Origin of the sequence: Empedobacter sp. GD03861 (assembly GCF_029840885.1) — a bacterium.
GTDB lineage: Bacteria > Bacteroidota > Bacteroidia > Flavobacteriales > Weeksellaceae > Empedobacter > Empedobacter falsenii_B.
In genome coordinates this window covers 1-53,531 of record NZ_JAOCDJ010000014.1, presented here as the reverse complement: position 1 = coordinate 53,531, position 53,531 = coordinate 1, and the positions used below count along the sequence as shown (strand labels likewise).

Annotated in this window: 40 protein-coding genes; 17 read left to right on the top strand and 23 right to left on the bottom strand. The window is 31.3% G+C overall.

From position 1 onward, the window contains the following. The first annotated feature begins 537 nt into the window (after positions 1 to 537). The 4 genes from nhaA to N5D03_RS08840 are packed head-to-tail and all read left to right on the top strand — an operon-like array spanning position 538 to position 5,466. Positions 538 to 1,701 carry a Na+/H+ antiporter NhaA gene (gene nhaA, locus N5D03_RS08855; RefSeq protein WP_280038253.1) on the top strand — a complete coding sequence of 388 codons (1,164 nt, stop codon included), beginning with the start codon at positions 538 to 540 and terminating at the stop codon, positions 1,699 to 1,701. A gap of 8 nt (positions 1,702 to 1,709) precedes the next feature. Further along, positions 1,710 to 3,446 carry a potassium transporter TrkG gene (locus tag N5D03_RS08850; protein ID WP_280051409.1) on the top strand — a complete coding sequence of 579 codons (1,737 nt, stop codon included), beginning with the start codon at positions 1,710 to 1,712 and terminating at the stop codon, positions 3,444 to 3,446. A 5-nt stretch (positions 3,447 to 3,451) separates the two neighbouring features. Continuing rightward, positions 3,452 to 4,141, top strand: a complete 690-nt coding sequence (locus tag N5D03_RS08845; RefSeq protein ID WP_280038251.1) for a TrkA family potassium uptake protein — start codon at positions 3,452 to 3,454, stop codon at positions 4,139 to 4,141. 47 nt (positions 4,142 to 4,188) lie between these two features. After that, a complete protein-coding gene (locus N5D03_RS08840; protein ID WP_280038250.1) occupies positions 4,189 to 5,466 on the top strand; it encodes a DUF389 domain-containing protein in 1,278 nt (425 codons plus the stop codon). Between the two features lie 6 nt (positions 5,467 to 5,472). Here the strand turns inward: N5D03_RS08840 and N5D03_RS08835 are convergent, their stop codons facing one another. The 20 genes from N5D03_RS08835 to N5D03_RS08740 all read right to left on the bottom strand — a co-directional run bounded on the left by N5D03_RS08835 (position 5,473) and on the right by N5D03_RS08740 (position 28,372). After that, entirely contained in the window at positions 5,473 to 6,087 is a 615-nt protein-coding gene (locus N5D03_RS08835) for a protein-tyrosine-phosphatase (protein WP_280051408.1), read from the bottom strand. Positions 6,088 to 6,091: 4 nt separating this feature from the next. Then, positions 6,092 to 7,216, bottom strand: a complete 1,125-nt coding sequence (gene chrA / locus N5D03_RS08830; RefSeq protein ID WP_125350836.1) for a chromate efflux transporter — start codon at positions 7,214 to 7,216, stop codon at positions 6,092 to 6,094. 28 nt (positions 7,217 to 7,244) lie between these two features. Next, entirely contained in the window at positions 7,245 to 7,712 is a 468-nt protein-coding gene (locus N5D03_RS08825) for a DUF6428 family protein (protein WP_125350837.1), read from the bottom strand. Positions 7,713 to 7,769: 57 nt separating this feature from the next. After that, positions 7,770 to 8,099 carry a metalloregulator ArsR/SmtB family transcription factor gene (locus N5D03_RS08820; protein WP_125350838.1) on the bottom strand — a complete coding sequence of 110 codons (330 nt, stop codon included), beginning with the start codon at positions 8,097 to 8,099 and terminating at the stop codon, positions 7,770 to 7,772. Between the two features lie 262 nt (positions 8,100 to 8,361). Beyond that, positions 8,362 to 9,237 carry an Abi family protein gene (locus N5D03_RS08815; protein WP_280037788.1) on the bottom strand — a complete coding sequence of 292 codons (876 nt, stop codon included), beginning with the start codon at positions 9,235 to 9,237 and terminating at the stop codon, positions 8,362 to 8,364. 76 nt (positions 9,238 to 9,313) lie between these two features. Continuing rightward, positions 9,314 to 11,332: a Piwi domain-containing protein gene (locus N5D03_RS08810; protein ID WP_280051407.1), complete on the bottom strand. Its 2,019-nt coding sequence runs from the start codon at positions 11,330 to 11,332 to the stop codon at positions 9,314 to 9,316. Positions 11,333 to 11,434: 102 nt separating this feature from the next. Then, positions 11,435 to 14,278 (bottom strand): DEAD/DEAH box helicase family protein, encoded by a 2,844-nt coding sequence (locus N5D03_RS08805; protein WP_280051406.1) that lies wholly within the window; start codon positions 14,276 to 14,278, stop codon positions 11,435 to 11,437. Then, complete coding sequence (gene rhuM / locus N5D03_RS08800) at positions 14,278 to 15,204, bottom strand: RhuM family protein (RefSeq protein WP_347880918.1); 927 nt, start codon at positions 15,202 to 15,204, stop codon at positions 14,278 to 14,280. Before rhuM ends, N5D03_RS08805 begins: the two co-directional genes overlap by 1 nt. Positions 15,205 to 15,318: 114 nt before the next feature. Beyond that, the gene (locus N5D03_RS08795) at positions 15,319 to 17,424 is read right to left on the bottom strand and encodes a site-specific DNA-methyltransferase (protein ID WP_280051404.1); all 2,106 of its coding nucleotides are present in this window, start codon (positions 17,422 to 17,424) and stop codon (positions 15,319 to 15,321) included. Positions 17,425 to 17,500: 76 nt separating this feature from the next. Then, entirely contained in the window at positions 17,501 to 19,741 is a 2,241-nt protein-coding gene (locus N5D03_RS08790; protein ID WP_280051403.1) for a DUF3987 domain-containing protein, read from the bottom strand. Continuing rightward, complete coding sequence (locus N5D03_RS08785; RefSeq protein WP_125350789.1) at positions 19,734 to 20,042, bottom strand: helix-turn-helix domain-containing protein; 309 nt, start codon at positions 20,040 to 20,042, stop codon at positions 19,734 to 19,736. The genes N5D03_RS08790 and N5D03_RS08785 overlap by 8 nt, the downstream gene beginning before the upstream one ends. A 2-nt stretch (positions 20,043 to 20,044) precedes the next feature. Beyond that, a complete protein-coding gene (locus N5D03_RS08780) occupies positions 20,045 to 20,347 on the bottom strand; it encodes a helix-turn-helix domain-containing protein (RefSeq protein ID WP_125350790.1) in 303 nt (100 codons plus the stop codon). A gap of 106 nt (positions 20,348 to 20,453) precedes the next feature. Then, a complete protein-coding gene (locus N5D03_RS08775) occupies positions 20,454 to 21,521 on the bottom strand; it encodes a DUF6617 family protein (protein ID WP_280051402.1) in 1,068 nt (355 codons plus the stop codon). 2 nt (positions 21,522 to 21,523) lie between these two features. Next, positions 21,524 to 22,630: a site-specific integrase gene (locus N5D03_RS08770; protein WP_280051400.1), complete on the bottom strand. Its 1,107-nt coding sequence runs from the start codon at positions 22,628 to 22,630 to the stop codon at positions 21,524 to 21,526. A 6-nt stretch (positions 22,631 to 22,636) separates the two neighbouring features. Further along, positions 22,637 to 23,047, bottom strand: coding sequence for a helix-turn-helix domain-containing protein (locus tag N5D03_RS08765; protein ID WP_280051399.1), 411 nt, complete (start codon positions 23,045 to 23,047; stop codon positions 22,637 to 22,639). A 219-nt stretch (positions 23,048 to 23,266) separates the two neighbouring features. Continuing rightward, entirely contained in the window at positions 23,267 to 24,664 is a 1,398-nt protein-coding gene (gene mnmE / locus N5D03_RS08760; protein ID WP_280051397.1) for a tRNA uridine-5-carboxymethylaminomethyl(34) synthesis GTPase MnmE, read from the bottom strand. A gap of 461 nt (positions 24,665 to 25,125) precedes the next feature. Continuing rightward, positions 25,126 to 25,860 (bottom strand): SIMPL domain-containing protein, encoded by a 735-nt coding sequence (locus N5D03_RS08755; RefSeq protein ID WP_280051395.1) that lies wholly within the window; start codon positions 25,858 to 25,860, stop codon positions 25,126 to 25,128. A 65-nt stretch (positions 25,861 to 25,925) separates the two neighbouring features. Continuing rightward, positions 25,926 to 26,558: a thiamine diphosphokinase gene (locus N5D03_RS08750; protein ID WP_280051394.1), complete on the bottom strand. Its 633-nt coding sequence runs from the start codon at positions 26,556 to 26,558 to the stop codon at positions 25,926 to 25,928. Next, a complete protein-coding gene (locus tag N5D03_RS08745; protein WP_125350685.1) occupies positions 26,551 to 27,117 on the bottom strand; it encodes a cob(I)yrinic acid a,c-diamide adenosyltransferase in 567 nt (188 codons plus the stop codon). The genes N5D03_RS08750 and N5D03_RS08745 overlap by 8 nt, the downstream gene beginning before the upstream one ends. A 37-nt stretch (positions 27,118 to 27,154) precedes the next feature. Continuing rightward, a complete protein-coding gene (locus N5D03_RS08740) occupies positions 27,155 to 28,372 on the bottom strand; it encodes an MFS transporter (RefSeq protein ID WP_219034569.1) in 1,218 nt (405 codons plus the stop codon). A 123-nt stretch (positions 28,373 to 28,495) separates the two neighbouring features. Between N5D03_RS08740 and N5D03_RS08735 the strand changes: the two genes are divergently transcribed. The 4 genes from N5D03_RS08735 (at position 28,496) to N5D03_RS08720 (ending at position 33,603) form a co-directional block, all read left to right on the top strand. Next, positions 28,496 to 29,344 (top strand): hypothetical protein, encoded by an 849-nt coding sequence (locus N5D03_RS08735; protein WP_280051392.1) that lies wholly within the window; start codon positions 28,496 to 28,498, stop codon positions 29,342 to 29,344. A gap of 121 nt (positions 29,345 to 29,465) precedes the next feature. Continuing rightward, on the top strand, positions 29,466 to 32,381 hold the full coding sequence (gene secD, locus N5D03_RS08730) for a protein translocase subunit SecD (RefSeq protein WP_280051391.1): 2,916 nt from the start codon (positions 29,466 to 29,468) through the stop codon (positions 32,379 to 32,381). Between the two features lie 92 nt (positions 32,382 to 32,473). Next, positions 32,474 to 33,028 carry a twin-arginine translocase TatA/TatE family subunit gene (locus N5D03_RS08725; RefSeq protein ID WP_280051390.1) on the top strand — a complete coding sequence of 185 codons (555 nt, stop codon included), beginning with the start codon at positions 32,474 to 32,476 and terminating at the stop codon, positions 33,026 to 33,028. Further along, a complete protein-coding gene (locus N5D03_RS08720; protein ID WP_280051389.1) occupies positions 33,028 to 33,603 on the top strand; it encodes a phosphatase PAP2 family protein in 576 nt (191 codons plus the stop codon). The genes N5D03_RS08725 and N5D03_RS08720 overlap by 1 nt, the downstream gene beginning before the upstream one ends. A 105-nt stretch (positions 33,604 to 33,708) precedes the next feature. On the opposite strand, the gene N5D03_RS08715 is transcribed toward N5D03_RS08720, so the two are convergent. The 3 genes from N5D03_RS08715 to N5D03_RS08705 form a co-directional block, all read right to left on the bottom strand. Further along, on the bottom strand, positions 33,709 to 34,857 hold the full coding sequence (locus N5D03_RS08715; protein WP_280049977.1) for an AI-2E family transporter: 1,149 nt from the start codon (positions 34,855 to 34,857) through the stop codon (positions 33,709 to 33,711). Positions 34,858 to 35,002: 145 nt separating this feature from the next. Next, complete coding sequence (locus N5D03_RS08710) at positions 35,003 to 37,171, bottom strand: S46 family peptidase (protein ID WP_181816304.1); 2,169 nt, start codon at positions 37,169 to 37,171, stop codon at positions 35,003 to 35,005. Positions 37,172 to 37,367: 196 nt separating this feature from the next. Continuing rightward, on the bottom strand, positions 37,368 to 37,988 hold the full coding sequence (locus N5D03_RS08705; protein ID WP_125350692.1) for a hypothetical protein: 621 nt from the start codon (positions 37,986 to 37,988) through the stop codon (positions 37,368 to 37,370). A 147-nt stretch (positions 37,989 to 38,135) separates the two neighbouring features. Between N5D03_RS08705 and lipB the strand changes: the two genes are divergently transcribed. The 9 genes from lipB (at position 38,136) to N5D03_RS08660 (ending at position 53,114) form a co-directional block, all read left to right on the top strand. After that, positions 38,136 to 38,849 carry a lipoyl(octanoyl) transferase LipB gene (lipB, locus tag N5D03_RS08700; RefSeq protein ID WP_125350693.1) on the top strand — a complete coding sequence of 238 codons (714 nt, stop codon included), beginning with the start codon at positions 38,136 to 38,138 and terminating at the stop codon, positions 38,847 to 38,849. A gap of 60 nt (positions 38,850 to 38,909) precedes the next feature. Continuing rightward, a complete protein-coding gene (locus N5D03_RS08695; protein ID WP_280051388.1) occupies positions 38,910 to 41,627 on the top strand; it encodes a hypothetical protein in 2,718 nt (905 codons plus the stop codon). A gap of 178 nt (positions 41,628 to 41,805) precedes the next feature. Continuing rightward, complete coding sequence (locus tag N5D03_RS08690; RefSeq protein WP_280051387.1) at positions 41,806 to 44,721, top strand: SusC/RagA family TonB-linked outer membrane protein; 2,916 nt, start codon at positions 41,806 to 41,808, stop codon at positions 44,719 to 44,721. A 19-nt stretch (positions 44,722 to 44,740) separates the two neighbouring features. Continuing rightward, positions 44,741 to 46,174: a RagB/SusD family nutrient uptake outer membrane protein gene (locus tag N5D03_RS08685; protein ID WP_280051386.1), complete on the top strand. Its 1,434-nt coding sequence runs from the start codon at positions 44,741 to 44,743 to the stop codon at positions 46,172 to 46,174. Then, complete coding sequence (locus tag N5D03_RS08680; protein WP_125350338.1) at positions 46,174 to 47,514, top strand: glucoamylase family protein; 1,341 nt, start codon at positions 46,174 to 46,176, stop codon at positions 47,512 to 47,514. The genes N5D03_RS08685 and N5D03_RS08680 overlap by 1 nt, the downstream gene beginning before the upstream one ends. A 10-nt stretch (positions 47,515 to 47,524) precedes the next feature. Next, positions 47,525 to 49,771 carry a glycoside hydrolase family 3 N-terminal domain-containing protein gene (locus N5D03_RS08675; protein WP_280051384.1) on the top strand — a complete coding sequence of 749 codons (2,247 nt, stop codon included), beginning with the start codon at positions 47,525 to 47,527 and terminating at the stop codon, positions 49,769 to 49,771. An 88-nt stretch (positions 49,772 to 49,859) separates the two neighbouring features. Further along, a complete protein-coding gene (locus N5D03_RS08670) occupies positions 49,860 to 50,699 on the top strand; it encodes an endonuclease/exonuclease/phosphatase family protein (RefSeq protein WP_280051383.1) in 840 nt (279 codons plus the stop codon). A 5-nt stretch (positions 50,700 to 50,704) separates the two neighbouring features. Further along, the gene (locus N5D03_RS08665) at positions 50,705 to 52,159 is read left to right on the top strand and encodes a glycoside hydrolase family 30 protein (protein ID WP_219034584.1); all 1,455 of its coding nucleotides are present in this window, start codon (positions 50,705 to 50,707) and stop codon (positions 52,157 to 52,159) included. A gap of 103 nt (positions 52,160 to 52,262) precedes the next feature. Beyond that, positions 52,263 to 53,114, top strand: a complete 852-nt coding sequence (locus N5D03_RS08660; RefSeq protein WP_125350343.1) for a carboxylesterase family protein — start codon at positions 52,263 to 52,265, stop codon at positions 53,112 to 53,114. Positions 53,115 to 53,531: the final 417 nt, after the last annotated feature.

The following is a 53,531-nucleotide window of genomic DNA, read 5'->3' as shown; positions in this document are numbered from 1 at the left end:
TATGCCTGCGACCACTAAATTTTAAGCAATTTGAATGAAAGGCTGAACTACTCTTGTAGCACCATTTAGGCGATGTGGGTGCTATGTAATGTAATGAAGTAGCATCCGACAATAGCCGACACAACTATAAATTATAGTTTATTTTTTTTCTGACCATTGATAAGGGTGGTGGGGAGTTGTGGAAATAAAACGGCTTTTCTTAAATGCAGAAACGTTTAAATTAGCTTACGCCAATTTTAGTACTGGCATAAGCGAACCCTTCGGCAGGCTCAGGACAAGCTTTGATGGTAGTTGGAGTGTAGCGTTTTTTTGCTTGTGAAATGAGGAGGCTTGCTCTTTGCTTAGTAAGGAACGAAACTAAGCAATGTGCAATAAAGCCGACGAATGAACATTGCAAAAAATATGACAGTATAAAATGGCGGCAGTACCATAGATTAGAATGGAGAAACCTTCAATTTAGTCGTAACTTAAAAGCCGATTTCTTGGGATAAGAAGGTGTAATTTTATATCTTGCGAATTCATTCAACATTATTATGTATGTCTAATTTGATTAATTTAAAGGTATTTAAAGAGTTTGTAAAATCGAGTAATTTTGGAGGATTCCTCCTTTTTTTATGTGTTATTATAGCCTTAGTAATAGCTAATTCTCCTTTTAGTGATACGCTTAAGAATTTGCTAACCTATGAATTTGGTATAGAAAATAATTGGATTCATTTAAAATATAGCACAAGTATGTGGATTAATGATGGGTTAATGGCTATATTTTTCTTACTTGTAGGCTTGGAAATCAAACGTGAAATAGTAGAAGGAGAATTATCATCCCCTAAAAAAGCTGTTTTACCAATTTTGGCAGCAGTTGGTGGAGCTATTGTACCTGCGCTGATATATGTATTGTTTAATAAAGGTCTAGATACCGCAAGTGGATGGGGAATTCCTATGGCAACAGATATTGCTTTTGCATTAGCTGTAATATCATTATTAGATAAGCGTATACCATTTAGTTTAAAGATATTTTTAGCTGCTTTAGCAATTGTAGATGATTTAATTGCGATTCTAGTCATTGCATTATTTTATTCTTCAGGTATAGATGTGCATTATTTATTATACGCGGGTGTAGGTTTGGCTATTTTAGTTGTAATGAATAGACTTAATGTTAAAAATTCATATCTTTATCTTATTCCAGGTTTATTTATTTGGTATTTTGTACATCATTCTGGAATACATGCTACTATAGCGGGTGTATTAGTAGCTATGACTTTACCGACAAATGATACAGATGAAGAATCACCGCTAGAACGATTAGAGCATGCTTTAGTAAAGCCTGTCAATTTCCTAATCATACCTATTTTTGCTTTTGCAAATACTAATATAACTATTGTAAATGAAATGCTAGAAGGATTAACTGCTCCATTAGGATTGGGTATTGGAATGGGCTTAATACTTGGTAAACCACTAGGAATTGTAATGAGTACTTTTCTCTGCTACAAATTTGGAATAGGTCAGTTACCTGAAGGAAGTAATTTTAAACATATAATAGGTTTAGGTTTATTAGCTGGTATTGGATTTACTATGTCTATATTTATTTCAAACTTATCTTTTACGGATACAGTTTTAATTGAAGAAGCAAAATTGTCAGTCTTGTTAGCATCAATAATTTCTGGAATATTAGGTTACATAATTTTGAGAAAAAGTAATAAATAAAATTAACGATGCTTACACGCTTTTTTTGTTCTAGAATTTTTAATCTGCTAACTAAATGGAGTTTTATTGTTGCAATTGTAACCATCATTGCTATGTTAGGATTTGGTTTTCCTAAACATTATAATCCATATGTTAATTTATTTTTTGCTACTATTTTATTTTTGGGAATTATTAAAACAGTTGTTAAATACTTTTATATCAAAGATAAAATCATAGCAAGAGTTTTAATTTTCGATCTATTAAGTGTTTTATTTATTACGTATTGTATATATATACAATTTACCGAATACTCTATACATTTTGTTAGTAAGTATATCTTATTTGCAATAATCTTAAAATTATTACGCGAATTTGCTACACCAAATTTTACATTTAAAAGAAGTTACATAACACCACCCCAACTTTTTATAATAAGTTTTATTGGATTAATAATATTAGGAGCTTGTTTGTTATTATTGCCTAAAGCAACTAAAACCTCAATAACTTTTTTGGATGCATTATTTACCTCAACTAGTGCTGTATGTGTTACAGGTTTAAGTGTTATGGATGTTTCTCAGGTTTTTACTACATTTGGTCAATTTATTTTATTACTACTCATTCAATTAGGTGGTTTAGGGATTTTAACATTTGCAGCTTATATCGCATATTTTTTTAAGGGAAATAGTTCTTTTGAATATCAAATTACTTTAGGAAATATTTCAAATAATGATGCCTTTAGCGAGGTGTTTTCTTTTATTAAACGTATAATTTATCTAACATTCAGTATAGAATTGATAGGTGCGGTTTGTATATATTTATCTTTAGATCAATTAGAGATTAGCTTTTTAGACAAGGCTTTTCATTCTTTATTTCATTCTATATCGGCGTTTTGTAATGCTGGTTTTTCTACTTTACCAAATGGATTGATGCATGAAGTAACTATTTATAATTATCCATTGCAAATAGTTGTAATATTACTTATATTTTTAGGAGGAATAGGGTTTCCTATTTTAGTAAATATACTTCGCTATTTTTCTTATTTTATTACCAAAACTATAGCAAGTATATTTCATAATCGTAAAGAACAAAAAAGTTGGGTATTTTCATTAAGTTCAAAAGTAAATTTAATGACTTCATTGATTATTCTTTTCATTTCTACGATTATTATATATTTTGAAGAATTTTATTATACGCTTAATAATCATACAGGAATAGGCAAATTTGTATCTGCTACATTCATTAGTATGACCACACGAACTGCTGGGTTTAATACGATAGATTTTTCGCAATTGCAATTCTCTACAATTATCATGATATTACTCTTGATGTGGATTGGTGCCTCACCTACCTCTACAGGTGGTGGGATAAAAACAAGTACCTTTGCCATTGCTATTTTAAATTTTATTAATATCGCAAGGGGGAAACAAAACATTGAAATATATAACCGAAAAATCAGTGATTCTATAGTGCAAAAGGCATTTGCAACAATAACATTGTCTTTTCTAGTTATAGGAATTGGAGTATTTTTAATTTCAAAGTTTGATCATCAATTACCATTAATAGACATAGCATTCGAAGTATTTTCTGCCTATTCAACAGTTGGATTATCATTAAATACTACTCCATTATTGAGCGATCCTAGTAAGATAGTATTAATTATAATTATGTTTATAGGACGAGTTTCTATGATCACCATTTTAACAGCATTTTTTAAGAAAACCATATCTTCTCGTTATTCATATCCTACGGGGGATATTTTAATATAAAATACATGAAATTAATTATCATTGGATTAGGGAATTTCGGAGCATCATTAGGTACTAAAATGACAGCTTTGGGGCATGAGGTGATTGGAGTTGATACCAATATGGAACGTGTAGAATCGTATAAAGATAAATTGTCACATACTATTTGTTTGGATGCAACCGATGAAGTTGCACTTAATAAATTACCCTTGAATAACACTGATATGGTGTTAATTACTATAGGTGAAAATGAAGGCTCTAATATTATGGCGACAGCTAATTTTAAAAATAGAAAAGTTAATCGTTTAATAAGTCGATCAATAAATAATGTCCACGAAAATGTATTACATGCCATAGGTGTAGATCAAATTATAAGACCTGAAGAGGAATCTGCCGAACGTTGGACTAAAAAACTAAATACAAAAGGAATTATAGATTCTTTTGAACTTAATAAGGAATATAGTATCATAGAAGTTATAGTACCCAAAGAACTTGTAGGATTAAGTTTTGATGAGATTCAATTTAAAAAGAAATACAATATATTGGTAATGACTGTTATTAAAAATAAACAAGAAACAAGTTTTTTAGGTCAATTTAAAATAGTACCACAGGTACAAGGATTTCCATCGTCAACAACAGTACTTGAACGTGATGATGTTTTAGTAATTTATGGATCAAATAATGATATTTATAAATTTATGCGAAAATATTACTAATCAGAAAATAGAATTGATAAATAATTTTAATACTTATGTGAAACACAATGAACAAGATCTATCAATTATTTAATCTACAAAGTGGAGAAGAAGATAAGAATAAAGTTAAAGAAGACGTACAAAGCAATATATCATTTAAAGGAGCTAATCTATGGATTTTAGCTTGTGCGATATTAATTGCATCTATAGGATTAAATGTAAATTCCACAGCAGTCATTATAGGAGCTATGTTAATATCACCATTAATGGGTCCAATAGTCGGTTCTGGTTTTGCATTAGCTACGTATGATTTTTCTTTACTTAAGCGATCAGCCAAAAACTTATTTATTGCTACAATAGCTGGACTTATCGTATCCTGTATATATTTTTATCTAAGTCCATTTAAAGATGTACAATCCGAATTACTTGCCAGAACATCACCCACTATATATGATGTGCTTATCGCATTTTTTGGTGGAATCGTTGGTGCAGTATCCATAACACGTGTAGAAAAAGGGAATCCTATACCAGGTGTAGCTATTGCTACTGCTTTGATGCCACCATTATGTACAGCTGGATTTGGATTGGCTACACTAAATTTTAAATTTTTAGTTGGAGCTTTATATTTGTATAGTATCAATTGTTTTTTCATTGCGTTGTCTACGTTTATTGTTTTAAAATATTTAAAATATAAACCAGTACAAACTCAAAATCCTTCATTGGATAAAAAAGTTAGAATAAGCATTTCAGTAGTCATGAGCTTACTGATTATACCAAGTTTTTACTTAGCGTATAACTTGCTTCAAGAAAAGAAATTTACGCAGAATGTAGAAACGTTTATTCAAAATGAATTTTTAAATAATGGGCATACCGTAATTTATAAAAATGTCAATTTCAGAAGTAAGCCTAAAAAAATAGAACTTGCTTTCTTGTCTCAACAATTAGATAGCTTAGAAATAGCACGATATAATACCAAATTGGAAGATTATGGTATTAATAATACAACGTTTACTGTTCGACAAAATAACGCAGATTTAAAACAAGAAATTTTAAGTGAACTCAATAAAAACCAAAGTGATATAACAGAAAAGGATTTGAAAATACAGCAACTTAACGAATTGCTAAAAGCTAAAACATTTGGAGATAGCATACTGGAGAAAGAAATAAAAATTTTATTTCCAGATATTAGTCAAATTTACTTTGGTACACTCAATCAATATTCAGATAGTATATCAAATAATAAAATAATTCTTTACCAATCAGAAAAGTTAATTGATGAAAATAAATTGCAACAATGGATAGAAACAAAGTATGCAACTAAAAATATAATCATTCAGAAAATGTAATACTATTTATTTAATTATTTGAGAAAAGACATACATCATTTCGGTTGCTATTTCGATACTTCGTTGTTGGTAAACTTCTGTTTGATTGGTAGTACCATCCGATATTTTAGGATCTTCGTAAGTTATTGGGATTCGCTTTTCTGCACCTGCAATGAAAGGACAACCATCATCTGCTTGGGAGCAAGTAAGAATAGCTACAAAGTTTGAAATTGGATTGTATGCATCATCATACTTCTTAGAAAATCCTATAATTGGTAAACAATTTTCATCAAATTTTATGGCATAAATAGGATTATTACTATCTGCAATTTTAAAGATTTGAAAGCCTTGAATGCTTAGTGTTTCAGCTACTTTTGGAAACAATGCTGTTTCTTGTGTACCACCTGAATAACAATTGATATTTGGGATATTATAATAAGCAGCAGCAAATTGTGCCCATATCTGTGCTAAATGACTTCTGCGTGAATTGTGCGAGCAAATGAAATTGAGATTTATTGTCTGCTTATCATTGACTTTCTCTTGAATGTAAAAAACTAAAGGTTGTAAAACTACTTTTCTGTCTTCACAAATTTCTTGATTCAGAACATCATTCTGAATAGTGTTAAATAATTGTTTTTGCATTAGTTTAAAATTGAATAATTAAGTAGCCTAGTATGGAACCCAATAATACAATGAAAGCACTATTGATTTTTTTGAATTGAAAAACTATTACAGCACTAATCAACGCAATAACAATAGTTCTCCAATCGGTAATAGTTTCTTTCCCCATAACTATACATACTGATAGGATAATTGCTACAGACGCTACATTGACCCCATTTAAAAAAGTACTAAATGAATCATTGTTTCTTATAAACTTCATTAAAGGATGTATCAATGCAACCAAAATAAATGAGGGTAGAAAAATGGCTAAAGTAGATACAATAGCACCCGAAAGTCCGTTGATTTGATATCCAATAAAAGTTACAGATGAAAAAACAGGTCCTGGAGTAAATTGTCCAACCGCAATTGCGTCCATCAGTTGTATTCGCGTGAGTAATCCTTTATCTACCAACTCGGTATCTAAGAAAGCAAACAAAACGTAGCCACTTCCGTATAAAATTGATCCTATTTTTAAAAATGTCCAAAATAAGGATTGGTTTATCGTCGACAGAAACGATCCATTAAATAAAGGAAATAAAGCTAAAGGAACAAAGCTTTTCATGGAGTGAAGTTGGCGAAATTTTTTTTCTAAAAGCATAAAAAAGCCAGCTCCAACTAATAAAAAAATTTCATTGATACCTAAAAGTGATAAGACTAATACAGCAATTGCTAAAACACCTAGGTAAACATTCTTTATCGCTTTTAAAAACAATGGATAAACGGCACCAATTATAATTGCAATAATGGCAGGTTTTATTCCATATAAAAAAGGTGAAACCTCTGGGATTTGTCCGTACTTCTGATAGAAATAGGCGAAAATTCCGGTAATCAAAACTGCTGGAAATATGAAACATAGACCGGCAACTAATAGACCTTTCCATCCACCTTTATCATAACCGATATGAATTGCCATTTCAGTGCTATTAGGCCCAGGAATGAGGTTGGTAGCACCTAATAAATCTAAAAAATGCTGATCACTCATCCATTGCCGTTTCACGACCACTTCTCTTTGCATCATAGCAATATGAGCTGCAGGGCCACCAAATCCAATTACACCGAGTTTAAAAAATAATTTCGCAATTTCCTTAATTTGTATCTTTTGATCCATATTGATTTTTATAGACAAAAATATAATATTAGCAACATACAGAATTAGGTGTGCAACAAGAAGATTTTTCTTCTTTTACTCTAAATTTATTTTCAGTTGCAACGGGAATACCGCAAGCATCTTCGGCTAAACAAGCTGTTTTTTTATTTTTTAAAATGAAATGTTTTCCATTAAATTCAAGATCGTATTTACCAATTGTAGTCGACTGATATTCTACTTCGATTTCGGCATCTTCAATTCCTAATTTATTTTCGGATAAGCGAATAATGTTTAATAATTTACCTGGTTTTAAACGATGTTCGTAATCATCAGCATTCCATAGTTGAAAGTTTACTACTTTTTCATTTCTAATAACTCCACCACAATCAATAAATTTCTTTGTGATTTCTCCCACTTCTGTAACGTGGAAATGCTCTGGCACGAAAGTAGCATCCTCTAATTGAAATTCAACATTTTCTAATGTTGGTAAGATTTCTTTGATTTCTGAAAGTTTCATATTCTTATATTATTTATTAATCGTAATATTACGATGGTTTATTTCAAAAAAAACGCCTTAACAGCATTTCTCTATTTTGACATTTTGATTGAAAAAGTTAGAAAATTCATTTTGAATTGCAGCCCAAACCTTTTCATCAATACAATAACAAACCGATTTTCCTTCGATGGAACCTTGAATAATTCCGATACTTTTTAATTCTTTTAAATGTTGAGAAATGGTGGCTTGTGCCAAACCTAATTCATCCACCAAATCCGTACAGATACACGCATTCTGTTTGATAATATGCTGAATAATAGCCACACGAGCAGGATGTCCTAATACCTTGAATAAAGTAGCTAGTTTATTTTGTTCGTCTGTAAATATTTCCGATTTAGTTATTCCCATTATTGATTTATTATCATTGCAATATTACGATATAATATTTGATGAAACAATAGTATATAATTAAGAATTACTACTTATATCCATAGATTAGAATGGACAAAACTTCAATTTATCCGAAACCTAAAAGCCGTTTTATTGTAGACATAAAAAAAGCTCGGCTATAAAAACCGAGCTGAATATTTTTTTATAGTGCACCAAATGAGCTTGTCGAGTGAGGCACTTTGTAGTGCAAATATACAAATAATTTGATAAGTAGTATATTTTAATCTAAATATTTTATTCTATCCTTAATCACTGATGCTAATACAGTATCTTTCTTTCTAGTTTCAAAAAAGTCTTTAATTTCATCTTGGAAATCTTGATAGCGATTCACTGAAATATTTTCAATAAAAAAACCTATTATTTTTATCGATGTATCTAAAGAATTTCTATCGCCTTTATTAAAGTTTATTTGAGGTATTGTACTAACACTTTTAGGCAATGAATAATCAAATAATACACCACTATGCGCACAAATATTACGAATTAATCTAACTGAATTTAAAAGCAAATTGAACTTATTTAAATGCTTAATATTATATTTATCACAAACTCTCTGTCTGACTTCCTCATCTTTAATATTATTAAAAATCGTTATTATCGAACCAAAAGTTAAATACTCAAATACTTTCCAGCAAGGTGCATAATCTCCACTTGTAGGTTTTTCGTGATGTTTTTTTAAAGCTAAATTTTCTGTTTTGAATTTTTCAGTATAAATCTTCTCTTTAAAATCCTTTACATATTCTTCACTCATTATATTTTCATCTACGTACCAATATGGATTATCTTTATATTTCATTGATACATAGTAAATCAACTTTGTTCTAAAATTAATTTCAATACGATTAATGTATTTTAATAGTAAATATTTTAAGTCAATATCTAGATAATATAGATTGACAATATCTGAAATTTTAATATTTTGATCGAATTCATTTTTGTTTTTATCATAATAGTAATAACAATAAAATCCTAATCTATAATATCCTATATCCAATAGTATTTCTTTAAGCTTACTTTCTTCGTAACAGCTTATATTTAACTTTCTATCTTTAAATTTTTGTATTTGGTCATTAATACTATTGACAATATTTCCCATTATTTTTCACAATCATTTAGTTGGAGATTAAATCTATAAATATACAAGATATTATTTCTTTGTCAGTAAATTACATTTACAAAAACCACAGGTTGTTTTTTCCGAAGTCGGGAAGTTTATCTCCTTCGAAGTGTGGGAATATTTGTGCTACCATTTCTGGGTATTTGATGGTTACAGGTAAGTTTTGTTGCTTCACTGATTTCCAATACATTCTGCTGAATTGATAGACTTGGTCTATTAATTCTTTTACGTTGTTTACATTTTCTAAATAATCTTTATCTGTACAGTATAATGCTAATTTTACTGGAAATGGATATGCTATTGGTTTGCCTTCTACTGAATATCTTGTGTTGTTATACAAAAGGTATTTGAGTTTGCTAATTTGCAATATAGTTCCACTCATTGGCATTAATTCTGAAGAATTGGTATCAAATGCTACATAATCTGATGATTCTGTTTTGTTGATGGAAATGATAATGATTGGAATATTTAAGTTTAACCGTTTTAATGTTTGTTGTATAGGGTCTATTTCATCCTTTCCTATTGGTTTGTAATAATGTATAATTAATCGTTCGGCTTGGTTGTTATTATCTATAACAAATTTTAGCACCTGCTTTCCTATTGCTCCTGCTATTAAATCTATTTCGTTGTTTCTGAAACAATCAAATCCTTTGAATTCTCCTTTGTTATTAAAACAGAATGCACTGCCTACATAACGTGTGTTGAATTGAGCCGATTTAAAAGCTCCTACACCAATGATTAATTCTTGCTTTAGCTCTCTATCCAAACGCCAAGGAATACCGTCTATTTTGGCTAATAAAGCAGGTGTAATATTCTCTAAGAATGCTCCGAAATAATTGTTTTTGATGCTTTCTTTATATATCACTTGTGAGGAAATATCTTGCTTTAATAATTCCTCTTTGATTTGGTAATACAACTGTACATCTTGCTCAGATTCTTTATGAACAGGACTTACATAGATGGCTACATAACGTGTATTGGGTTCTTTTCTGAAATGTATTAAATGCTGTTTTAATTCTACTAAAGCTGTATTAATATTGGTGTATGCCAAGCTGGTATCTTTATCCATATGGAATGGTTGACAAATATGTGTGGCCAATGGTGGAAAAAAGCCTTTAAAACCTTTAGTAAAATATTCATAAAGTGGCACTACATATTCTTGTCTATCAGGCTGATGATAGATAAAGAAGAATTTAACGTGTTGATGTGGGCTTGGTTGATAAGGACCAAACTTTTTGATGCCAACTTTTGGATCTATTCCTTTGTCTTTGCCAAACCTTAAATTATTGGAATGGTAATGCGTAGCATATACCTTTTGGGTTGGTATTGGGTAAAAGTTGTCTGATGGTTTTAGAAAACTTAATGTACTGTTGCTTAAATATTTCTTTTTAAAATCATTAATTAACTGATAATAAGTTTTGTATCTGTTGGCTGATTTGTCCACCGTATGTGCTATTCCTAAAGCGTTTTTTAATCCGATGTTTAATACTGGATATACTTCATTCAAATATAATTTAGCTTCATCGTGTAGCTTATCAAAACTTAAAATCTCGTTTCTGAATATTACTTTTTTGAAGTGATGGGTTGGAATATTAAATGTGTTGATGGATTGTGTAACCACCTTAGATATGCCATCATACGCTATTAATAACGCTAGGCTATTGATGAGGTATGAATATTCTATTTTTAACGTGTATTTATCGTAAGTGGTGTACTCTGTTTTAGATAGTGAGGTGTTTTTAATCCAAACTTCGATGTCTTTTACAAAGTTTAGTTTTACCGCATCTACTAATGGCGAAATATAACGCAATAGCTGTTGCGTATAAAAGTGTTTGGCAAATTTGGTTGATTTGGATAAATCTATGGTTGTGGTGAATGCTGCATCTTGCCCGATTTCAAAGGAAGTATAGTAAAATTTATCTTTTATTTCTTCTTTATGATTATCCCATAATTCGCAAGGTAATTCGCTTCTGTGTAATGGATATGAACCTTCGAACTTCTCTGTATAAAAGCTACATTGTAAAGTAGCGTTATTGATCTCTAATGGTATTAGGTTTATCGTTAGTTGCTGCATATTTCATCGTGATTAATTAGAGCTTTCTGCTAAAAGAAGCATTAGACTAACTTACAATATTTTAGGGAAAAATAAAAGGAGCAAATTTTGCTCCTTTTATTTTTATAACTCTACTTCTAAATTTTCATAAATACTTTGCTTTACAAAATGTGCGATAGTTGCATTGTATAGCGGTAAACCAACTAAACGATAGTCTTTGTTTTCTACTTTTAGAACATCTTCTTTACCGTATTTATTGGTAATTTCTGTTAGGAATTGTTCTTTCCAAGCTTCTTTACTATTATCAAATTTACCTGTAGCATCTTTGAATTGAGAACCTTTAGGTTCGATAAATACTTGATAATATCTATCTGCTTCTTTCTCTTTTAAAAACAATAGAAAATCTGGTTCGAAACCTTTACCATCTTTGAAGTCGTATATTTTATATACTTGTTCATTTCTTAATAGGTATATATTTTCGTATTTTTCTTTGAAATTCTCTATTGTATCAATTAGGAACTGAACCAATGATTGTTCTTCGGACGTACCGTGAAAATGATTTAATGCGTACCAATCTTTTGTTATTAAATCGCTCTCTAATTTTGTATTAGAAGCATCTTCTACAACTGCCACTGGTTTTGGACTTTCAAAATAATATTTAAAAGGCTTTGCTTCAAAGTCACTTCCTATGTGTGGGTGTATTTCTTTTTTCCATTCTGCAATGAATTGTTCAAAGAAGCGTGTAAATGCCTTTAATAATATTTTAGGTTCTACTTGCGACAGATCTTCATATTGTTTCGGTAAATACAACGTCACATATAAATTTCCAAAGAAGGTATCTAACCATAAATCATCAATAGATTTGATTTGTAATTCTACTTTTAATTTTTCAAATCTGAATAATGAATTTTCTTTTTTGGCAATTTCGTTATATGCTTTTAATATAATGTGTCTTTGTTCTCCTAAAATAAAATCAGATAATTTTTTCTTTATAACTTTTTTATCTTCATTTCCTTGACTATGGCGAACTTCATCTTTTTTCCCATCTTCTAAAATTACCTTTTCAGCTTTATAGTCATAAGATGGAATAGTATATTCAAATTTGAAATTTTGAATAATATCTTCTAATGTTGTTTTACGACGATTAGGATTTTCTAATTTATCGTTAGCAAATATTTTTAGTTGATGATAGAATGAGTCTTTGTCATTTTTAATATGTTCTTTAATATCAAAATGTTTAATCACTTTCTTATCATCTGAAAACAACTTTTGATTTTTTAACTCTAACTTTAGCTCATCAATGTATCTTTCATCTTTATCAGAATGAAAATAAAATTCTTCTAATACACGTAATGGGTGATCTAATTGCTTATCGAATTTTCGTTTGTTTGGTTCGTCATCTCCAAATTTAAAAGGATTATAACGTACACCACGACCTATCAACTGAACTTCTGAAACTGTACTTGTACCTGCTTTACGTTTTCCTGTTTTGGTATCTTTACCTGCATCACGACCTTCGTACATACGTACAATGTCATATAGATTTAATACATCCCAACCTTGTGTTAAACGCTTACACGTAAATATAGCTGTAATAGGGTTATTTTTATCTTCTAAGCTATTAAGTAATCTATCTTGATTATACGTTGTTTTTTCTTCCCCTTTACGACCTGTAGCATTTTTCTCTTTCGAATGGGTAACAATGCAATTATTTTCTTTGAATGTAGATTTGATATACGAAATAATGTGTTGATAATCTCCATTAAATTTATCATTTACAATTCGTACAATATCAACGATTCTACTTTGACCTATTTCATAGATTTTTTGAGCTTGTTCAACATTAATAGATTCTAAGAATTTAAAATCTGCGGTTGTCAAGCTATCTATAACCTCTCTGAAATAGGTGTAATCTTCTTGTACATTGCCTTCAAGCTTTTCATCAGAATATTTACTTCTGAAAAGAATTACAGGTTTGAAATTTTGAATATGGTGTATTCTTGCTATATAATGACGATACCAATTGAATAGCAATGCTTGTAGAATACGTTGTTTTTTATCGAAATTAGATGATACTAAATTGATTTCTTTGGTATAACCAGCTTTTAGGAATTCGGGTAAATCGAACTTAATGATGATTTTATCTTTGTACTTATCTGCTACGTTGGTATCTTTTGGGATAGTTGCCGTAAATTCTAACAATACATTATTATTGACATACGTTTTGATGCCTTCTTTCTGTAATAATTTCCCAGTTACTGTATTTTCCCAACTACGCTCTACATCTTCTGCCTTTGCACCATCTTTTAATTCTTTAAATTCTACCAAATCTAATTGCTTTTTCTTTTTGGTATCCGCATTAAAGCTATGTGCTTCGTCTGCTAAAAGAATTAAATCCCGTTTTTGTAGATCATCCAAAAACATATCGTTTTCTTTCACTACGTACATCGCATTATGCAATTTGTGTATGGATGTAAAAATAATTTCGATATGATCTATAGTAGGATTATCTAACGTAGTGCCATCTATATAAGGCGAAAAATTATCTACTTTACGCACCTCAACCGTTTTATCATCAATGACGATAGGGTTTGTATATAAGTATTTGTGATGGTTAGCGTCTGTTAAGTTATCTTCTGTTTTACCTACAATATTATTTTGGTCTACAAAGAATATAAAATTACGATAACCTTGTTTGTAATAGTATAATATGGTAGAAGCTAGTACAAGCGTTTTACCTGTACCTGTAGCCATATTGAACATATAATGCGATGCTGTACCCGGATTTTCTACTTGCTTAATCGCTTCTGCTAATAGAAAATTTTGCATAGCATCTTCCTGCCATTTGAATAATGGAAAGCGTAAATTATCGGTAATATAACTAGGAATAAGCTGTTTTGTTATCCCTAAATCGTAGGCTTTATCTCTTAGTGTTTCAAAAAGATATTTATCTTGAAATAAAGTCATTAATTTTTCTTTTTAGTTTGAATGGATTTTACCATTTTGTCAAAATCAGATTCAATCTTTTGTGTTTTATTAAATACGTCGTACTCTGCGAAAGCTTTGTTTTCGGCTTGTTTTTGACTGCGTGTGCCTTTACCGTCTAATATTCTGTACTCGTTAAACTCTAAAAACTTATTGACACTTTCTGCCAGTGCTTCCATCGTGAATGTAGTACGACGCTCTACCAATCCTTCTATATAATCGAAGTAAGAAGAAACCGTACGTTCGAGCTGTTTGATTTCATCTTCGTTAAGATAGTTTTTCGCTACATTGGTATCTGACTTGATAATGCGACCATCAGGACTATTTTTCCACGTTTTTAATCCCATATTGGGTTTTGTGCTGTCTGCATTGAGATATATAATTTCAGCTGCAGTATGACCTGTGATGGCGTAATGAAATTTGTTTTGCACCATTGCGTAAAAATTCTTCGTTATCTCTGAATTCTTATCATAGTCGATACTACATTCTTGAAATATATCGGTAATTTGTTGGTATATGCGACGTTCGTTGGCACGTATGGAACGTATACGCTCCAATAACTCTTTGAAATAGTCTTTTCCAAAAAGTTTTTTACCTTCTTTTAGTCTATCATCATCTAATACAAAACCTTTGATGATAAATTCCTTCAAGGTATTGGTCGCCCATATACGGAATTGAGTTGCTTTGGTAGAATTAACTCGATAACCAACAGAAATTATTGCATCTAAATTATAATATTCTAAATTACGATTGACTTCTCGATCGCCTTCTACTTGAACTGTTCGGAATTTCCGAACAGTTGCTTCTTTCGCCAATTCACCACTTTCGAATATATTCTTAAGATGCTCGCTAATAGTTGATTTAGATACCCCAAACAATTCTGCAATACGTTGTTGCGTTAACCACACCGTATCGTTTAGAACAAAAATTTCTACCTTTACCTTGCCCGATGGGTCGGTATACAATATAAATTCTGATAATTCATCTGAAGGTAATATGGGTATATGATCACTCATAGGGTTTTAGTTTTTGATTTGATAAAAATCTTTGGTCAAACGAATGGCATCTTCTGAAAGTTTGTAGCGTGCATCTTCTACTTCTGAAAGATTGACATACAACTGATTGTTATCTAACATACGTTTGAATAACTCTTTTTGACGAGCTAAGCTAAGATTGATAAACGCTTCTTCTTTGATTATATTTTCTTTGAAATCTTTGATACGCACATTATAATCTAAGAAATAGCGTGTGTTTAATTCCTCAAAAAGTTGTAGTAAATCTTCTAAACTATTACAAGCGGCTATACGTTCTTTGGCTGTTTCGTTGTTCTTTGCTAATTCTGCGTAAACGAATGAACCAAATTTCTTTGAATTTATCGAATAAATTAATCTTTGATTAGTGATATTTTCAACATAATCTAACTGTTCAATCAATATAAATTGTCTATTTGTTTTAAGATGATAATTTAGTTCATTTATTGCGTGACCTGTAGTTCCACTACCAACAAAAAAATCCAAGATTATATCATTATCATTACTACCGATTTTAAATATATCTATTAACAAATCGATAGGTTTCGGATTTTTAAAAACTTTATCTTTAAAAATTTTTTTTACTTGAGCTGTACCGTTACCACTTGAATATTCAGCTTTGTACATTAAAGATTTAGGCTTTTTAGAAGGTAAATCCCCTAAGTCTGGTCTTTGCTTTTTGTAAAGAGTGTAACCGTTTTTAGTCTTATTAATGATTACATCTGTTGATAGCTTAATTGTATTTTTTTCAGAAAATCCCCACCTCCATCTTCCAAAATCTAAATCAGACATTGGTAAAACTACATCATAACCCTCAGATTTATATTTTGAAATTAAATTATTCAAATAAATATCATCAAAACTATCTGTTTCTTTATTATACAGTTTGGAGTGTTCTTCTTTAGAAATAGAGTATAATGAATTGTTTTTAATAAGAATAGGGTAAAACATATCTTTACGATCTTCTCTTTTATCTTCATCTCCAGTTGCTCTCAAAGGTGCACCCTTCTTATAATAACCAATATCATCAATATCCCATTTTTCTAATTCTTCCTCATCTATATCAAAATCATTAATCTTTGCTGAGGTTTTATTTTTAGCATAAACTAGAGTATATTCGTGAGTACCTGCAAATCCAAATTCATCATTATTCCCTTTTAAATTCATAATTGTCGGTAGATTTGCAATAAAATTTTCTCGTAAGTAAATAGAATCAACTAAAACTTTTAAATAGGCTTGTTCCTTATCATCACAACTAATGAACAATAAACCATCTTCATTTAATAAATTATATGAAATTTTAAGTCTGTTATACATAAATGTTAGCCACGCTGAATGACTAAATTTGTCGTTATATGTAAAACTGTCTTTTTCAGTATTATAAGGCGGATCGATATAGATGAGTTTTACTTTCCCTTTAAACTCTTTTTCTAAGGAATGTAAAGCTAATAAGTTGTTGCCTTTAATAATCAAATTATCGGTAATGGTATCTTCTGGTAAACCACGTTGTCTATTCAATTCTGCATCTCTAGTGAATGATGTAGGAATAGTTTCGCCATTCGCATCATAGCGTACTACTTTCTGAAAAGCTTTAGGCTCTAACAAACGGTCTATCTCGTCTTTTGCAATAATGTTATTATAGAAAATCTCTTTACGCTTTGCTGTTTTTTCTACATAGTCGTTAGTATCAGCATCAAATTCAAAATAGATATCATTTCCTTCTTCTGTACTTTGTCCACCTTCTAATACGCAATCTTTGTACGGAAAATCTAATACATAATCTGTACTGTCCGTTAGAAACTTGCCGCCAGAAGCCAATCCTATACGATTGGCATATTGGGTGTAAGAACCATCTAAAACTTTGCTATCTAAGTAAAAAATAAAATCGTTTTGCTTGAATACGTAAACGTCTTTTACTTTAATGAAAAACTTTTCTCTAACCTTGTCATCAGTGATTAAAAGTTCTATTAACTGACTGTCTAGGTTGTTTACTAAATCTCTTAGTACATTTATTTGTATATCGTTTTCTTCATCTACTAAGCGATTATCTGCTTTAAGTAATTGCGTTATATGTTGGTTGAAATTGAATTCTTGCATTCTATTTTATCTATTTATTTTAGATTATACGACAAATCTTTGATTGCTCAAATATATTAATTTAAGGACGATTAACCTAGAGTTTTTCATACCATCCTGTTTTAGGTTTAGACAATAATTCGGGTACAGAATTACTAAGGAAATTATCTACTGAACGTTCTGATAGATTGTACTTTGCACCTAATTCTATTGCTTCTTTACGTTGGAATGATTGTGGTAAAGCCTCGTAAAAAGCTTTTTTGTTATTGCCCATTTTGTAGGTAATAGGCTCTTTGTTTTCTTCCAGATTATTGAACATTAAAAGACTGTGTTGCAAATACACATCTGAAAGCATCAAAGATGCCTCAAAGTCATCATCTGTACAGGTTACATCTTTTGAGCAATCGCCATTTTCGAACTTCCGTAGGGCTGTGAATATCATACAAAAACGATACAAGATTAAGCCTAAACGAAATACAATACTTGAGGTATCATCGCTATTGAATAATACGGTATTGGTTAAAAGTTTACTGAAAACTATATTTAATTGTTCCCATTGATTGGGCGTTAATTGTACTTCGGTAGGGTGCTGTTCTAGAAAATCATATACCTGTAATACATCGTTAGATAATTTTTCGAAATGATCATTGAAAATAATTCCACCTTTTTTAGGTGATGGATCTTGCCATATAATTTCATTCTTGAACGCATAGAACATAAATCGACTAAACAAACCATCTTCTGCTGATTGAATTAATTTGGGCACTTGTGCTGGTGTACCTGATAATGAAACGGCTAATTGAGGATTAGGAATTTCTAATAATTCATTATTGGTTTTACGGGCTGCTGAAATTTTTTCGTGATGGAATGCGGCTCTCATAATATGCGAGTAATTTCCCCAGTCTTGTTTGTTTGCACCACTCATTGCATCGGCTTCTGTTTCGCAAATGATACCTTTACCATTGTTGTCTTGAAGCATTTTCATCATCATTGCTTGGCTGGTATCGGCAGGTAGAAACAATAAATTGAATTTTGGTTCAACAGGTTTTTCGGGAATAGCATCGTCTTTTTTGCGTTTGGCGAGCATTGTTTTGTATTCTGCATTTTCTATTTCGAATGCTTTTTTAGCTTCATTCGATTTATTCACAAAACGCTCGTGTATTTTATCGCCTAAACGTTTGGCATTTTTAAGCACACCTTTTCCACTTGCTGCAGGAGCAATAATGAATGAGAACAAATGCGGGTACACTCTTTCTTGGTGGTAGATACCTGTAACATTAGGCAAACAACCACTTAAAATAGTTAGTCCAGCTGTAAGAAATACATCACGTTTGCGTTCGTTATCCTTAAACGCTTCGCACCCCTCAATTAATAATTCGGGTAAATAATTGACGATACGAGCAGGAATTGTGGGTGTGGTTTTAAGATAATCTACCTCATCATACACTGGTTCTTTATCAGGTGGACTGTCTTTTTGCAAGTTTGCAAAGTTTGCAGTCTTTGCAAATGTACCAAACTCGTGTGCTTGATTTCTGTATGCACTTTCAATAGACTTGATGAATTCTTTTTGATTTTCGTGATGAAAGTTTTGTAAAATGAATTGTTCTGCATCTAACTGATTTACGCCTTTACGGTTTAGATTACACGCTAACTGATATACATAGTTGTTTCGATTGCCTTTTTCGAATTGGATAATCTTATTGGTAAATTCTACGCAATATTGAAATACATCATCTGAATTATTACTCGTAATTTGTACAGGTTGGTTTACTACTTTTTCTTCAACTTTTGTATTGACAGCAAATATTGTAGCTAATGGATTGTAATACGCATTTTCATCAAACGATACAAAACACAATCTTGTTACATCTTTACATTTAGGATCGGCATTAATACCTAATTGCTTTTCGTAATATTCTTGTACTTGTTTGTATGCTAAGTCGTGGTGTTGTAGTAAACTATCTACTTGAATAAATACTTTTAAACCATTACCACTTGGACTTTTGAAACAAGCTAAGGTATACGAAATAGATGCGGTTTGTGTAGTGATTTGAATTAAATCTTCTTCATCAATATTATCAAAATCTAAGTGAATGATTTGATTATATTCTTGAATAAACTCTTTTTTTCTGCCACCAGAATATGTTGCTGATGGCGTGAAAGCTAAAAGGTTCTTTTTTAATTCATCGGCTCTTTCGGGTTTGCCCATTCCAATAGCCATACGAATGGTGTTTACATCATCTTGGTATGTACCTGTTTTGATGTTTGAGATTAAATCCTGTAATGTAATGGTTTGTACAGGATTATTGAAGTTTTGGAAAATTGATACTCTAGTCATTGTTAATAGATTTAAGGTTAATGGAATTGTTAGCTGGAATTTTACTACGTTGTAATAGCTCTAAGATGTCGGCTAAAGTGTAGTAGATTTTATTGCCTACTTGTGAATAGGTAATAATGTTTTCGGTACGCCAATAAGCGGCAGTACGTTTGCTAATATTCATAATCTGGAGAAACTCCTGATTATCGTAAAAGACTTGGTCGGGTTCGGTACGTTGTTTCTTTTTAACCTCGATAGATAATTGATCTAAACGATCCATAATCTGTTGAACCTCTTCTTCGGAAAATCTATAAAAGCTCATAATTATTTACGTTTGTTTTTGATTAAATAATTAGCTGCAGCTGTTTCGATGTCTTCCGTAGTTTCTTGCCTGTTACGCATTAACCATTGGTCTATTTCTGTACGATTGAAATAGAGTTTTTTCCCTTGTGGACAAAAATGTGGAATTTGCTTTTGAGAAGTTAGTTTGTAAAGGTGTGAAGAACTTATGTCTAAATACTTACACACATCATTAAACGTTAATACTTCTTTTTGCAATAAATTTTGCTCCTCAATTTTACCTTCTAATTGAGCAAGCTTTTCTAAGATTAAATTCTCTGAACTCATGACTTATATTTTTAAATTTCTAAGTCAAAATTCTAGAGATTGAGAGGGGTAAAAAGTAAGATGGTAACGTCTTACTAAGACATCTTACTCATCTTACTGTTTTTATTTATAATTGTTTGATAATTCTATCAATGGTATCTTGTTCTTTAGGATAATTGCTGTTGTTTTTATATAAATTATTCCTTTTTAATAGTGTGCCTTTTTTAGAATAAAACAAATTGGTTTTCTCGATACTTGTAGGTGTAAGGTTATGAAAATGTGATTTTAATTTATCAACGATATAAGCAAATTGAGTGGTTTCGCAATCTAAATGAATTTGTGGCGCACCAATTTTTAAATCTTTAGATGTAAGCACACTTAATAAATCATCTGATGAGGTTTTATCTTCATTTAAAAGATATAAATGTCTGTTTAATGCATTTATTACTGATTTAAGATTTTCTTTATTTCCATTGAAGCCAAAAGATAGTTTGTCTGATTTTTCGAGTTTAAAATCATCTATTTGAAGTATTGCATTTTTAGCCTCTTGGAATGTTGGTGTGGTAGTATCCGTTTCGAAAGATTCGAAATGATCGTGAAGCAATTCAGAGAATATCTCGTATTGTTCTGTTTTTATTTGATTGGTATAGGCAGGATAAAGTAATTCGACTTCCTTTAGTAAACGAACGATACATTTAACCAATAAATCGATTACATAATCTGTTAATTTATCCGAAGGATATAAACTCTTGTCAGTGCCAATTCTTAAAAGTAAATCTTTGCAAGATTTGATCACATTTTGGATTAATTCCTTTTTGTTGGTTTCGTTAATGTCTTTATTGAAGCAATAGTAAATTCTGTTACTGATTCGTGTCGTTTCATTCTGTAATAAGTAATAATAGAATTTACTTGTAGCCGAAAATGGTTCATTCAGCGCTATATTAATCATAGGGCTGTTGATTGTATATTCTACTTCCGTATCTGATTGAGTTTCGTACACTTCTAATCCATCCTCATCATATAATACACGATAGGTAGGTAAAAGCTCTTTCAACGCTTCGTAAAATACTGAAGGATCAGCTGGATTGACAAAGTTTGGATTTAGATTTTGTCTAAAAAACTTTTCGTTCGCATCGTCTTGTTGCCAAGGTTTCAAAACTCCATAAAGGATATTTCTATATACAATCAAATCCATAGTTATAGGTTCAGTTTTATTTTGTTAGCGGCTTCAATCTTTTTCTCATTAATAACCTTAGTGTATATTTCGGTTGTGGATAGGTTTTTATGTCCTAACAACTTCGATACGGTGTAAATATCAGTACCCAGCGTTAATTGTAATGTAGCATAAGTATGTCTAGCACAATGGAATGTAATGTGCTTTTTGATACCTGCATCGGTCATCCAATCTTTTAATAAGGTTTTGTTCCAATTGCCATATTTAAACCCTGTAAACACGTTATCTTTTGGATTACCTTCTTCGCCTAATAAGGTACGAGCATCTTCGGATATAGGTTGCATTTCAGCTCCGTTGGTTTTCTGTTGTTTGAAGCGTAAGAAATTACCTAACTGTTCTGAATATTGCACTTCTGACCATTTTAGCTTTTCAATATCTGACCAACGCAATCCTGTAAGGCACGAGAATAAAAACATACGTTTTAGTGTTTCATTCTTACAAGGTGTATGCACTAAGGTTTGAACTTCCTCTAAAGATAAAAATTCTCTCTGAACTTCGTCTTGTGGAAATGGTTGTACTTGTTCGGCTGGATTATATGTTAGCAATCCTTCTTTTAATGCTTGCTTTAATGCGGCTCTAACTTTATTGAAATAAGAGTATTTAGTATTTAAAGATATAGGTTCACCTGTTTTGGTAATGGCTACATTATCTAAATAATCTTTGAAACCTTCTAACCAGTCTTTGTCTAATCGTTCAAATGAAACACCTTTTGGATCGTACGCATGTAAATGTTTTTTGGTACTATCCCAATTGCCGTAATTACCTACGCTGGCTTTCTTCTTTTCTGTTAGTGCTTCAAAGAATGTTAAGAAATTTCCTTTTTGTTTCTCTTTATCTCTAAAACCATAAATTTGATTTTGTGCTTCTAAGTGTCTTTTGCTTCTGATACTTTCTGCTAACTCTAAGATTTTTTTGTTTTCATCTTTTTGGGCTTTAGTCAAACTTCCTTTTTCTGGTTCAGGTGTTAGGTACAAACCTAAATATTCGTATTCACGTTTGCCTTTGTCGTAATAGTCAAGGTACAAGGTTATTTTGTTGCCTTTCTTGCGTTGTCTTAAAGATACTTTCATAATTCATCATTTAAAAAGATTATCGATTTCGGTACGTTTTATTATTGTTCTTCTCCCAATTTTAGAGGCTTTTAATTCGTTACGATTAATCATTCTTTGAATTGTCCAACGACTAGCACCTAAAAGAATAGCGGCTTCTTGTACGCTTAGGAATTCTTTATCTCGAAGATTGATAAAGTTGGTGGTTTGGATTGGGAGTTTTTGTAGGCTTTGCAAACTTTGCAAGGTTTCGGGATTTGCAGAACTTACATTTTGAATTTGCTGACTTAGTGTGGCTCTTATTTTTTCTTCTTTCTTGATTTGCTTATAGTGTCTAGAATTGCACTTGTGGCTACAATAGCGAGTAGTGGTGGTTTGGGCAACAAAGGCTTGTCCACAGAATTGGCAGAATTTTGGTATTTTGATGTTCGTACTCATAATGTTGCTAATTGTAGCACAAAGTAGCTTGATGTAGCTAGTTGGTGCATCATTTCTCCATACTATAATTTTGATGTGCTTTGGGCAACAAACTTGATGCTTGGGCAACAACTGTACATCAAATTTAATCAAAATAAAGCAATTAGGCAACAAAAAAGAGCAACATAGTTGCTCTTAAATATAACATTTATAGGTAGTTAACAAACAAAAGAAAGGTGACTACTTCCCGATACAGAACTTCCCAAAAATTGTCCCTAATATATCTTGATCAACATCTATTTCACCAGTGATATGCCCCAAATAGGTTAAGGCTTCACGGATATCCATGGCTAATAAATCTCCAGGAAGTGCCATGTCCATTCCTTGTTTGATTTTTCCAATTTGAGAAAGTGTGTTATGCAATGCTTCTAAGTGACGAGAATTTGTAACGATTGTGTCATCCTGATTTGTTCCTTTTAATTTGATTTGATGAATTAGATTTTCTTTCAAAGCATCAATATTAAACTGATCTTTAGCAGAGATTTCTAAATGAACAACATCTTTAAATTCTTGTTTGATTGCAGCTGAGATAGCAGATTCATTATTCGTTACATCAATTTTATTGGCAACATTAAACAAGATTTTTCCTCTACGTTGTAGATCATCTAACTGATTGGCGATTTGATTATCAGCAGTTATATTGGCATCATACAAATAGATGATAATAGAAGCATTGTCTATTTTTTCGAATGTTTTTTCAATTCCAATCCGTTCTATCGTATCGCCAGCTTCTCGAATTCCAGCTGTATCAATAAAACGGAACCCAACACCGTCAATATAAATGGTTTCTTCAATGGTATCACGAGTTGTTCCTTCAATATCCGAAACAATAGCACGTTCTTCGTTTAATAATGCATTTAATAAAGTAGATTTCCCTGCATTTGGCGCACCAACAATAGCTACTGGTACTCCATTTTTGATAACATTTCCAAAAGCAAAAGAATCAGCTAAACGTTTTAAGATGGATTGTAATTTATTCAATAAATCATAAAATTGTGTACGATCTGCAAATTCAACATCTTCTTCAGAAAAATCCAATTCTAATTCCATCAAAGCTGCAAAATTGATCATTTGTTCTCTTAAATCTTTGATTTGATTAGAGAATCCTCCACGCATTTGTTTGATAGCAATTTCGTGCGAAGCCTTAGAATCCGAAGAAATAAGATCAGCAACAGCTTCTGCTTGTGTTAAATCCATTTTACCATTCCAAAAGGCTCTGAAAGTATATTCACCTGGATTGGCATTTCGAATGCCTATTTTATTTAAAAGTTCTAAAACTTTTTGCTGAATATAAATCGATCCATGTGTCGAAATTTCTACGACATCTTCACCTGTATATGAATGAGGATTTTTAAATATTGAGAATAATGCTTCGTCAACAATGGTATCTCCATCCATCACATAACCCAAATGTATGGTATGAGAAGAAGCGTCATTCAAAGATTTAGTTGAATTAAATTTTGATTGATAAATCTGAGCAACTTTAGAAATTGATTCTGGTCCAGAAATACGAATAACCGCTATAGCGCCCATTCCATTGGCAGTTGCCAATGCACAAATTGTATCGTTGTTTAGCATAAGGCAAATTTACAACATAATAAGTTGTTGGAAAATTATAATTTATATGATAATTTTTTAAAATGTAAAAATATTTACTGTTAATATATTAATACTTAAAAAGGGATGTTTTTTAACCTGAACTAATTACTGCTACATCTGATGCTATTGGGAAAGAATTTGAGGATCATGAAATTAAAATTTTTAGTCAAATGGTTTTAATCCTATGATTCTAAATTATCATCAACTTATAAAAAATTAGATTTTGATAGATAATTGGCACACTTTTAGTATTTCTTTTAGAAATTGGAATTTATAATGTCATCAAAGAAAAATTATGCTACAAAAAGAGGTTTTGGAATTGGTAATTTTAGAATTAAAATTGTAGATGTACTTATTGTAATATCCGCTTTGATATTACTTGCAGTAGTATTTAAATAGACAAAAAAGCTTCTTTATATAAAGAAGCTTTTTTATTTATTTTAATTTGAATTATAACTTGCTCTCACTGTAATTTGAGCTGTTTTCTGACGTGATGTTGTATTAAATGATCCACCAGCAGAATACTCTTCATTATCATTTTTACCTGTTATCTGAAAAATACCCAAATCGGCTTGTTTTAATTTTCCTAAACTAGTGCCAGATTTTGTAGCAATATTTTCTGCACGTTGTTTTGCATTTTCAGAAGCTTGCGCAATCAACTCAAGTTTCAAATCTTCTAATTTCGAGTAATAATAATTTGGATTAGAAGAACTCAGCTCAATTCCTTGACTAATTAATGTAGAGATTTCGCGCGAAGCTTTTTCTATTTTATCCAATTCTTTCGATTCGATTGTTGCGTCTTGAGATAGATTATAACCAGTAAATTGACTAATCGAATTTCCGTTTGCATCTGTTCCGTACTGAAAATCTTTTGAAATATTTACCGCTTCAAAAACTATTTCTTTTGGATTGATTCCTTGCGAAATCAAAAAGTTTTTGACAACCGTTTGGTCAGCTTTTAATTGATCCGAAGCAACACGTAAATCATAATCTTTGCGACTAAAAGTTGCACGCCATTTAACTAAATCGGCATTAAAATCTTTCAAAGCATTTCCAGTAACATTGATCGATTCTGAACTTCTGAATTTATATTTGTAGGCGTTTCCTAATATACATGTTGCAGCAATCAGTCCAACGGCTAAAATAGATGCAACAATAACTGAAAATTTATTCATAGTAATTTGGTTTTCAGTAAATGTACAAAAAATAGAAAAGACGTGTTTCACTAAAAATAGTGAAATTAAGCAATCAGAACAGGAAATTCTTGATCGATGATAAAGATGATTAAATTACCTTCTGAATAATCAATTGTAACCACATCTTCATTGGCTTTGTTACGAGTTCCTATGCGAGAAAGTAAGTTCAAATCTTCGTTATTTAACGGATATTCCAAGCCTTTTGTGACAATGTTTTTACATTCAGGAAAGGGTAGGAGCGAAATTGTTCGTCCAAAATAGCCTTCTAACTTTGTTTGTTTTTCTGCGAAAAAATATTGACTATAATTATCGTAAAATAAAATATTGATTTGATCTTTGAAACGATAAGCCGCATTCAAATTTCCAATAAAATGATCTTGTTGACGACCACTTGCTCCAAAAACATCAACCTGTTCAAAACCTTTATCCAAAATGATTTGTAAGGCTTTTGTAAAATCTGTGTCATTTTGATCTGGAGTAGAAATAACTTCTGTTTCAGGAGGAAACTGACTGATTTCAAAAGAATCAAAATCGCCCGAAATAACATCGGGCGTTATATGTAATTTTTGTAAATAACGAAATGCACCATCTGTACAAAAAATCATATCATAATTTGATGTATCAGGCAGAATAGTTGGAACTTCGCCATTCAAAAATAAAAGTGCTTTTTTATTCACCTGGAATCCATTTTACTTCTTCGTGATTATTGTCTGTGGCAATTTTTCGCCCTAAAACGAACAGATAATCAGAAAGACGATTCAAGTATTTTTGTAATTCTGGACGGATTTCTTCTTCTTCAGCTAAACCAACTGTTAAGCGTTCTGCACGACGACAAATACAACGCGCAACATGTGCATGAGAAGCTGCTTGATTTCCACCTGGAAGAATAAAATGTGTCAATTGTTCTAATTGTCCTTCCAAATCATCAATCCATTCTTCCAATTGAACAATATCTTCTTCAGTAACGGTTTTCGGAATACGAGGTTTACCATTTGCCAAGTATAATTTATCGACTGGCGTTGCTAATTCAGCACCAAGATTGAATAAACCTTTTTGGATGATGATAATTTCTTCCTCTAATGCTGGATCAATTTCATATGAACGAATTAATCCTAAATAAGAATTTAATTCGTCAACTGTTCCGTAAGAATCAATCTTTAAACTATTTTTAGAGACACGTGTTCCTCCATATAAACCTGTTGTTCCTTTGTCTCCTGTTTTTGTATATACTTTCATGTGATTTCAACTTATAATTATCGAAGATAAGAAAATCTTAAATATTTTTTGGTAAAAGTGGTTTAGTAAAAAAGTGATATCCGATAGCTACGATAACTAAAATAACTGTGGTGATTATCCAAAGTATATTAAAACCATAATCGGTAGCAATGTGAGTTCCTAAAAATGGCGAAACAATAAAGGCAATTGCAGCTGTCATTCCGTTCAATCCCATGTAAGCTCCTCGGTTATTTTTTTGCGAACGAAAAGCTGTTACCGTTGACATCAAAGGTAAAACAAGCATTTCTCCAATAGACATTAGTCCAATTGCTAAATATAACATACCTAATGTGTGACTAAATGTGAAGATAAAATAACTAATTGCTGTGACAAATGAACCAAAAACTAAAAGTTGAGTAACTGAAAATCGTTTTTCGGTGTAATGGATCAATAACATTTCGAATACAACAATGATTATTCCACTGAATCCCATTAATAACCCAATCTCTGTTTGTGTTAAATGAACTACATCTTTGTAAAATAATGGAAGTGTATTTAGGATTTGGAAAAATGCAATAGAGAATAATACACAAAATAAATTGAATACTAAGAAAGGTGTATCAGTGTATGCATTACGTTCTTTTTCGACAACTGTTTTATCAGAAATATTTTCTGTAGCAGCATTTCGTTCTTTTCGTCCATTGAAAAAGACAAAGAATACAATTCCTGCAACCAAGGCAGCTCCTGCATTGCAATAGAATAATAAATCGTACGAATAATTAGATAAAAAACCTCCCATTGATGGACCAATTGAGAAACCTAAATTAACCGCCATTCTATTCAACGAAAAAGCACGAGTGATATTTTCTTTCTTAGCATAACGCGTGATGGCAACTGAATTTGCAGGACGAAACATTTCGCTAATAATACTCAAAACAAGCATAATAACAGCAAAAGATTCTACCGTTTTAAAATAAGGTAAAATCAAAAACATCGGAGCACTCAGAAATAAACTGATGGCTTGTACTTTAAAGTTTCCGATTTTATCTGTTATCCAACCTCCAAGCCAAGAACCAATTACAGAACCAACTCCAAAACAACTCAAAACTATTCCCGAGTTTTCTAAAGAAAATCCTAATTCGGAGATCATATAAATTCCTAAAAATGGTAAAACCATCGAACCCATTCGGTTCAACAACATTACGATGGCTAACATCCAAGATTCTTTCGAAAGTCCGCTGTAAGCGTCAATGTAAATTTTTAGAATTTTTTTCATCTCTCAATTTTCTTTTAAGTGCTACAAATTTAAGTTCTTTTTTTTCAAAAAAATGGTTATTTATCAAGGTTTCTGATATTCTTTGATTACTTTTGAAACCTCTTAAAAATAAATCTTACATCTATGTTGTTTTACAATTTCATTCTTAAGGTTTTAATTGTCATAAATGGGCTTGGAGCGGCGTCTGGATTAGTGGTTGATAAACACCATGTTTACACGATTTCCGATGATAAAGCACATTTGTACGTTTACAATAAAAAGAAAAAAGAAGTGGATAAAGTTGATTTGAATCCAGAAGTAAAATCAAAACATATCACTAAAAAAGATAAACCAGATTTTGAAGCGATTACAAAATTTGACAATCATTTGTACATTCTTGGATCGGGCTCTAAAGAAAATCGTTTCGATTTGATTTCATATAACATCAAAACTAAAGAGGTACATAACGATAATTATAGTTTTCTTTTGGATGAATTTTTAAAGGTTTCAAATTTATCTAAAAAAGATTTTAACATCGAAGGAATTATTACAGATGGACATTGTACATATTTTTTCAACAGAGGAAATGGTCCTGCTGGCATAAACGGAATTTATAGAGTGGGAGGCAAGATAAATGATTTGAGAGGAAAATCAATTGACTTTTTTTCAATCACTTTACCTAAAATCAACAATGAAACGACTACTTTTTCTGATGCTATTTTGGTAGATGGAAAAGTTTTGTTTACTGCAACTGTGGAATCTAAAAGTACAACTCAGTTTAATGGAGAAATAAAAGGTTCTATTATTGGCGAATTAGATTTGGCTGCGATGGAAGTTACGCGTTGGCAAAAAATTTCGGATGATAAGAAAATCGAAGGTTTAGCGTTGTATAAAGAATCTGGAAAGAATTATACCTTGTATTTGTGCGAAGATAATGATGATGACTCCAATAAAGCGTCAATTTACATCTACAAATACCAAAAGGAAATCTAATTTTTTGAATAAAGAATTTCGAAATACGGACATCGATTTTCGATTTATTCTTAAAAAATTGTGAAAGTATTTTCAAGACTATTATATTTGTCCGTCAAAATTTATTTATCAATTAAACATTATGCGAGGAAGATGGCTCATTGCAGCATTTGCAATTATTTTAAGTCTCTTGTGTATCAGACAACTAAGTTATACTTGGTACACAACTAAAGTGGAGCATGAGGCGGCGCGCTTGGCGAGTAAGCCAGAAGACGAACCAAGAATTTTAGATAGCTTGGCTCAGCATCCTCTTGATTTGGGAATTATTAAGTACGATTATGGGTATGCCAAAAACAATGAAATCAATTTAGGATTAGATTTGAAAGGTGGTATCAACGTAATTTTACAAGTTTCTGAAAGAGATTTAATCGAGAATTTATCAGCGAAAAGTCAAAACCCTATGTTGGCAACGGCTTTGGACGCTACAGATAAAGCTCAAAAAACAAACGGTAACGTACCTTATGTCGAATTATTTTTTCAAGAATTTGATAAAATAAAAGGAGGAACAAAATACGCAGCTGCAGATTTGTTTGGAAACAAAAACAATGCGGATAAAATTGCGTACAATGCTTCTGACGATCAGGTAAAAGAAGTAATCCGTAAAGATATCGAAGCTAAAGTTGCAACAGCTTATGATGTAATTAGCTCTCGTATTAATCAATTTGGTGTTGTTGAGCCAGTAATTCAACGTTTAGGTGATAAAGGTGATGGACGTATCTTGGTAGAATTACCAGGTGTTTCTGACACTGACCGTGTAAAAAAATTATTACAATCTACAGCAAAATTAGAGTTTTGGCAAGTTGTTCGTCAAGATCCTACTGTTTTACAATACTTTTCTAGCGTTAATACAGAAAAATATAATGTAAAAAATGAGAAAGGACAAACAATCAAAACTTTAGCAGAAGTTATGCAACCGGCTGGTTCTAACGCAAGTTTTGTTGTTAATGTAAAAGATACAGCTGTTGTAAATCGTGTGATGCAAGACAAAGGTTTTGTACCTGGATTACCAGCAAACATTAGAGGATATAAATACTCTTGGGCGAATAAGCCAATGAATTTAGGTAAACAAGCAAATGATAAATCTGCTCCTAAATTATTAGAGTTTTATGTCTTAAAAGGTAAAAATGGAACGCAAGAACCATTAATCGAAGGAGATAAAGTAGTTTCTGCTGCTGGTGAACGTAATCCTGGTTCTATTACAAATGAGCCTGTTGTTACAATGCAAATGAATCAAGTCGGAGCACAAGAGTGGTCTCGTATTACAGACGAGTTGAAACCTGCAGGTCCTGGACAACCAGGTCAAGGTGTTGCAATTGTGTTAGACAATATGGTATATTCTGCACCAAACATCAGTAATCAAATTACAGGAGGTAACTCTGTTATTTCTGGAAACTTTACAATTGACGAAGCAAAAGATTTAGCAAACATTTTACAAGCAGGTTCTTTACCAGCTTCATCTAAGATCGTTTCTGCAGAGGTTGTTGGTCCATCATTAGGACAAGAAGCAATTAACAGTTCGTTAATCGCTTTCGGTTGTGCATTTGCATTGGTATTAATCTGGATGGTATTTTACTACAGCCGTGCAGGTATCTATGCTAACGTTGCTTTAATCATTAACTTATTATTCTTATTAGGATTCTTAGTATCGCTAAAAGCTACATTATCTTTACCAGGTATTGCCGGGATTATCTTGACATTGGTAACAGGAATGGACGCGAATATCTTGATTTACGAACGTGTAAAAGAAGAATTAAGAAAAGGAAAATCATTACGTCAAGCAGTAGATTTCGCTTATTCATGGAAAGGAGCTTTCTCTGCAATTATTGATGCCAACTCGACATCATTTATCACAGCATTAATTTTATTCTTCTTTGGTAAAGGTCCTGTTGTAGGTTTCGCAACAACGTTTATGATTGGTATTTTTACATCAACATTTACAGCGATTTTTATTACACGTTACTTTGTAGAAGGACGTTTAGCAAAAGGAAAGTCTGTTCCTTTCTATACATCATTTACAGCGCACTGGTTACAAAATATTAAAGTTGACTTATTAAAAACAAGAAAAATCTCTTATGCGATTTCAATTGTTTTAACAGTAGTTGCTTTAATTTCTATTTTCACAAAAGGATTTGATATGGGTATCGAATTCCAAGGTGGACGTACATATACAGTTCGTTTTGATAAACATGTAGATCCTCAACAAATTTCTGAAAGTTTGGGTGATGTTTTCGTGTTAGATGGTGAAAAAATGATACCACAGGTGAAAACGTATGGTGGTCAAAATCAAGTAAAAATTACAACAGCATACAAGGCTGACGAAGATGGAACAAATGTAGATGATGAGATTAAAGACAAATTATATGCAGGTCTTAAATCTTATTTACCAGCGAATATGTCTGAAAAAGATTTCTCTGAAGATAATGCTACAATTGGTTTAATGTCTTCTGCAAAAGTAGGTCCTACAATTGCCGATGATACAACAAGAGCTTCTTACATAGCGGTTTCTTTAGCATTAGTTGCAATTTTCTTCTACTTAATCGTGATGTTCAAACGTTGGCAATTCTCATTATCAACTATCATTGCTTTAGCGCATGACGTGGTTATTGTGTTAGGAGTTTTCTCTTTATTCAAAGGAATTTTACCTTTCAACATGGAGATCGACCAAGCGTTTATCGCGGCGATTTTGACGGTAATTGGTTATTCGATGAATGACTCGATTATTATCTTGGATCGTATTCGTGAGAATTTAACAGTTGAGAAAAACCACAACTTGTACGATATTATTAATATTTCTACTTCAGAAACATTATCACGTACAATTAATACGTCTTTATCAACGTTCTTAATCGTATTAATCATTTTTGCATTTGGTGGAGAATCAATCAAAGGATTTATGTTTGCGAAATTAATCGGTATCGTAATTGGTACATTCTCGTCTATTTTCGTTGCATCTCCTTTATTGTACGACTTTACTAAAAAAGGTCAAATGAATAAATAAGATTCAAATTTTAAATAAATTTTAAGAAAGCCATCAAAGAAATTTGATGGCTTTTTTTCTTCTACTAAATTTAGATTTTATACATTTGTTTAGTGAATAGTTTAGTAATATACCCAGCGTTTTTAGACTTCCAGGAAGTCGTGATTATTATGGTGGTTGCTGTAGTGATTTTTGGACCAGATAAAATTCCAGAAATTGCTCGTGGTTTGGGAACTGCTGTACGCAAATTAAAAGAAGCATCTGAAGATATCAAACAAGAAATCATGAATCCTGTTCAGGATGTTGATCCGACAAAAGAGATTCAGAATACCATAAAAGAGTTAAATCCAATGAACGAAGTCAAAGATTCTTTTGCGAAAATTAATCCAATGGAAGATTTTCAGAAATCATTTGACGAAGTTCGTAATCCAGTAGATGAAATGCATCAAGCGATTCATCAAGATAATACAGTAAATGCAGCGTTGAAAGATGATGCACCAACTATGAAGGCTGTAGATCCTGTACAAGATTTGGAATTGGATATGCAAGAGACAACAGAACCCGTTATAGAAAATGTGGTTGAGCCAATTGCGGAAGAACCTGCGGCTGTTGTAGAACCAAAATCTGTAGACGAAGCATTAGGTTTAGGTGGATCAGTAAGTAGATAATGATACAAGATTATTTTGATTGGGACGTACAAATATTTTTGTATTTCAATAATTTAGGGAGCGAAAAATGGGATTGGTTTTGGTTAATAGTAACCGATAAAAAAACATGGATTCCGCTGTATGTCATCTTTCTTATCTTACTTTATGTAAAACTTGGTTGGAAAAAAACCTTGTTAGCTGGAGTTTGTATTGCACTGATGATAACATGTGCAGACCAATTTACAAATATCCTGAAAAATTCTTTTCAACGTTTTCGTCCATGTTACACCGAATCGATTCAAGGATTATTTCGCCCGATAGATTGCGAGGGTAGAGGTAAATACGGTTTTACTTCGGCACATGCATCTAATCATATGGCGATTGCAATTTTTATGGGAATAATGCTAAGACGCTATTACAAATGGTTACTTTATGTCTTACTTGTTTGGGCGTTAATGGTTGCTTACAGTAGAGTTTATGTTGGAGTACATTTTACAGGAGATGTGTTTTTCGGAACACTAATCGGAATATTTTTCTCGATACTTTTCTTGAAATTGTATTATTTCTTAGAAAAAAAATATTTGAAGAAGAATTAGATTCATAATAAATAAATACAAAAAAAGTCTATAACAAATTGTTATAGACTTTTTTAATGGATAAAATAATAGTCAGCAATCCAATTATGTAAAATAGAAATCAGATTACTCCAAATTCTCGTCCAACTTATTTGTTTTTTTCTTTGATTTTTTAGCTTTCTTTTTGGCTAAAAATGTATTTAAATCATCATCAATTTCTGTAGAATCTTCATCACCCAAAAGATAACCCCAAGGTTTTAATTCAGTCACATTATCAAAAACAATTTTCATCAACGCAAGTATTGGAATCGATAATAGCATGCCCATAATTCCCCACGTCATTTCTCCAATTACTAATCCAATAATCACAATCAAAGAATTAATTTTTACTTTAGAACCTACAATTTTTGGCATCACTACATTTCCATCAATTGCATGAATTGCAATAAATGCAATTAAAACAAAGAACAATTTTGAAGCTGACATTGTGGCAAATGTGATTATTAGCGTTAAAATTAATGAAATAACAATTCCTACATAGGGAACAACATTTAGAACACCAGTTAAAATAGCTAAAACAAATTTGTATTTAAGTCCAAGGATAGAAAATGCAATAAAAGATAAAATTGATACGACTAACATTTGTAAAAATAAGCCAATCAAATATTGTTTGACCATTTTTTGAATAGATGTAATGACGTTATAAACCTGGTCGTGTGTATTTGAATTGAATGCGTAATATAAGAATTTTACTAAATGACGACGATAAATCAACAAGAAAACAATGTATAAAAAAGTGAACAAGACTGTAACAGCCATCGATGAAACAATAGAAATTACTTTTTCGATTACAATTGTACTCGTTTCGATAGTCGTTTTGACATTCTTTGTCAAATATTCCATTTGCGCATGCGAATTAACACCAAAGGTATGGTGAATCCAATCTTGCAAATTCATAAATGCTTCTATGATTTGTTTCTGAAACGTAGGCCATTCATTTGCTATTTCAGCCATTTGTATAGCAATCAAATAGAAAATTCCTAAGATAAATGCTGCAAAAAGCAAGGTGGTAATGATACTTGAAATAACACGTGGAATGCGTAAATATCTTTCGAAAAATGAACAAACGGGTGCTAATAATATTGAAATTAAGAAGCCTAATATTAATGGAACTAAAATTCCTTTACCTATTATTGAAATAAATGTTAAACAAATGATTGACAATAATGTGCAAGTTAGTTTTAAATAAAAAGGCCATTTTCTAATGACTTCCATAATTATGAGTGTTTTATTTTGACAATTTTTTAGATAAGTTGTATAAATATAGTTTTATTTCTTAAGACTTTATTTGAATCTTACGTTTATTTCAATAAAAAAACCACGTTATAAAAACGTGGTTTTCAGAATATAGTGAAAAATATTATTTTTTCTTTGCATTTTTGCTTTCGTCAACGATAGTCATTTCATCAATCAAACGTTGCGCATTAGCATACTTGTCAACTACCCACAAAATATAACGAGAGTCCACCATAATATTACGACAAATCTCTGGATCATAATTTAAATCTGACATTGTTCCTTCCCAAACACGGTCAAAATTCAATCCGATTAATTCTCCTTTTGCATTCAATGCAGGAGAACCAGAATTACCACCAGTTGTATGGTTTGTTGCAATAAAGTTTACAGGTAATTTTCCGTTTTTATCGGCGTATTTTCCGTAATCTTTTTTATCGTATAAACTTAACATTTGTTTTGGTAAATCATACTCATAATCTCCCGGAATATATTTTTCCATTACACCTTCCATGTGCGTTACAGGTTCGTAATAAACCGCATCGCGAGGTTGGTAACCATCAACTTTTCCGTAAGTTACACGTAAAGTTGAATTTGCATCTGGGAAGATTTTCTTGTCTGTAAATACATCCATTTGCGCTTTCATATACGTACGCATCAACTTGTTGATTTTATCTTGATTCGCTAAATATGTAGGCGTTACTTTCGTTTGATTTGCATCTAAAATTAAACGAATTTGAGCAATTAAGGCATCTTCTTTTAAGGCTTTGATAAACTCAGCATCATTTTCAGCCAAAGTTTTGATATTTCCTAAAACAGATTGACCATTAATTTTTTTCGTTCCGTTGATTACCGAATTTCCTAAAGCTGTTTTGATATTTGCAGCAGTTGTAGTTGGTAATAAATTTTGAGGAACAACTTTGAAATAATTATCTGCTAAATCAGAAGAAATTGTTTTATCCAATTCTGGATTATAATCCTTGTGCATAGACGCAACTGTATTCAACGCTTTAGCTTTTGTTTCTGCGTAATTTTTTTGTCCAACCGCATTCAAAATATTGTTCAATGTTAACGCCATTCTGAATGTTTCTGAATTTGAGAAAAACGTTTCAGAATACATTGTGTACGCTAAATTGTAATCTTGATTTGCTTTATTAACTTGATTTAATTCAGAAATAATATTCGAATATTCACCTTTTAATTTCGGATTTTTCGCAATACGATTCATGAATTCTTGTTCATATTGTTGACGTTTTTCTACAGCTTTCGAACGGTTTAATCCTAAAACTTCGCCAATCCATTTTTTATGTGCATTCGAAATACGCGCTTGTTTAGACGCATAAGCGATACGAGTTGCATCGTCTTCACGCATTTTTTTATCAATATGAGATAATGCAATTGTACGCACATTGATACGCGCAGGATCAATTACATCTTTTATTTGCTGGATAGAAGAAGCTGGTAAATATTCGTCCGTCGTACCTGGGAAACCATATACAAACGTGAAATCGTCCTCGCTAATTCCCGAAATATTAATTGGTAAGAAATGTTTTGGTTTGTACGGAACATTGTCTGGTGAATAATCTGCAGGTTTGTTGTTTTTATCTGCATAAATTCTAAACATCGAGAAATCTCCTGTATGACGTGGCCAAACCCAGTTGTCTGTATCATTTCCATATTTTCCAATTGCAGAAGGTGGCGCACCAACTAAACGAACATCTTTGTATGTTTCTGTTGTAAATTGGTAATATTTATTTCCTTTGTAAAAAGGTTTGATAAATACTGAACGATAAGCTTCTGTTTTAGTTTTTGCATTAAAATCTTCAATATTTTTCTTGATGATTTTGTTACGATCTTCCTCCGACATATTATCGTTAACACCAGCTAAAATTGCAGTAGTTACATCTTTAATGTCTACAATAAAAGTCGCTGTTAAACCTTCGTTTGGTAATTCGTCTTTCAACTCTTTAGCCCAAAAACCATCTGTTAAATAATCATTTTCTAAAGATGAATGTGCTTGGATTTCTCCATAACCACAGTGATGATTCGTTAATAATAAACCATTTGGAGAAATAACTTCAGAAGTACAACCGCCACCAAAGTGAGCAACTGCATTGTTGATACTTTTATCTCCTGTACTGAAAATGTCTTTTGATGAGATTTTCAATCCCATGTCTTTCATTTCCTTTTCATTCAATTCTGTCGGAATCCACATTCCACCACTTTGTTGTGCAAAAACGCTAAAGTTTGCAAACAAAGCCATTAAAATAGATCCTTTAACGAATAGTTTCTTCATTTTTATTTGATTATTTTATTCTACCGATTTCTTAGAATTCCAAAGATAAAGATTTTTATTCAATCGTTAATGAATTGCTTAAAACCATTATTATTAGTGAGGTTTTAAAGAATAATTTATTCATAAACTTCGATTTTATTAAGATCAATTGAACCAACAATATAGGTGATTAAAAGTGACTGAATGTTTTTATTTATTAAATTTTACCAATCATTTCTATTATTTCTAAAAAACTATTTTCTTTACTAAAACTTTTGATTTTTTCTATTACTTCAGGATAGTCTTTAAATAAAATATACAAATCCGCTTTCGCTTTTTCATATTTTTTGTCTTTCATTCTGATTAAATAAGGATAAGCAATAAGTTTATTGTTTAGATTATTTGCATCCTGAAAAATAAAGTTGAGATAATCTTCTCTAGTTCTACTAATTGGATTATACCCTGCTATAGTAATTAAGTAAATATTAAATTTTCCTTTAGAAACGACTTGCGCAAAAGATTCTTTAATTTTCGTAGTTTGTCCTATCAAAGCATAATTATCAGAGTAAACAACAAGATTTTTTAAAGAGACAAAACTCATTTTATCAATTGTAAAACCAATAATTTCATTCGGATTGTATTTTATCACTTTATCATCTTTCGTTTTTCTAAATTTTAAGTCACTATCATGACTTGGAGTCCATTTAAGCTCTCCATTTAATTCAGATAGATCATTTAATGTAACTTTTCCAGCAACAAAATCTTTGGCAAAAGAATATTCTTGAGCGTTTATAACAAGAGAACTAATCATTAGTGTGATTAATAGAATTGTTTTCATAAAAAATAAATTATTTATGAATTCGAAATTACTTTAAACAAAGTATATATGCAATTTTGTTAGATGAAACGATTTAAAGAATAGCTAAGCTAAAATTAATTATTAACTGATTCTTTCGTAAATTTGACATTCGAAACACATTGTGAAATGAAACAAATTGTCGAATTCCAAGATTTAGGAATTAACAGAGATTACCAAGAAATTTGGGATTATCAAGAAAGTCTTTTAGCAGAAAATATAGCCGTAAAACAATATAACAGAGCGCAAGAAAAGGAGGGAAGTTCAGATTTTAAAAACACTAAAAATCATTTACTTTTTGTAGAACATCCGCATGTTTATACACTTGGAAAAAGTGGACATTTAGAAAATATGTTAGCTTCGAGTGATAAATTAAACGAAATAAATGCAACTTTTGTGAAAACGAATCGTGGTGGAGATATTACCTATCATGGACCGCAACAATTAGTTGGTTATCCTATTATGGATTTGGATAACTTCAAGCCAGATATTCATTTGTATATGCGCAATTTGGAGGAAGTGATTATCAAAACTATTGCCGAATATGGACTAAAAGGTGAGCGTTCTCAAGGAGAAACTGGCGTTTGGTTGGATGTAGGTCGACCTTTTGCTCGAAAAATTTGTGCAATGGGTGTTAAGGCTTCACGTTGGGTAACGATGCATGGTTTTGCACTAAATGTGAATACAGATTTGCGTTATTTTGAATACATCGTTCCATGTGGAATTCAGGATAAAGCTGTTGCTTCATTGGAAAGAGAACTTGGACATCAGGTAGATATGAACGAAGTGAAAGCGTTTACAAAAAAACATTTTGCAGAAGTTTTTGATGTAGAATTTAAATAAGATAATTCAAAAATATAATCTATTTTTAAAGACCGTTTTTACGGTCTTTTTTATTGCACAATGAGAAGCTTATTTATTCTATTTTTACTTGTTTCCACTTATAGCAAATCTCAATCGTTTGCGCCAATTATTTCGAATTATTCTAAAAGCGAATATTTGGGCGAATCGCCTATTTGGGATATTACAGAAAATAACAAGCAAGGAAAAGTATATTTTGCGAACAATAGAAATATCTTAGAATATGACGGTAATTTTTGGGAAAAATATTCGCCAAATAGCTTAACAATTATACGTTCTGTTTTTACAATGAATAATGTATTGTATACAGGTGCATTAAATAATTTTGGATATTGGAAAACGATTGAAGGAAAGAAAGTTTACATTTCAATTTCAGATAAATTCAAAAGTTTTGAAGGATTAGAACAAGAAGAAATCTGGAAAATATTTTATCATAATCGTTCTATTTATTTTCAATCGTTCAATTATCTTTTTCAATTTGATGGTAAAACAGTTAAACGATACAAATTACCTGCGCTTTCTTCTTACGTTTATCTGGTGAAAGGTAAAATGTTAGTAGCGACTATTTCTAAAGGTATTTTCGAATTTAATAATGGACATTTTGAGCCGTTATTTGAAATTGAAAAAGGTAAATCAATTGTAATTCATGGAATAGAAAAATATGATAATGATTATTTAGTTGGTACATTAACAGAAGGAATTTTCAAGTACAACAAAACAGCTGGTTTACAAGAGTTCAATGTGGAATTCAATAAAATGCTAAAGAATTATTTAGTGTTAAAAATGATTCGATTAGAAGATAAATTAATCATTGGAACATCAAATAATGGGATTTATGTATATGATTTAAAAACTAATTCTTACAAAAATTACAATCAAAACTCTGGGTTAATCAGTAATACAATCCAAAATATAAGAATAGATTCTAAAGGAAATGCTTGGCTTGGAACGGACAAAGGTATTTCGAAAATAGAATTGAAAAACAAAACTCAACTTTTATATGATTACAATGGTCATTTAGGAAATGTTTTTTCGTTCGACTTTTATAAGGATAATATTTTGCTGGGAACAAATCATGGATTTTATAATTATTCAAATACTTCAAACCAAACAAATTCAGTTCTCGAAAAAGGTTTAATTTGGAATATAACAAATATTGATAATACAATTTATGTTTCGGATAGTTGGGGAACTTACATTTATTCAGGACTTTTGAATAAGATTTCTTCTACAAATGGAGGTTTTAAATTGATCAAAAATGGAAATAAATTATATCAATCATCTTTTACGGGAATCAATGAATATATACAAGGTTCTCATAAAGAATCTACTAAAGTTTCTAGTTTAACTATTCCTATTATTGATTTTGTTATTGTCGAAAATAAAATTTTAGGAACTGGAAAAAATGGTGGTTTATATTTATTTGATCTTAAAAATAGAACAGGTAAGGAGATATTTTACCAACATAAAAAATTAGTTAATCCGCAAACTATTCTCGAAGATAACAAGGTTTTTGTATTGATTGATGATCAACATTTAGTCCGTTATGATATAAATAAAAATTTATTTTCTGACGAGAATTTAGATTCAAAATTAAAGAATATTAATCGAATTCGTTATTTAAAAGAGAATCGTTATTTAGTTGAAGCGGATAATATTCTGTATTATTCTAAAGTGGAACAGAATAAATTGATTCATTATTTAATTCCCAAAAAATTGTATGATGGAAAATTGGTTGATGACAATTTAACGGCTAAAATCAACGATCAGTTTTTATATATTAACCTCGAAAACGGATTATTGAAATATGATTTAAAATCTATACGTCGTGAATTACCAAAGATTAAAATTAAAGCAAAAATCAATCAAACGGTTTTGAATAATGAGCCTAATATTGAGTATTCAAATAATTATATAGATTTTTATGTTTCAATTGTGAATGATGATTTTGCGAATTATCAATTATATTATCAATTAAATAACTCTAAAATTCAACCACTTAATCAGCCAATAATTAATTATAAACAATTAGAAAGTGGTTCATATCAATTGTCAATTTATGCTTTAAAAGATGGAAATTTTGTTGAGTTGAATCATTTTGATTTTAGGGTTAAAAAGATTTGGTATTTATCAAATTTGATGATATTATTTTATATTTTATTAATTGTTGGATCGATTCTGGCTATTTATAAGTATAACAGAATGAAGTTGAAACAAAGTTTCAGAATTAAACAAAAGCAATTTGAATATGAATTGAATTTGATGGAAATGAAACATCAACAAGAGTTGAAAGAATTAAATCATCATAAAGAAAAACAACATTTAGAAACTTCTTTACAAACGAAATCTACAGAATTGGCAGGACAAGCTTTGAAATTAGCTAATCAACGTGCTATGATCCTAGAAATTAATCAATTGTTTTCTCAATTGGAAATGAATGAAATCAATAAAAAATTAAAAAAGAAATTTGAGAAAACGTTTTCGGAATATAGTTACAACAGAAATGAATGGCAAAATTTCGAATTAAATATTCAGGAAATTCACCAAGATTTTATTAAGAGATTAGCTGACAAGTATTCTAATTTAACTGCGAAAGACTTAAAACTGTGTGTATTCCTTCGAATGAATTTATCAACCAAAGAGATTGCTCCTTTAATGCACCTTAATTATCGATCAGTAGAACTACAACGATATAGATTACGCAAAAAAATGCAAATTCCTTCTGAAATAAACCTAAATAAGTATATGATTAATTTTTAAATATCGGAAAATAAATTACATCATAACTACATCATGTTGTAAATGTAATGATTTATAATTATTTGGTATTTAGTATTATATATTTTATTTTTTTAGAAAATTATTCTAACTAAAATTATTACTTGTTAATCAAGTGTTAAAACATTCTATTTTTGAAATAACCATTTATTGAAATAGAATGAAAAAATATTTTCTTCCATTATTTATTCTCGGGTCTTTCTGTGTAAATGCCCAAGTTACTAACGATTCTATACAGATAGGAGATCCTTTTGAAAGTGATTCTATTATACTAGATCAAGCCGTTGTGGTTGGGTATGGTACTGTTAAGAAATCAGATCTTACATCAGCTGTTTCATCAGCTAATGCTAAAGACATTACGCAAATTGCAAGTACAACTGCCATGCAGTCTTTGCAGGGTAAATTAGCTGGTGTTAATATTATTAATACGGATACTCCAGGAGGTACACCAACTGTTTTGGTTCGTGGAATGGGTACAGCTTTGGGAGGTAAAGCTCCTTTGTATGTTGTGGATGGGTTAATTGTTCCAAATATTAATAATATTAATCCAAATGACATTGAAAAAATTGATGTTTTAAAAGATGCAGCATCTTCAGCTATTTATGGAGTTCGTGGTGCAAACGGTGTTGTTGTTGTAACAACTAAACGTGGTAAAACAGGAAAGATAAGAGTTAACTATGATTCATATATTGGAGTAAGAAATACTATGAATATGGTAGATATGGCTGATGCTAATCAGTACATAACTTATTTTAACGAGCAAAGAAAAGCAACAGGAGGTTCTTTGATTTCTACAAATCAACAATATAACACGAATTGGTTTGATGAAATGTTAACCACAGGACAGTTAGTTAGTAATAATGTTTCGTTGGCTGGTGCTGGAGAAAATATTAATTACATGTTCAGTATTAATAATTTCGAAGAGAAAGGAATTTTAGAAGGAAATAACTTCAAAAGAACAACTGTTCGTAGTAACAACGATTACAAATTGTTTGATGGAGTTTTAAAGATTAAACAAAACGTTAGCGCTACATTTTCTAGAGAAGTTCCTAAACCATATGGAGCATTTGATACAGCTTACCGTCAGTCACCATTAGTTCCTGTAAAATATGATAACGGAAGATGGGGTTTACCTATTTTTAATACAACTACAGGAGAAGTAACATACGTTGCAAAACCAGGAGAGGTGACAAGTAATTTGAACTCTCATGGTAATCCAATGTCTACTTTATTCTATGATAATCAAAAAGCTAATTCTACTACGCTTCAAGGAAATATTGAAGCTGAACTAAAATTAGCAAAAGGTTTAACTGTAACTTCTCGTGCTGGAGGAACAAAATATTGGTACAAATACAGAGAATTTAATCCAATTAAAGAAAGATGGATTGCAGGTAATCCAATTAGAACTGCTGCTGAATTTGAAGATTTAAAAGCGAAAAATCCAGCAAGTTCAACTTATATGAATAACTCTCTAAATCTAATTAATGTAGAAACATTTAGATGGTCATGGGAAAATTTTGTAACATTTGATCGCAAATTTGGAGATCATTCGTTCAATGTTGTTGCGGGAGTTTCTGCTGAAAAAATGGGTATTGGTCAATATTCAGATATCACAGTATATGATGTTCCTGATAAAGAACAATATTGGTCAGCTCATCATGCTTCTGGACAATACAAGGCTGCAATGGATCAAAATAATTACACTCCAATTGCTTATGCTTCTTATTTTGCGCGTTTACAATATAATTACGCAAATAAATACTACGTTTCTGGAATTATTCGTAGAGATGGCTCAAGTCAATTTAAACAAAACGAAAAATATTGGGGAACTTTCCCATCAGTTTCTGCTGCTTGGAATATTTCTAACGAAGAGTTCTTAAAAGATAGTAATGTAATTTCTTTCTTAAAACTTCGCGGAGGTTGGGGACGCTTAGGTAATGCAGATGTGCCATACAATTATACAACAATTTCTACTTCAACAGGTAGTGATAATGCGAATTATGTTTTTGGACCAGGTCAAGATTTAATTTATGGAGCTTATATCGGATCTCCAGCTTATGATATTTCATGGGAAATTGTAGATGAATGGAGTGCTGGTCTAGATTTCGAGTTATTGAAAGGTAAATTATCAGGAAGTTTAGATCACTACAACAAGACCACGAAAAATGCCATCTTAAATATTAAACAAATAGGATCGTCTCCTTATGAAAAAGATTTTTATGACCATGCTGCAAAAGTAGTAAATCAAGGTTTTGAAATTGCTTTGAATTATCGTAATGAAACAGCTGGAGGATTTAGATATTCGATAGGTGGTAACTTTAACTACAATGAAAATGAAGTGAAGTCTGTGAAAGAAGGATATTCTGGAATGACAGGAGGTTCTTTAGAAAATGGACAAATTACAAAACGTTTAGAAGCTGGTCAACCACTTGGTTCTTTCTGGTTATATGAAGTAGAAGGTGTTTGGCAAACACAAGATGAAATAAATAGCAATGCTCATTTATCAAGTGCTCGTCCAGGACATTTACGCTACAAAGACCAAAATGGAGATGGAGTTATTGATGATCGTGATAAAAAATTCATGGGATCATATATTCCAAAATATAACTACGGAATCAATGTTAGTTTAGAATATAAAAATTTCGATTTAACGATTAGCGGTTACGGAGTTGGAGGTAACAAGATTTACAATGGTAACAAAAATACACGTTTAGGAGGGGAAAATATAACAGTTGATATGTATAACGATCGTTGGACAGGAGCTGGTAGTACAAATTCTCATCCAGGAGCGGAGCGTGATCAAGTTGCTTCTTCTTACTATTTAGAAAAAGGAGACTACTTCCGTTTAAGTAACGTAACATTAGGATATAATTTTCGTGATAAAATAGATTTTATTAAAAATCTGAGAATCTATGCGAGTGCTCAAAATTTATTTATCATTACAAAATATTCAGGATTTACACCAGAGTTAAACGCATATAATAATGAAGGGGATCCATATGGTACTACTGGTGTAGATATCTCTGCATATCCAAATGTTAGAACATTTTTAGTTGGATTAAACGTAGAATTCTAATCTAGAAAATTTTAAAAAAATGAAAAAAAATATATTTAAAATAGTAACATTAGCTTCTATTCTTTCAATCGGAACATTAAGTTCATGTACAAGTGATTTTTTGAATGTAGATTCTCAAGAAAATATAGCTATTGATGATCAAGCTTCTCAATCTCCAGAAAAATATGTGAATGGTATTTACGGAATGTTTACAGATTGGGATTATGCATTCTCTTGGTTAGGAGTTACTGAAATGATTTCTGATAATGCAGATAAAGGAAGTTCCTCTACAGATAATGGTGGAGATAAAAGAGATTTAGACGAATTATTACATAGTTCTACAACTGGTTCTATCGAAGCTATGTGGAAACGTTTTTATAAAACAATTGGTAGAGCGTCATATTCTATAAAATATACGACAGAATCATCAATCACAGATGCAGAAAAAAATAGATTAATTGGGGAAGCAAAATTTTTGAGAGCTGTTTCTTATTTCTATTTGGTTCGTATGTTTGGAGATACTGTGATACAGGAGTTAGATGTTCCGGCGTCTTATTCAGTACGTAAACCAAAAGCAGAAGTTTATGCATACATTGAAGCAGATTTATTAGATGCAATATCAAAACTTCCTACTAAAAATGAATATGCTGCAAAAGACTTAGGCCGAGCTACAAAAGGAGCTGCGCAAGCATTATTGGCAAAGGTATATTTGTACCAAGCAAAATATCAACAAGCTTATGATATGGCAACAACGGTTGTTAATTCAGGACAATATGGTTTAGAAGCAGATTACGCAACGACTTGGCGAGTAGAAACCGAAAATGGAACGGAATCTTTATTTGAAATCCAAGCTCGTGGAGATGCTGTTGCGCATGGCGTTCAACAATATTCAGAAACTCAAGGAGCTCGTGGTACTGGAGGTTGGGGATGGGGATTCAATGTTCCTTCTCAAAATTTATTAGATGCTTTTAATGCTGAAGGAGATGCTATTCGTCGTGATGCAACAATCATTTTTAGAGGTGAAACTTTATATGACGGTCGTTTAGTTCCAACATCGGTAGAAAACCCAATGTATAATGAAAAAGCGTATTCAAGTGCGAATCTTGGTTCTGCGGATGGAGACAAAAACATTCGTGTAATTCGTTTTTCTGAAGTTTTATTAATTCAAGCCGAAGCAGCAAATGAAATTGGGCAAGATGCTTTAACACCTCTTAATCGTGTTAGAACACGTGTAAAATTAGCTCCAATAGCAAGTATGTCTAAAGATCAATTACGATTAAAAATTTGGAATGAAAGACGTTTGGAGTTAGCATTCGAGCACGATCGTTGGTTTGATTTAGTTCGTACAGGACAAGCTAAAGACATGATGGCTCTTGATGGAAAAACATTTGTTACAGGTAAACATGAGTTATTCCCAATTCCAAATGCTCAATTAATTCAAACTCCAACAATGACTCAAAACCCAGGTTGGTAATGATTAAATTAAATAAAACAATAGTTACTTGCGCTCTTTTATGTGGCGCAAGTGCTTTTGCTCAAACAAAACAAGAAAATAAGCTGTTAGATAAAGTTCAAAAACAGACGATTCAATATTTTTGGGATTACGCTGAACCTCATTCAAAATTAGCTCGTGAACGTTTTCATCCTGATGGTTTTTATCCAGAAAATGATTCAAATATCATTACAACAGGAGGAACAGGATTTGGATTAATGAGTTTAATTGTTGGTATTGATCGCGAATTTATTCCAAGAAAAGAAGCAACTGAACGAATTTTAACAGGGTTGAAATTTTTACAAAATGCAGATCGTTTTCATGGAGCTTGGCCACATTGGTTAAATGGCGAAACAGGAAAAGTAAAAGCTTTTAGTACATACGATAACGGAGGTGATTTGGTAGAAACTGCATTTCTTGCTCAGGGGTTAATTTGTTTGAAAGAGTATTTCAAAGATTCTAAAAATGAGAAAGAAATAGAGATTTCGCAATTAGCTGATCAACTTTGGAAAGAAATCGATTTCAATTTTTATACACGAGGAGAAAATGTGTTGTACTGGCATTGGTCTCCAAATTACGAATGGAAAATCAATTTTCCTTTAAAAGGATTTGATGAAACCATGATTACGTATGTTATTGCTGCGGCTTCTCCAAAACATTCTATCAATTCAGAAGTTTATTACAGCGGTTGGACGAGAAATGGTGATATAAAATCAAATGATTCTGCATACGGAGTTCCATTAATTGTAAAGCATAACGGAGCTAATAAAAATGTTGGACCTTTATTTTGGGCACAATATTCATTTATTGGACTTAATCCAAACAATTTAATAGATGGAATTGGTATTGATTATGGAAAAGTAGTGAAAAATCAAGCAAAGATTCATTACATCTACAATCAACAAAAAAAGGAAAGTTTCAAGAAGTACAAAAAAAATATGTGGGGATTAACGGCAAGTTATACCTTCAATCCAGATGGAACAGAAGGTTATACAGCACATTCTCCATTAAATGACAATAATGTAATTACGCCTACAGCTGCGTTATCGTCTTTCCCATATACACCGAAAGAATCTATGGATTTCTTGAAGTTTATTTACGAAAAACAAAACAAAAGCTTGATTGGAGTAGCAGGTCCGTATGATGCGGTTGATGTAAAAAATGATCGAGTGATTACAAAATATTTGGCGATAGATCAAGGAACAATTACACCAATGATAGAGAATTATCGCTCTGGATTATTGTGGAAATTGTTTATGCAAAATGAAGATGTACAAAGAGGTTTAGATAAATTGAAATTCAAAACAACAGCCTCGAATTAAAATCAAAAAAATGAAAAAACTAATTTATTCAATTGCTTTCTTAGGATTAGCATTCAATACTTATGCGCAAAAAATAAAGTTTGATAAATCAAAATCGAAATCAGAATTTATTGATTATGTGATGAGTCAAATGACGATTGATGACAAAGTAGGTCAGATGGTACAATATACCTATGACGGAGGTGATGTTACAGGATCTGCAATTGATAAAAATTATATAAAATACACGAAACAAGGTATGATGGGGTCCGTGTTTAACGCAACGACAACAGATATTACTAAAAAATTACAAAAAATAGCTGTTGAAGAAACACGTCTTGGAATTCCATTAATTTTTGGATACGATGTAATTCATGGTTACGAAACTATTTTCCCAATTCCACTTGGTGAAGCTTCTTCTTGGGATTTAAAAGCAATTGAAAAATCGGCTCGAATTGCTGCTGAAGAAACAGCTGCAGGTGGAGTTCATTGGACTTTTGCTCCGATGGTTGATATCGGTTTTGATCCTCGTTGGGGACGTGTTTCTGAAGGTGCAGGTGAAGACACTTTCTTAGGAAGTAAAATTGCAATAGCGCGTGTTAATGGTTTTCAAGGTAAAAGTTTATATGATTTAAATACCGTTTTAGCGTGTACAAAACACTTTGCAGGATATGCTTTAGCGCAGGCTGGTCGCGATTATGGTTCGGTAGAAATTTCTGATCGTTTCTTAAGAGATTATATTTTGCCGCCTTTCAAAGCGACTGTTGATGCAGGTGCTGGATCTTTCATGACGTCTTTCAACGAAATTGGAGGAGTTCCTTCTACAGCAAGTAAATATTTGTACGATCAAATTTTGCGTAAAGAGTGGAATTATAAAGGGTTTGTTGTAACAGATTATACGGCGATTCAGGAATTAGTTCCTCATGGAATTGCAAAAGATTTGGAAGAAGCAACTCTAAAATCGGTTGAAGCAGGAATTGAAATGGATATGATGAGTGGTGCTTTTCTTAATCATTTATCAAAATTAGTAAAAGAAGGAAAAGTAAAACAAGATGTGATTGATACTGCGGTTCGTAGAATTTTAGAAGCTAAATATGATTTAGGTCTTTTCGAAGATCCATATCGTTATTCAAATGCAAAACGAGAGAAAGAAACGGTAATGAAACAAGAGTTTTTAAATGAAGCTCGTGATGTTGCGCGTAAATCAATGGTTTTATTAAAGAATGATAAACAAATTTTACCATTAAAAGAATCTCAAAAAGTTGCAGTTATTGGACCTTTAGTTAAAGATGAGAAAAATATCATCGGAAACTGGGCTGCACGTGGAGATCGTTATGGAAAAGCGTGGTCTGTTTGGGAAGGTTTGAATGATGTTTTAGGTAAAAACGCAAAAATTACTTACGCACAAGGAACAGAACTTAATTCATCTAAAACTGATGGTTTTCAAGAAGCAATTAATGTAGCGAAAAACTCGGATGTAATTGTTGCGGTTATGGGAGAAAACGAGAATCAAACAGGTGAAGCGGCTTCTCAAACAAATATAGATTTACCAGGAAATCAGAAAGAATTATTAAAAGAATTAAAGAAACTTGGTAAGCCAATTGTTTTAGTTTTAATGTCTGGTCGTCCAATGACAATTTCTTGGGAGAATGATAATATGGATGCAATTTTATATGCATGGTATCCAGGAACAATGGGAGGTTTAGCGATTACAGATGTTTTATACGGTAAATATAATCCTTCGGCTAAAACACCTATGACATTCCCTCGCTCTGTTGGTCAAATTCCAATTCATTACAATCAAAAAAATACAGGTCGTCCTTATTTAGGAGAAAGTGATGTAGAGCAAAAATATAAATCTCGTTATACAGATTCTCCAAATTCGCCTTTATATCCATTTGGTTACGGTTTAAGTTATACAACGTTTGATTATAGTAACTTGAAGTTGAATAAATCGATAATGAAAAATGGAAAAGATGAAATCAAAGTAACTGTAAATGTTAAAAATACAGGAAACTACGATGGAGAAGAAGTGGTACAATTATATGTTCGCGATTTAGTAGGAAGTGTAACGCGTCCAGTTCGTGAATTGAAAGGTTTTGATAAAGTCATGATTAAGAAAGGAGAAACAAAAACAATTACGTTTACATTAACTCCAGAAGATTTAAAATTCCACGATATCAATATGAACTATGTTGCAGAAGCAGGAGATTTCGACATTTTTGTTGGAGGAGATTCTAACGCTTCACTTAAAACAAGTTTTACTTTAGTTGATTAAATTCCTCATATATAGTTAGAAATTTAGTTTTATTTCTCAACCAAGTAAGTATGTAAGTGCTTACTTGGATTTTTACAAAAATTCACACATGAAAAAATATATTAGTTTAAGTTTAGTTTTAATCATGACAATGATAGGTTTTGCTCAACAAAATATATCAATTATGTCTTACAATATTAGATTAGCTTCTGTTGATGATGGCGCAAATCATTGGAATATTCGCAAACAAAAATTGGTTGATTTAATCAAATATTATGATGCTGATTTTGTTGGTGTACAAGAAGCGCAAGTTCCTCAACTAGATTTTATCAAACAAAATGATTCACAATTAGATTTTATCGGAGAACCTCGTTCAAGTGATAAAAATGCTGAATATTCGGCGATTTTTTACAAAAAAGATCAATACAAAGTTTTAGAACAAAAAACGATGTGGTTGTCAGAAACGCCAGAAAAAGAATCAAAAGGTTGGGATGCAGCATACAACAGAATTATCACTTACGGATTATTTCAAGACAAGAAAACAAAAAAGAAATTTTGGGTAATCAATACTCATTTTGATCACGTTGGAAAAGTTGCGCGTCAAAAATCATTAGAATTAATCGATCAATTAATTCATGATTTAACAAGTAAAAAAGATTATCCAGCATTTTTTATGGGAGACTTTAACATGAATCATGATGATGCCTCTGTAAAATATATTCAAAACAAATATTTAGATACTCGCCTTAATGCGCAAATGGTTTATGGACCAGATTTTACATGGGAAGATTTCAAATTCAATGTAAAAGGAACAGAAATTTTAGATTACATTTTTTACAAAAAGAATTCAAAAGTAACGTGTAAAAGTTTCAATACGATTGATGATTTCTACGATTTCAAATATCCATCAGATCATTTACCAATTTTAGCCAAATTTTTAATTCAATAATAATTATGACAAAATCACATTTGAAATATCCTCTTATTGCAGCTTTATTGTTAAATTATTTTGCCGTAAATGCGCAAGATTTTAAACTTTCGAACAAGAAAATCGAAATATATACAACTGCTAAAAATACGAATCAACGTATCGCAAAATGGACAGATAAGTTAGCTGTAAAAAAGTTTCCACAACCAAAAGAAACAGATATTGCAATTTTTATTGATCCAAAACGTAAATTCCAAAAATTTGAAGGAATTGGAGGAGCTATCACAGATGCTTCAGCAGAAGTTTTAGCAAAATTGCCAAAGAAAGCGCAACAAGAAATTATCAAAGCTTATTATAGCGAAAAAGAAGGAATTGGTTATTCGTTGATTAGAACAACAATAAATTCGAGTGATTTTTCGAGCGATAGTTACACGTATGTAAAAGATAATGATAATGAGTTAAAAACTTTTGACATTGCACATGATTTGAATTATAAAATTCCGATGATTAAAATGGCAAAAGCAGAAATGAAAGATGCTTATCGTTTATATGCAAGTCCTTGGAGTCCGCCAGCTTGGATGAAAACGAATAACAGTATGTTAAAAGGAGGTTCTTTGAAACCTGAATATTACCAAACTTGGGCTAACTATTTTGTGAAATTTATCGAGAATTATGAGAAAATTGGTTTACCAATTTGGGGAGTTTCTATTCAGAACGAACCAATGGCAACGCAAACATGGGAATCGTGTATTTATACAGCTGAAGAAGAACGTGATTTCTTGAAAAATAATTTAGGTCCGACTTTTCACCAAAAAGGATTAAAAGACAAAAAAATTATTGTGTGGGATCATAACCGTGATTTAATTTACCAGCGTGCTTCAACTATTTTGAATGATCCTGAAGCTGCTAAATATGTTTGGGGAGTTGGTTTTCACTGGTACGAAACATGGAACGGAAGCGTGAATTTATTCAATAATGTAGCGTTAACTCACGAAGCTTTCCCGAATGTTAATCTAATTTTTACAGAAGGTTGTAAAGAACAATTTGATTACAATCAAATGGGAAATTGGGCATTGGGTGAAAAATATGGTTACAATATGATCAACGATTTTAACTCCGGAACAGTTGCTTGGACAGATTGGAATGTTTTGTTGGATGAAAAAGGAGGACCAAATCACGTAGGAAATTTCTGTTTTGCACCAATTCATGGTGATACTAGAAATGGACAAGTTACGTATACAAATTCGTTTTACTACATTGGTCAGTTCTCAAAATTTATTCGTCCAGGTGCGCAAAGAATTGCAGCATCGTCTAATCGTTCAGATTTAATGACGACTTCTTTTGTAAACAAAGACGGAAAAGTTGTGGTGGTTGTGATGAATCAAACAGATAAACCTTATCAATATAATTTATGGATAGAAGGAGAAGCTGTTGAGGTGAATTCGCAAGAACATTCGATTAGCACAATCATTATTTCGTAAAAAAATAGAATAATTAAAGGGAAAATTATTTATAGTAAATTGCTTGACAAATTGACAACGTAAGAAGTTAAAGTCAAGCAATTTTTATTTAAAATAGAAGAAAATGAAATATTTAGTTGCCTTATTTTTAATGATAAGTTATACATATGCGCAGAAAACGATAGTATATGATAAAAAAAATAATTTAGCGTTTGATATTTATTATCCGAAAAACTATAAAGAGAATCAAACCTATAATGTATTTGCTTGGGTACACGGAGGCGGATTTTCAGGAGGAACAAGAGCGGATAAAGAAGAAATTGAACGAATGAAAGATGCTCAAGAAAGAGGTTTCGTAGCTGTTTCTATCTCGTATAGATTATTGGCAAATTCTTCGGCTGGTTTTGGGTGTGATTTGCCAAAACAAGAAAAGTTGATGATTTTTAAAGAAGCCTCTTTTGATGTTTTAACTGCGCTAAATTTTATTCAAAATAATTCAAAAGAACTTAAATTCTCGATTAATAAATTAATTTTAGGAGGAAGTAGTGCAGGAGCGGAGACTATTCTAAATGCTTATTATTTGAGAGATTTATGGTACGGAAATCAATTCAATCAAGTTAAAATTGATGGTTTAGTAAGTTATGCAGGAGCGATTGTAGACAATCGTTATGTTACAAAATCGAGTGTTTTGCCAACAGTTTATGTACATGGTTTAAGCGATGATGTTGTACCAGCTTACAATGCGCCACACAGAAGTTGTTTGGATAATCAACCAGGATTTTTTCCTTTAAATGGTTCTGCTACTTTAGAAGATTTGAATAGAAAATATAGTCAGGCATCTTTTGCTATTTTCTCTAATTCAGGAAAACATGAATGGTCTGGATTAAGAAAACAATATTTAGACGAAGTTTTCAATTTTATTAATCAATCAATAATTGGAAATAAAAAAGTAAATAATCGAATAATTGTTGACTAATAAAAATATAAGTACATGATAAATTATTTAATGATTATAAATATAAAACAAACAAAGAGCAAAATTTCTTCTGCTCTTTGTTAAATAACCTAACCAACTTTATACTATGAAAAATCTGTATAATCTTTAAACTCCTTTGTTACGAATCACAAATAAGAATTGTAAATTTAGAAATACAATTATTGTTTTAAATTGATGTAGATCAAGAAATAATAATTAAACAAAATGTAGAATCTGATTCAGTTTTAGCTAATGGAACAATGACAATCACTCGAAAATCTGATAAAAAAAACTACAGTGATAAATTTTGAAGGAGGAACAGCTTGTTAATTCTTAAATAAAAAGACAAAGCAATTTGCTTTGTCTTTTATAGTTAGTTTTTGAGGATAAAATTAGAAATGACTTCTACTAATTCTA

Bases quoted from the DNA above. Each gene is read 5' to 3' on its own strand.
- N5D03_RS08670 (WP_280051383.1), top strand. From the start codon at position 49,860: ATGAAAAAATATATTAGTTTAAGTTTAGTTTTAATCATGACAATGATA.
- chrA (WP_125350836.1), bottom strand. From the start codon at position 7,216: ATGGATCAAAAGATACAAATTAAGGAAATTGCGAAATTATTTTTTAAA.
- N5D03_RS08755 (WP_280051395.1), bottom strand. From the start codon at position 25,860: ATGAATAAATTTTCAGTTATTGTTGCATCTATTTTAGCCGTTGGACTG.
- N5D03_RS08785 (WP_125350789.1), bottom strand. From the start codon at position 20,042: ATGAGCTTTTATAGATTTTCCGAAGAAGAGGTTCAACAGATTATGGAT.
- N5D03_RS08690 (WP_280051387.1), top strand. From the start codon at position 41,806: ATGAAAAAATATTTTCTTCCATTATTTATTCTCGGGTCTTTCTGTGTA.
- nhaA (WP_280038253.1), top strand. From the start codon at position 538: ATGTCTAATTTGATTAATTTAAAGGTATTTAAAGAGTTTGTAAAATCG.
- N5D03_RS08715 (WP_280049977.1), bottom strand. From the start codon at position 34,857: ATGGAAGTCATTAGAAAATGGCCTTTTTATTTAAAACTAACTTGCACA.
- N5D03_RS08685 (WP_280051386.1), top strand. From the start codon at position 44,741: ATGAAAAAAAATATATTTAAAATAGTAACATTAGCTTCTATTCTTTCA.
- N5D03_RS08705 (WP_125350692.1), bottom strand. From the start codon at position 37,988: ATGAAAACAATTCTATTAATCACACTAATGATTAGTTCTCTTGTTATA.
- N5D03_RS08845 (WP_280038251.1), top strand. From the start codon at position 3,452: ATGAAATTAATTATCATTGGATTAGGGAATTTCGGAGCATCATTAGGT.
- N5D03_RS08795 (WP_280051404.1), bottom strand. From the start codon at position 17,424: ATGCAAGAATTCAATTTCAACCAACATATAACGCAATTACTTAAAGCA.
- N5D03_RS08780 (WP_125350790.1), bottom strand. From the start codon at position 20,347: ATGAGTTCAGAGAATTTAATCTTAGAAAAGCTTGCTCAATTAGAAGGT.
- N5D03_RS08660 (WP_125350343.1), top strand. From the start codon at position 52,263: ATGAAATATTTAGTTGCCTTATTTTTAATGATAAGTTATACATATGCG.
- N5D03_RS08710 (WP_181816304.1), bottom strand. From the start codon at position 37,171: ATGAAGAAACTATTCGTTAAAGGATCTATTTTAATGGCTTTGTTTGCA.
- N5D03_RS08735 (WP_280051392.1), top strand. From the start codon at position 28,496: ATGTTGTTTTACAATTTCATTCTTAAGGTTTTAATTGTCATAAATGGG.
- N5D03_RS08765 (WP_280051399.1), bottom strand. From the start codon at position 23,047: ATGAGTACGAACATCAAAATACCAAAATTCTGCCAATTCTGTGGACAA.
- secD (WP_280051391.1), top strand. From the start codon at position 29,466: ATGCGAGGAAGATGGCTCATTGCAGCATTTGCAATTATTTTAAGTCTC.
- N5D03_RS08810 (WP_280051407.1), bottom strand. From the start codon at position 11,332: ATGCAGCAACTAACGATAAACCTAATACCATTAGAGATCAATAACGCT.
- N5D03_RS08680 (WP_125350338.1), top strand. From the start codon at position 46,174: ATGATTAAATTAAATAAAACAATAGTTACTTGCGCTCTTTTATGTGGC.
- N5D03_RS08665 (WP_219034584.1), top strand. From the start codon at position 50,705: ATGACAAAATCACATTTGAAATATCCTCTTATTGCAGCTTTATTGTTA.
- N5D03_RS08775 (WP_280051402.1), bottom strand. From the start codon at position 21,521: ATGGATTTGATTGTATATAGAAATATCCTTTATGGAGTTTTGAAACCT.
- N5D03_RS08770 (WP_280051400.1), bottom strand. From the start codon at position 22,630: ATGAAAGTATCTTTAAGACAACGCAAGAAAGGCAACAAAATAACCTTG.
- N5D03_RS08740 (WP_219034569.1), bottom strand. From the start codon at position 28,372: ATGAAAAAAATTCTAAAAATTTACATTGACGCTTACAGCGGACTTTCG.
- N5D03_RS08675 (WP_280051384.1), top strand. From the start codon at position 47,525: ATGAAAAAACTAATTTATTCAATTGCTTTCTTAGGATTAGCATTCAAT.
- N5D03_RS08805 (WP_280051406.1), bottom strand. From the start codon at position 14,278: ATGACTTTATTTCAAGATAAATATCTTTTTGAAACACTAAGAGATAAA.
- N5D03_RS08825 (WP_125350837.1), bottom strand. From the start codon at position 7,712: ATGAAACTTTCAGAAATCAAAGAAATCTTACCAACATTAGAAAATGTT.
- N5D03_RS08720 (WP_280051389.1), top strand. From the start codon at position 33,028: ATGATACAAGATTATTTTGATTGGGACGTACAAATATTTTTGTATTTC.
- N5D03_RS08695 (WP_280051388.1), top strand. From the start codon at position 38,910: ATGAGAAGCTTATTTATTCTATTTTTACTTGTTTCCACTTATAGCAAA.
- N5D03_RS08820 (WP_125350838.1), bottom strand. From the start codon at position 8,099: ATGGGAATAACTAAATCGGAAATATTTACAGACGAACAAAATAAACTA.
- N5D03_RS08745 (WP_125350685.1), bottom strand. From the start codon at position 27,117: ATGAAAGTATATACAAAAACAGGAGACAAAGGAACAACAGGTTTATAT.
- N5D03_RS08790 (WP_280051403.1), bottom strand. From the start codon at position 19,741: ATGACTAGAGTATCAATTTTCCAAAACTTCAATAATCCTGTACAAACC.
- N5D03_RS08840 (WP_280038250.1), top strand. From the start codon at position 4,189: ATGAACAAGATCTATCAATTATTTAATCTACAAAGTGGAGAAGAAGAT.
- N5D03_RS08815 (WP_280037788.1), bottom strand. From the start codon at position 9,237: ATGGGAAATATTGTCAATAGTATTAATGACCAAATACAAAAATTTAAA.
- N5D03_RS08835 (WP_280051408.1), bottom strand. From the start codon at position 6,087: ATGCAAAAACAATTATTTAACACTATTCAGAATGATGTTCTGAATCAA.
- N5D03_RS08850 (WP_280051409.1), top strand. From the start codon at position 1,710: ATGCTTACACGCTTTTTTTGTTCTAGAATTTTTAATCTGCTAACTAAA.
- lipB (WP_125350693.1), top strand. From the start codon at position 38,136: ATGAAACAAATTGTCGAATTCCAAGATTTAGGAATTAACAGAGATTAC.
- mnmE (WP_280051397.1), bottom strand. From the start codon at position 24,664: ATGCTAAACAACGATACAATTTGTGCATTGGCAACTGCCAATGGAATG.